Origin of the sequence: Jiella sp. M17.18 (assembly GCF_041027365.1) — a bacterium.
In the GTDB taxonomy this organism is placed as follows: domain Bacteria; phylum Pseudomonadota; class Alphaproteobacteria; order Rhizobiales; family Rhizobiaceae; genus VKMB-3413.
The window spans coordinates 1-55005 of record NZ_JBFTEH010000001.1; the positions used below are offsets into that span (position 1 = coordinate 1).

Genomic DNA, 55005 nt, shown 5'->3' on the forward strand with positions numbered 1-55005 from the left:
TGCGCAACCTTCGTCGCCGCGTCACGCGGTCCTGCTGACTTCCTTGCCGATGTCTGTCCCATGGCTCGATCCTCCTTCCCAAAATTAGCATGGAAAGAAGCTTAAGAGGACATCCTAGGAGGTTTGGCCGAAAGCCCTCAAAGACCCCGCCGAGCCTGAAGCCGCCACTTCCCACCCCCCATCTAGCATTCCTCCGCCACATCGCTTATATCCCGCGCAGCGTCGGCGGCCTTCGGGTCGCCTGTTGGCGCTTTTCGCGGCCCGCGCTGGACGACATCCCGGCCTTGGGCGACCACGAACCCTCCACACTCCATGAGAAAGGGACCCCGATGTCGATCACGCCCGAGCGCAAGGCCGCGCTCCTGAAAGAATACGCCACCAAGGAAGGCGACACCGGCTCGCCGGAAGTCCAGGTCGCGATCCTCACCGAGCGGATCACCAATCTGACCGAGCACTTCAAGGGCCACAAGAAGGACAACCACTCCCGCCGTGGCCTCCTGAAGCTCGTCTCCCAGCGCCGCCGCCTGCTCGACTATCTGAAGGGCAAGGAAGAGGCGCGCTACACCACGCTGATCGGCCGTCTCGGCATCCGCCGCTGACGGAGCGACTGCCCGGCGGACCGCCTCGCGGCCCGCCGGTTTCGTAAGAGGGGTCCGGGCAACCGGCCCTCTGCTCCCGCCCCGGATCCGTGTCCGCCCCGTTCGATCGGCGGCGAGAGGCTCGGGGGGCGGAGCGGGCGAGGGGACGCCATGAGGCGTCGTCGCCCGCCAACCCAAGGAAATGCCCCGGCCGCGGGCTCACCCCGCGCCGGACCGACGAACCGGTCATGGGGCAGGATTGCCGGACGCTTCCGGAAAAGGGCCGCGCCGTCTTGGGATGGCTGCTGGCCCGGGCGCCGCCCCTTCTCGATGGCGCCCCTTCGGCGAAGCCTCCCGTCGTCTTGCCCATGACGCGTTTCGAGACCGAAACGCGCTTGCCGCCCCTGCCGTCCGCCAATGTCCGGGCGGCGGTGCGGGAAGCGCCGAACGAAAGGCAAGATGCCATGTTCAATCACCACAAGGTGGAAATCGACTGGGCCGGCCGGCCGCTGACGCTGGAGACCGGCAAGATCGCCCGCCAGGCCGACGGCGCCGTGCTCGCGACCTATGGCGAGACCGTCGTGCTCGCGACCGTCGTCTCGGAGAAGCAGCCGAAGGTCGGCTTCGACTTCTTCCCGCTGACCGTCAACTATCAGGAAAAGACCTTTGCGGCCGGCAAGATTCCCGGCGGCTTCTTCAAGCGCGAGGGGCGCCCGTCGGAGAAGGAGACGCTGGTCTCCCGCCTGATCGACCGGCCGATCCGCCCGCTCTTCGCGGAAGGCTACAAGAACGACACGCAGGTGGTCTGCACCGTGCTGCAGCACGACCTCGAGAACGATCCGGACGTCGTCGCCATGGTCGCGGCCTCGGCCGCGCTGACGCTGTCGGGCGTGCCCTTCATGGGCCCGATCGGCGCGGCGCGCGTCGGCTATATCGGCGGCGAGTTCAAGCTGAACCCGCATGTCGACGAGATCCCGGAGTCCAAGCTCGACCTCGTCGTCGCCGGCACGCAGGACGCCGTGCTGATGGTGGAGTCCGAGGCGCACGAGCTGCCCGAGGACGTCATGCTCGGCGCCGTCATGCACGGCCACAAGGGCTTCCAGCCGGTCATCGACGCGATCATCAAGCTCGCCGAAGTCGCCGCCAAGGAGCCGCGCGAGCACGTCACGCCCGACCACTCGGCGCTGGAAGGCGAGATGCTGCAGATCGCCGAGAGCGAGCTGCGCGAGGCCTACAAGAACACCGACAAGATGGCCCGCTACGCCGCCGTCGACGCGGTGAAGAAGAAGGTCACCGAGCACTTCCTTCCCGAGGGCGCGGAAGAGACCAGGTACTCCAAGGAGGAGGTCGGCGCGGTCTTCAAGTCGCTGCAGGCGAAGATCGTCCGCTGGAACATCCTCGACACCCAGAGCCGCATCGACGGGCGCGACCTCTCGACGGTCCGCCAGATCACCGCGGAGGCCGGCCTCCTGCCGCGCACCCACGGCTCGGCGCTGTTCACCCGTGGCGAGACGCAGGCCCTCGTCGTCGCGACGCTCGGCACCGGCGAGGACGAGCAGTTCGTCGACGCCCTGACCGGGACCTACAAGGAGCGCTTCCTGCTCCACTACAACTTCCCGCCCTACTCGGTCGGTGAGACCGGCCGCATGGGCTCGCCCGGCCGCCGCGAGATCGGCCACGGCAAGCTCGCCTGGCGGGCGATCCACCCGATGCTGCCGGCGCCGGAGCAGTTCCCCTACACGCTGCGCGTCGTCTCGGAGATCACCGAGTCCAACGGCTCGTCCTCGATGGCGACGGTCTGCGGCACCTCGCTGGCGCTGATGGATGCGGGCGTGCCGCTGACCCGTCCGGTGGCCGGCATCGCCATGGGCCTGATCAAGGAGGACGAGCGCTTCGCGGTGCTCTCCGACATCCTCGGCGACGAGGACCATCTCGGCGACATGGACTTCAAGGTCGCGGGTACGGCCGAGGGCGTCACCTCGCTGCAGATGGACATCAAGATCCAGGGCATCACCGAGGAGATCATGAAGATCGCCCTCGACCAGGCCAAGGGCGGCCGGATGCATATCCTCGGCGAGATGGCCAAGGCGCTGGGCGAGGCCCGCGCCGAGCTCGGCGAGTTCGCCCCGCGCATCGAGGTGATGCAGATCCCGACCGAGAAGATCCGCGACGTGATCGGCTCCGGCGGCAAGGTGATCCGCGAGATCGTCGAGAAGACCGGCGCCAAGATCAACATCGAGGACGACGGCACGATCAAGATCGCGTCGGCCTCCGGCAAGGAGATCGAGGCGGCCAAGAAGTGGATCCACTCGATCGTCGCCGAGCCGGAAGTCGGCGAGATCTACGAGGGCACGGTGGTGAAGACGGTGGAGTTCGGCGCCTTCGTCAACTTCTTCGGCTCGCGCGACGGCCTCGTGCACATCTCGCAGCTCGGCGAGGGCCGCGTCGCCAAGACGACCGATGTCGTCAAGGAAGGCGACAAGGTCTGGGTCAAGCTGATGGGCTTCGACGAGCGCGGCAAGGTCCGCCTCTCCATGAAGGTCGTCGACCAGGCGACCGGCGAGGAGATCAAGAAGGACAAGGCGCCGAAGGACGAGGACGACGCGGCGTAAGCCGGCGTCTCCTTCAACGGCGAGCCTGATCGGGGCCGGGCGGTGGCGACACCGCCCGGCCTCTTTGCGTCTGCGGGAGAGGGCCCTCCCGAAAGGCGGATCCGAGCGGCCGGCGAGCAGCCCCGCGAGCGCCTGACAGCGACCCCGCAGCGCGCCCATGCCGGCTCTCCGGAATTTAATGTGGGCGGCGTGCCGGCCGGTACCTCCGGCCGCTTGACGGCCCGTGCGGCCGGGCGCATCTCTCTGCCGCCGGCCCCTTCGCGGCGGCAGTCCAACGGAACCTGAACCCCATGCCCAGCGACAGTCCCATCCGATTGTTGAGGCCGTCTCCGGCGCCCCGGGCCTGACCGTCTGAGCGGTCGACCTCGGATCGCCGCCGACGGCGCGATCCGAGGTGCATCATGCAGTTCAACCGCCTCCTGCCGGCCGGTGCGGCCGGAATTCCTTCGCTCGGCCCCGTCCGTTCGCCGGTACCGTCGGTGCCGAACCGCTGCGCCGGGGTATCTCGGCATCCGGACGCGGGCACGGTCCGGAGCGTCATGACCGCCGACATCCTGGCGCTGGCTGCCGACCGTCCGGCCGCGGCGGCGCTGGAGGCGCTGCACCAGTCGGCAGCGGGGCGGGATGCGGGGCAGGCGATGTTCGTCGTCGACCCCGAGACCTGCGCGTTCCGCGGCGCCGTGCCGCTGCTGCGGCTGATGGCGGCCGAGCCTTCGGCGCGGCTCGGCGATCTCCTTGGCGAAGACGCCCCGATCTTCGTGCGCCCCGACGACGACGGCGCCGACGCCGCGCGGCTGATGGCGCATCACCGGGTGGCCGGCCTGCCGGTGCTCGGACCCGCCGATACGGTCGTCGGCGCGGTCGCGCTCGCCGACCTCGTCGCGGACGTGCTGGCGGAGGAGGGCGACGACATCCGCCGCTTCGGGGCAACGGAGGCGGGTCACGGGCCCTATCTTCGCACCGGCTTTTTCGCCCGCCTGCGCCAGCGCGGCGGCTGGCTGTGCCTCCTGTTCCTCTCGGAGATGCTGACGGCGAGCGCCATGCAGCACTTCAACGACGAACTCCAGAAGGCGGTGGTGTTGACGCTGTTCATCCCGCTGATCATGAGCTCCGGCGGCAATTCCGGCTCGCAGGCGACCTCGCTCCTGATCCGGGCGCTGGCGCTCGGCGACATGAGCCTGCGCGACTGGTGGCGGGTGGCGCTGCGGGAGATCCCGACGGGCCTGGCGCTGGGCGCGATCCTGGCCTGCCTCGGCATCGTCCGCATCACCCTCTGGCAGGAGCTCGGCATCTACGACTACGGCCCGCACTGGACGCTGGTGGCGCTGACCGTCGCAGCGGGGCTCGTCGGCGTCGTCACCTTCGGCTCGCTCGCGGGCGCGATGCTGCCGTTCCTCCTGAAGCGGGCCGGCTTCGACCCGGCCAGCGCCTCGGCGCCCTTCGTCGCGACGCTGGTCGACGTCGCCGGCCTGATCATCTACTTCTCGCTGGCGATGCTGGTCCTGCGCGGCACCCTGCTCTGAGGCTTCGCTCGCCGGGAACCGCCGCACGGTTCCCGGCAGCAGAGCGTTGGACTTCGCCCGGTCGATGATGCGTTCGCGGCGGAACAGGCGGATGCTTGCGAGGATTGGATCGTGGTCTGCTCTCCGCATCCACCGGCGGCGGATGGTCGGGACAGGAAACATCAGGAAAGGGCGCCCGCTGGTCGCACTTCTCGCCAGAGTCCTCGCAGCGCTCGTGCTCGGTTCGGCTTTCAGCCAGTCGGTGGAGTTCACGCAGCAATATCTGCAGCGTCTCGGCGGCGCGGCGGACGAGTTGCGGATCGTGGTCGAGCGGTTCGACGACAGCGCGCGGGCGATGCAGCTCTCGCCGGAAGAGGCGATGCGGCGGCTAAAGGGGAATGGCGACGCGCTGGCGGCCAAGCAGGGCGAGGATGCTGCCGCGTCCGCCGCGCGCTACGCGGCCGTGGAGCGCCGCTACCGGAACCTGAAGGGGACGGCGCCGCTGTTTCGCCCCTTCGTCTTCGCCGGAGATCCCGACTGGGCGATCGCCCGGCGGACCGGCGGCGACTATCGGCCGGCGCTGCCCGTGACCGTCGACGGCCTGTTCCTCGGCTTCGCCGGGTTCGTCCTCGGCTGGGCGCTCGGATCGGGCGCCCATGGCGCCGTGCGGATGCGCAAACGCAGGACTGCGCGGCGGGCCGAGGCTGCGGCTGCCGGGGAGACAGGGACGGCCTGACGCCCGCGCGAGGGCACGCGCTCATGCCTATCCCATCACGCCAGGCGAACGGTTTACCGATCCGGATCGAGGAGGCCGGCCGCCAAACGCGGGGCCCCGGCAGAAGCCTACTTGGCGGCGTCCGCGCCCGCCGGCTTCTTGCGGCGCAGCCGCACCACCACGTCGACGTTGACGATCTCCATGCCCTCCGGCGGCTCGGGCAGGGCGCCGAGCGTCAGCGTGCCGTCGGGGATGTCGATCATCTCGCTCTCGTCCTCGACGAAGAAGTGATGGTGATCGGAGGTGTTGGTATCGAAATAGGTGCGCTGGCCCTCGGCCGAGAGCGGGCGCACGAGGCCGGCATCGGTGAACTGGTGCAGCGTGTTGTAGACGGTGGCGAGCGAAACGGACTCCCCCGCCTGCTGCGCCTCTTCGTGCAACTCTTCCGCCGACAGATGCCGGTCGCCGGCGCCGAACATCAGATTGCACAGCGCCACGCGCTGCCGGGTCGGGCGCAGTCCGACCGACCGGAGCCGCTCGAACACGCAGAAGGATTGATTGCGCGGCCGCTTTTCCATTCTCGACATGCCACCAGTTCGTCGTTCGTCCCACGCAGGGCGGGAGCATCTAGTCCTCATACTATAGGGGATCGCGGCGCACGGGACAAACCCTCCCATGGCAGTGTCCGCGCCGGAGCGCCAAGGGCTTTTCCGGGCGCGGCCGAACGTCGTGCCGGAGTCCCGCAAGCGGCGGGGCCGGCCGCGGATGCTGGACGGCTAAAGAGTTCCAATCTCAACACTTTTCATTGATCCGGGCTTGCGCGGGCGGGAACGCTCGCGGTGCGCCGGGGTTGGCAGACATATCCGGAGGGGACGGGACCACACGCGAACAGGATCGACCATGACAAGAACACTGTGTTTCGCCGCGCTGCTGGCCGGAGTTGCCGCCGTCCCGGCCGCCATGGCCCAGCACGCCTCCCAGACCTCCGGCAGCCAGTCCGGCTCCTCGGGTGCCGATCTCACGGTCACGCCGAGTGCTCCAGCGATCCGGGTCGACGTTCCCGAGCCGAAGGTCACCGTCGAGCAGGCCAAGCCCGACGTCGCGGTCAAGCAGCAGCAGCCGATCATCATCTTCCACCAGCCGGCGCCGCGGGTGACGGTCGACATCCCGCAGCCGGACATCACCGTGAAGATGCCGCCGCCGAAGGTGAAGGTGAGCGAGCAGAAGCCGGACGTGACCGTGAAGCAGGGCCAGCCGCAGATTTCGATCGTGCGGCACGACCAGACGAGTGTGCGCGTCGACGGCAGCCAGCCGACCGCGGCCAAGGTCGACATCGAAAAGGCCAAGCCGGATGTCGAGGTGCAGCCCGCTGACCAGCCGACCATCCGCTACGAGCGCGAGAAGGCGACGGTCCAGGTGAAACAGCCCGCGGGTCAGCCGCAGGTGACGTTCGTGCAGCAGGGCGCGGGCGACGAGACGCAGTCGCAGGCGTCGGGCCAGCAGCCGAGCGCCGGGCAGCAGTCGTCCGGCGCGCAGAGCGGGTCGAAGCCGCAGAGCGGCCAGCCGGATGAGGCGGACAAGCAGCCGTCGCCGGCCGCTTCGTCTGAGGGCAGCGACACCGCGACGGCCGGCGCAACCGGAACTGCGGGCGACACCGGCCAAAGCAGTGCCGCCAGCCGGGCGCCCGGGAACACCGCTCTTCAGCCGGGCAAGACCTCCGGCCGTGCGCAGGTTTCGGCCGGTGCGTCGGATGGCCAGAAGAGCGGCTCGCAGTCCGGCGCCGGCAGCCGGCAGATGACGGTGAACGACCTCAAGGGCACCAGCGTCGCCGGCGACAGCGGCAAGACGTTCGGCAATATCCAGAAGGTCGTCAGGGTGAAGGGCGATCTCTATGCGGTGGTCGATGCCGGAAGCCTTGTCGGCGCGCAATCGAAGCCCGTCGCCCTTCCGCTCTCGGACATGGACGTCTCCAGCGGCCAGCTGGTCGTGCACAACATCACGCGCCAGCAGATCGAGAGCCTGCAGGACTTCGACGCCAGCCAGTACGAGACGCTCGACGGCAGCCAGACCGTGACCGTCGGCGGGTCCTGAGCCCGCCTACCCGGCGGCTCTGTTGCGTCCGCAAGCGGAGCCGGGCGTACCGGAAGGGCCGCCTCGCTCCGCCGGTCCTGCTGATCTCCACTGTCCTGCAGCCCATGTCGCCGCGGCTCAGATGCCCACGAGCCCCGCCGCGGCGGTCCATCGAACCGACCCTGCTCCCCGGCGCCGCGCGAGGCGTCGTCGGGGCTAAATGATTATGTGGCGACGGCAAGACGAATTTGGGAACGAATTGCGCCCGGCTACCATTGGCCATGCAAGCGTCCTGAAACGGGACCAAATTCCAACAAGAGGTACCAACATGAACAAGACGATCTTCATTACCGCCCTGTTCGCTGGCTCCGCTATAGTTCCCGCAGCTTACGCACAGAGCAATTCCGCTGCCAATCAGCCTGCCACGACCGGCAGCATGCAGCAGAGCGCGCAGAACACCGATGGTCAGAACGGTTCGGGCGCCGACGTCGTCGTGCAGCCCTCCGCGCCGTCGATCCGCGTGAACGTTCCGGAGCCGAAGGTCAATGTCGACCAGGCGCAGCCGCAGGTTTCCGTCGATCAGCCGCAGCCGGTGGTCATCGTCCATCAGCCGGCGCCGCGCGTGACGGTGGATATTCCGAAGCCGCAGATCACCGTCCGCATGCCGAAGCCGGACGTGAATGTGAGCCAGCCGCAGCCCGACGTGTCGGTCAGCCAGGGCAAGCCGAAGGTTTCCGTCGCCGACCAGAACCAGGCCGCGGTCAAGACCAGCGACAACGCGTCGAACCAGGCGCAGGTCAACGTCGAGCAGGCCAAGGCGCAGGTCAACGTGCAGCAGGCCAACCAGCCGAAGGTCCGCTACGAGCAGGAGCAGGCGCAGGTTCAGGTCAACCAGCCGCAGGGCCAGCCGAACATCAACTACGTGACCGTCGGCCAGAACGGCCAGACGTCCGATCAGCAGCAGTCGGCGAACATGTCGTCGCAGCAGGACGGGTCGCAGCAGCAGGCCAGCAATGGCGGCCAGCAGGCCCAGTCGGTGCAGCCGCAGGAAGGCAACAACATCGCGGTCGGCGCCGGGGCGCAGAAGCGTCTGCAGATGACGGTCGAGCAGATCAAGGAATACAACATCGTCGGCCAGAACGGTAACACGCTTGGCGACATCCAGAACGTCGTGAACGTCAACGGCAAGCTCTATGCCGTCATCGGTTCCGGCGGCTTCCTGGGCCTCGGCGAGAAGAAGGTGGCGATCCCGTTGTCCGCCCTGCAGGTCTCGAACGGCGCCTTCGTGACGCCGAGCATCTCGCAGGCGCAGGTCAACGCGCTGCAGTCGTTCAAGGCCAACCAGTATCCGAAGCTGAAGGACAGCCGGACGATCACGGTCGGCGGCGCCTGATCGTTCAACCAGAGAGCATATCCCGGGCCGGCGCCTCGCGCCGGCCCGTCCTGCTTTCGCCGGGGTTCGACAGCCTTCGGGCATGGCGCAGCCGGCGCCGGCGGTCCGACCGCGGGTGCGGCGCCAGCCCGGCAAGCACGGCAAACCAATATTCTCGCGCGGGGCGGGGCCGGGTGCGGAACGAAACCCGCGCCAGCCGTTTTGACCAGCGCCTGAAAGACGTTCGATCGCGGGAGAGGGTCATGATCAAGTCACTTCATGTCGCGGTGCTGCTGGCCGGCCTCGGGTCGGCGACCGTCGCTTCGGCGGCCGTCGAGGGTGCCGCACCGCCGCTCGCGCCGATCCGCATCGCGGACAATTCGCCCCACGAGCCGCCGCAATACGAGCAGGGAGCCGCCGAGCCGCAGGGATTGGCGCGTCCGCCCGCAGGCCGCGCCGACGCTCGCGGAAGCCATCCGATCCGCATGACCGTCAAGCAGCTTCTGGACAAGATCGTCTACCTTCCCGACGGCAGCATGCTCGGCAGCATCGGCTTCGTCGAGGATGTGGACGGGAAGCATTTCGCGGTCGTCGCGACGGGGACCTTTCCGGTCCTCGGGACGAAGCCGGTCGCCATCCCGCTGTCGGACATGGCCCGCACCAAGGGCGGCTTCGTCGCCCGGAACATCACCCGCCAGCAGGTCAACGACCTGAGGAAGTTCGAGCCCGACAAGCACAAGAAGATCGGGCGGTACATGACCGTCACGGTCGGCGGCTGATCGGAGCCGCGGCTGTCGGAGCGAGCCCCGCTCAGCTTCCACCGCAGTGCGCCAGCCTCTCCAGCGCCGCGCCGGAGCCGGACAGCGGCACCTTGTAGCGGCCCGCAGGCGAGGCGACTTCCGCCGCCTTGCCCTTGCGCAGCGCGTCGACGAAGCCTGCGGCACTCTTGGCCGGCACGGTGCCGACGAGGATCGATCCCGCGCCGTTCGGATCCGCGCGGGCGGCGGTGTCGAAGAGATAGGCCGTGCCGTCGACGCTGACCCCGACGGTGTAGCGCTCGCCCGTTCCGAATCGCGCGGCAAAGCCGGACAGGGTGATCGCGAGGCCGGAGCCGGTGCAGGTCAGAGAGAGGCCGGTGAGGGCACCGTCGACGACGAGGCCGGCGGTCTGGCCGCTGGCGCGCCATCGTTGTGCGAAGGCGGCGCCTGGAAGGATCTGCGAGAGGCAGAGGGACGCCGCGAGGACGGGGAGAAAGCGCCGAATGAGATCGTCTCCTACAGGGTTTTCAGAAGTTTTCCGGGCCGAACCTATCGAAACCTTGAGAGGCGAGCCACAGATGTTCCCCAATCCCGGAGCGGCTGCGGCCGCTTCCCGGCACGGCGCCTTTCCGGCGGCGGCGGGGCGGAGGACGGATGGCTCGCGGGACGGCGGGCGGTTTCCTCAGCCGCAGCCGCCATGCTAAGGGCGCACGACCGGGCTTGGGAGACGGTCGAACAGAAACAGGGCGGATCACGAACAAAGATGCCGAATCAGAAGACTTCCTTCGATTATGACGACCTGATCGCCTGCGGCCATGGCGAACTGTTCGGTCCCGGCAACGCGCAGCTGCCGCTGCCGCCGATGCTGATGTTCGACCGCATCACCGAGGTGAGCGAGACGGGCGGCGAATCGGGGAAGGGCGTGATCAAGGCGGAGTTCGACATCAAGCCCGACCTCTGGTTCTTCGGCTGCCACTTCGACGGCGATCCGGTGATGCCGGGTTGCCTCGGCCTCGATGCGCTGTGGCAGCTGACCGGCTTCTTCCTCGGCTGGCTGGGCGAGCCCGGCCGCGGCCGGGCGCTCGGCGTCGGCGAGGTGAAGTTCACCGGCCAGGTGACGCCGAAGGTGAAGCTCGTCGAATACGGCGTCGAGTTCCGGCGTGTCATGCGTTCGAAGCTGAAGCTCGGTATCGCCAACGGCTGGATGAAGGCCGACGGCCAGGTGATCTACCGGGCGAGCGATCTGAGGGTGGGCCTCTTCACCGACGAGGAAGCCGCGCAGGCTGCCGTCTGACGGGGGCTGCGGCGTGACGAACAAGGGGAGCGGACGATGAGACGCGTCGTCGTGACGGGCATGGGAATCGTGTCGTCGATCGGCAACAATGTCGAGGAGGTGACGGCATCGCTCAAGGCGGCGCGGTCGGGCATCAGCTTTGCGGAGGAATACAAGGAGCTCGGCTTCCGCAGCCATGTGCACGGCAAACCGACGCTGGATCCGACGACGGTGCTGGATCGCCGGGCGCTGCGCTTCCACGGCGGCGGCACCGCGTGGAACCACGTGGCGATGGACCAGGCGATCGCCGATGCGGGGCTCGAGCCCGCGGACGTCTCGAACGAGATGACCGGCATCATCATGGGCTCCGGCGGCGCCTCGACGCAGACGATCGTCGCCGCGGCCGACACGACCCGCGAGAAGGGACCGAAGCGTGTCGGGCCGACGGCGGTGCCGAAGGCGATGTCGTCGACAGCCTCCGCGACGCTCGCGACCTGGTTCAAGATCAAGGGCGTCAACTATTCGATCTCGTCCGCCTGCTCGACCTCCAGCCATTGCATCGGCAATGCCGCGGAGACGATTCAGATGGGCAAGCAGGACATCGTGTTCGCCGGCGGCTGCGAGGACCTGCACTGGACGCTGTCGGTGCTGTTCGACGCGATGGGCGCCCTGTCCTCGGACTTCAACGACCGGCCCGACGTCGCCTCGCGCGCCTATGACAAGGATCGCGACGGCTTCGTCATCGCCGGCGGCGCGGGCGTGCTGGTGCTCGAGGAATACGAGCATGCGAAGGCCAGAGGCGCCAACATCGTCGCCGAGATCGTCGGCTACGGCGCGACCTCGGACGGGGCCGACATGGTGGCGCCGTCGGGCGAGGGCGCGGTGCGCTGCATGCGCCAGGCGCTGAAGAACCTCTCCGGCCCGATCGACTACATCAATCCGCACGCGACCTCGACGACGGTCGGCGACAAGATGGAGGCGCAGGCGATCCGCGAGGTGTTCGGCGACAACATCCCGCCGATCTCCGGCACCAAGTCGCTGACCGGCCACAGCCAGGGCGCGACCGGCGTCCACGAGGCGATCTACTCGCTGTTGATGATGAAGCACGGCTTCATCGCCAAGAGCGCCCATATCGAGACGCTCGATCCGGAATTTCAGGGGATTCCGATCGTGCGCGAGCGCCAGGACGGGGTGACGCTGAACCGGATCCTGTCGAATTCTTTCGGGTTCGGCGGGACGAATGCGTGCCTCGTGTTCCAGCGCGTGACGGATTGAGGAGCGGGGCGACATGGGCGATCTGATGCAAGGCAAGCGCGGGCTCATCATGGGCGTCGCCAATCACAATTCGATCGCCTGGGGCGCCGCCAAGGCGCTTCACGAGCACGGCGCGGAGATCGCGCTGACCTATCAGGGCGAGGCCTTCGGGCGGCGGGTGCGCCCGCTGGCCGACGAGATCGGCTGCAAGCTGGTGCTGCCCTGCGACGTCGAGGACGTCTCGACGCTGGACAGCGTGTTCGAGACCCTGAAGCAGGAATGGGGCGGCATCGACTTCGTGCTGCACGCCATCGCCTTCTCCGACAAGAGCGAGCTGAAGGGCCTCTACGCCGACACGACGCGGGACAACTTCACCCGCACCATGCTGATCTCCTGCTTCTCCTTCACGGAAGTCGCCAAGCGCGCCGCCGCGATCATGGAGAACGGCGGGTCGATGGTCACGATGACCTATGGCGGCGCGGTGAAGGTCATGCCGAACTACAACGTCATGGGCGTCGCCAAGGCCGCGCTGGAAGCCTCGGTGCGCTATCTCGCGGCGGATTTCGGCCCGCGCAACATCCGCGTCAACGCGGTCTCGGCGGGGCCGGTGCGCACGCTCGCCGGCGCCGGCGTCTCCGATGCGCGGCTGATGTTCAACTACCAGCGGCGCAACGCGCCGATGCGTCGCAACACGACGATCGAGGAGGTCGGCGGCGCCGTGCTCTACCTGATGTCGGAGCTCGCGAACGGCGTCACCGGCGAGATCCACTATGTCGATAGCGGCTACAACATCATGTCGATGCCGGCGCTGGACGAATTGAAGGCGCAGGAGCAGCGAAAGGCGATCGTCGAGGGCGAGGAAAGCCTCGACACCGGCAAGTAGGCAGCGCTCCCCTCTCTCCCCGACAGGTGCGGGGAGAGAGCGAACGGCCGCCTTCGATCAGCGGCCGAAGAGCACGTCGAAGAAGTTGCGGCGCACCGGGCCGAGATCGGCATAGACGCCCTTCGGGCCGCTGCCGTCCGGCCCGATGACGATCACCTTGGTGCCGACCGCCACGCGGGAATACAGGTGCTCGACGTCCTGGTTCATCATCCGGATGCAGCCCGACGACATCTCGTGGCCGATCGTCCAGGGCTGGTTGGTGCCGTGGATGCGGAACAGCGAGTCGTTGCCGCCGTGGTAGAGATACATGGCGCGCGCGCCGAGCGGGTTACCGGGGCCGCCAGGCATGTAGGCCGGGATGATGTGGCCGTTGCGGCGCTCTCGCGCGATCATCTGCTTCGGCGGCGTCCAACCCGGCCACTCCGCCTTGCGCCCGACCTTCATCAGGCCGGACCAGCCGAAGCCCTCGCGCCCGACGCCGACGCCATAGCGCGTCGCCCGGCCGCCGCCCTCGACGAAGTAGAGATACTTCTTCTGCGAATCGACGATGATCGTGCCGGCCGGCTCGCCCGTGCTGATCCGCACCTCCGCGCGTTCGAAGCGGGCCGCGGGCCGGCGGTTCAGCAGGGCCTGCAGTTCCGCCTGCGTGCGCGGCGCCGCCGTGCGTGCGGCATGCGCCGGGCGATGATTTAGCGCGGGTTCGGCCGCGGCCGGGCCGCCGAGCGACAGCGCGAAGAGGGCGGCGGCGCAGAGGGCGCCGAGTCGGGTCGATATCGTCATGAGCATTTGTCCTTTCAGTCTCGCATCCGGTGTGGCCGCTCTCGAAGGGGCGGCCCGAATGTCCTCTTGTCGCCGCCTTTCGCGGCGGGGGAGTGACGACTTCGTTGCAACGGGGAAGGGGGCGCGGGAAGCCCGCTAGAGCACCACCACCTTGGTGCCGACGCTGACGCGTCCGTAGAGGTCCATGACGTCCTGGTTGCGCATGCGGATGCAGCCGGAGGAGACGAAATGGCCGATGGTCCAGGGCGCGTTGGTGCCGTGGATGCGGTAGAGCGTCGAGCCGAGATAGAGGGCGCGCGCACCGAGCGGATTGGCGAGTCCGCCGTCCATGTGATCCGGCAGCACGCGGCCGTTCTCGCGCTCGCGGGCGACCATCTCGGCCGGCGGCGTCCAGCCCGGCCACTCCGCCTTGCGACTGATGTGATGCGTGCCGGTCCAGCCGAAGCCCGGCTTGCCGACGCCGACGCCGTAGCGGCGGGCCTTGCCGCCCGGCTCGACGAGATAGAGGAAGCGCGCCTTCGAATCGATCACGATCGTGCCGGGGGCCTCCTTGCCGGCATAGGCGACGATGCGCGGCAGGTAGACCGGGTCCATCCCCGGCTGAACGGCCCGCGCCGCGGCCGGTGCGGCATAGGCATAGGCGCGCCGCGGCGCGATGACGGGCGGCGCGATCGCCGGGCCGGGCAGCCGGGCATCGAGGACCACGCCGCTCGAGGCGGCCATCTGCAGGAGCCAGGTGGGCTGCAGGCCGGGCGCGACCCGCACGAGGCTCCGCTCGCGGTATCGCTCTCCCGCGTTGGCCGACGCGGTCGTCGCAGCAAGGCCCGCCGCAGCGAGCGCGGTCAGGACGATGGCAAATCTGCGCATGACGAATTCCTCTTCAGGCGGGTTTTCCGGGAAGAGACGGCCGCGATGGACGGGGCGCCTCCTGTCGCCTGGAAGGGTCGGGCGAAAGGGCGAGCGATTGGTTAATCCCGGGCCAGTTGCGCCCACCGCCGGCCGGAAACGGTTCCGTAGGGTTAATGGGCGGTTGAGCGGCAGGGCGGGCGAGATCCGCAGGATCGTCTGCAGTTGGGCGCCCGCAGCATCGCAGACGCCGGCCTGCATAAAAATTGGGTCTGCAAACTATCCAGGCATTGTGCGGTGCAGCAAATCTGCTATCATCGTCTTGCCGATGGGGAAGGTCGGCAGAGGGCCATCAGAGCCAGCCGCCGGTGGCGGCCGCGACATTCCCGTGCGCGGCGCCCGCGCGCGAGCAACAAATGTGGGTGCGACGGAGCCTGTCCCTGTAGCCGCCGTCCACCGCCGGGGATGAACGTGCCGGATGGGCAGGACGCTGCGGCCGATGGTCGGCCGCGGCATGACCTCAAACCGGCCGCAGTTGGGAGATGCGGCGCCATGGAGCGAATGCATGATCGCCCTGACACTCCTCGTCTGCCTGAATTCCACTCCCGGTGACTGCCATCAGGAGAACGTCGCCTTCGACGGCTCCATCATGCAATGCGCCCTGTTCGGCCAGGCGGCCGCCGCCGAGCGCATGCGCGGCCGGCCGAAATGGCATCTCGCCCGCTACAGCTGCTCGACGCGGCGCGGCTCCAACGCCTGACGGCGCGGACGCCTATACCCTCGATCCATGCGACGGCCGTGTCCCGGCCGTCGCATGGCGCTTGCCGCGCCCGCGGTTCCCTGCGATGACGTCCGCATGAGCGAGACGGCGACGATCGACGGGCTGATCCGGGGCGAGGACAGGCTGCTGCGCTGCGCCTGGCACGGCGCGGACGCGGAATATCGCCGCTATCACGACGAGGAATGGGGCCGGCCGAGCGCCGACGACCAGCGCCTCTTCGAAAAGCTGTGCCTCGAGGGCTTCCAGGCCGGGCTCTCCTGGCTGACCATCCTGCGCAAGCGCCCGGCCTTCCGCGAGCTCTTCCACGACTTCGCGATCGACCGGGTCGCGGAGATGGGCGAGGCCGACGTCGACCGGATCGTCGGCGATGCCAGGATCATCCGGCATCGCGGCAAGATCGTCTCGACGATCAACAATGCTCGGCGGACACAGGCTGTGCGCGAGGCGCACGGCTCGCTCGCCGCATTCCTCTGGGCGCACGAGCCGCCGGGCGCGGAGCGTCCGGACCCGGTGACGGCCGAGTTCCTGCGCGCGAACCCGGTCAGTCCCGCCTCGACGCGGCTCTCCAAGGCGCTGAAGACGGCCGGCTTCACCTTCGTCGGCCCGACCACGGTCTACGCCTTCATGCAGTCCATGGGCTTCGTCAACGACCATATCGACGGCTGCTGCGTGCGCGCGGCCTGCGAGGCGGAGCGGGCGGCCTTCGTGCGGCCGGGCTGATCCGGCCGGGCCGCGCTTCTCCGCGTCCGGTTCAGCGCTCCTTTCACGCTTTCTTATGGCCGCGCATGCGATGGGGCGCACAGGCCTTCTGCCGATTACGGGGGCACGCGTGCCATGAAGATCGGGATCGTCGGCTGCGGCTTCGTCGCCGACTATTACATGCTGACGCTGGCGAACCATCCCGCGTTGGAGCTTGTCGGCGCCTATGACCGCGATCCGGCCGCGCGCGAGCGGTTCGGCCGGTTCTTCGGCGTTCCGATGTTCGACAGCCTCGAAGCCCTGCTTGCTGCGCCCGGCCTCGAATGCGTGCTGAACCTCACCAACCCTTCGAGCCATTATGCCGTCAGCCGCACCGCGCTTCTGTCGGGGTGCCACGTCTATTCGGAAAAGCCGCTCGCCATGCGCGTCGAGGACGCCGAGGATCTGGTGCGGCTTGCAAAGGAGCGGGACCTGCTGCTCGCCGCAGCGCCCTGCTCCTATCTCGGAGAGGCAGCGCAGGCGCTCGGCCGGGCGATCGAGGCCGGGCGGGTCGGCAAGGTGCGCCTCGTCTATGCCGAGATGGAGGACGGCATGGTCTTCCGCGAGAACCATCGGGACTGGAAGGCGCCCTCGGGGGCGCCCTGGCCGGCCCGCGACGAATTCGCCGTCGGCGCGACGCTCGAACATGCCGGCTATTACCTCAGCTGGCTCTGCGCCTTTTTCGGCCCCGTCACCGAGATGACCGCCTTCGCCGCCCGCTGTTTCGACGACAAGGGAACCGGGCAGGCGCCGGGGGAACTCGCAAACGATCTCTCCGTCTCCTGCCTGCGCTTTGCGTCCGGCGTCGTCGCGCGGCTCTCCTGCGGACTGGCGGCGCCCAAGGACCGCTCGCTCCACGTCATCGGGACGGATGGCATCCTGTCGCTGAGCGAGGCCTGGGACTATGCCTCGCCGATCTACGAGCGGGACGTGATGGGGCATTGGCAGTCGCGGCCGAAAATCCTCGGCAAGATCGTCCGGCGCGTCGAGCGGGGCCTGCCGCTGCGCCACTGGTTCGGCCGGCGGCTGACATACGAACGGGGCGAGGCGAAGGTGCCGGGCACCTCCTCGCGCATGGACTTCGCCCGCGGTCCGGCCGCGCTCGCCCGGGCGGCCGCCGCCGGCGAACCGCTCGACTTCGGCGCCGATTTTGCGCTCCACATCACCGAACTCGCGCTCGTCGCGCAGAACGCCGAGACGTACCAGATGCCCTACAGGCCGCGCTCCAGCTTTGCCTGGCCCGCGGCGTCCGCCTCAGCCGGCGCCCAGGCCCTCCAGGATGGCAAGGGTGGCGATCGTGTCGGCGAGCGGCATGACGTCGCTGCCGGTCAGGCCGCGGTCTAGGCATTCTGCGACATGGTCGGCCTGGTAGTGCAGGCCGGTTCCCTCGAACAGTGTCGGGATGCGGCGGACCTTCAGGCCGGACGCGATCTGGCGGAGCGACGCCAGCCGCGCCGGCTGCCGCTGGCGGGGAAGGGGCGCATCCGGCGCTGCCGCGCCGGCCGCCGAGCCCGGGGCCAGCCGGCGGAGCGACAGCATCGGCGGGCAGAACAGCGGGCGATGCGCGGTGAGGATCCCGTCCGTGCCGGTGATCACCGCCTGGTTCGGGCCCTCGACGTCGAGGCTGCAGGCAAGGCTCGCGAGGACGTCCCGGTGGCGGGTCGACAGCGAGGCTGCGGCGACGGCGCCGGTCTCGTAGCGTCGGCTGACCCCGGTCACTGCATCGGCGGGACCTGCGAGATGGACCGCGAGCGAGGCGGCGTAGACGCCGAGGTCGAGGAGTGCGCCCCCGGCGGCTGGGTCGAAGCGCGGATCGCCGGCCGCAAGGGCGTTGGCGAAGCCGAGGCTCGCCTCGATGTGGCGGATCCGGCCGATCGCGCCCTCGTCGATCAGCCGCTTCAGCCGCACGATGCCCGGCGTGAAGCGCATCCACATCGCCTCCATGACGAGAAGGCCCGCGGCCTTGGCCGCATCGGCGACGGCCTGCGCCTCGGCGACGCTCGTCGCCAGCGGTTTCTCCACCATCACCGGCTTGCCTGCCGCGAGCGCGGCGAGGGCAAGATCGGCATGCGTCGCATTCGGCGTCGCGACATAGACCGCGTCGATGTCGGTGCGCGAGAGGACCGTCTCGATATCGCCGGAGCCCTGCGCGCCGATCGCGCCGGCAAAGCGCGCGGCCTTGTCGGCCGAGCGCGAGCCGACGGCGGCGATCCGGCCGGTTCGCGACAGCCGCATGTCGCCGGCGAAGCGGCGCGCGATCTGCCCGGTGCCGAGCACCCCCCATCTCACCGGTCGCGTCATCTGATCCGCCTCGATCCTGGTCTCTGGGCGGCGATGCTAGCGCGACAAGACGAACGCCGGCTTACCGCGGCCGCGCGGAATCGGCGGATGCTGGAGGAGGCGGCGCGGCGCGTCAGCCGACGATCGCCAGCCGCAGGGCGTAGGCCACCGCCGTCACCACGACGACGCTCGCGATCCACAGCGCGACGAACCAGCCGAGGCGCTTCCACCAGGGGCTGCGGCTCGCCGCCCGGACGTCGTCGGGCGTCAATGGTGGTATCCTTCGTCGGCGCTGATCTTGCCGCGGAAGATCCAGTAGGAAAAGCCGGTGTAGATCAGGATCGTCGGGATCAGGATGGCCGCGCCGACCAGCAGGAACCAGAGGCTCGCATCGGGCGCCGCCGCCTGCCAGATGGTGATGTCCGGCGGGATGATGTGCGGATAGAAATTGATCCCCAGCCCGACATAGGAGAGCACGAACAGCGCCAGCGCCGACAGGAACGGGCGGTAGTGTCGCCCGGCGATCAGCGACTGGAACAGGCTGACGGCGGCGACCGCCACCAGGATCGGGACCCAGAAGACCGTGAAGAACTGCGGCAGGGCGAACCAGCGCGCATAGAACTGCGGCTGGATGAACGGCATCCAGGCGCTGACGCCGGCGATGGCGGCAAGCGTCGCCGCGGCGAGGAAGAGGGCGTAGTGCCGGGCGATGTCCTGGATCTCGCCCTCGGTCTTCATCACCAGCCAGCAGGCGCCGAGCAGCGCGTAGCCGACGACGAGCGCGCAGCCGGTCGCCAGCGAGAACGGCGTCAGCCAGTCGTACCAGCCGCCGGCATAGGTGCGATCGACCACGCGGACGCCCTGGACCAGCGTGCCGAGGATCAGGCCCTGGCAGAAGGCCGCCACCACCGAACCGCCGAAGAAGGAGACGTCCCAGAGCCAGCGGCCGCGCACCGTCTTGAAGCGGTATTCGAAGGCGACGCCCCGGAAGATCAGCGCCAGCAGCATGGCGATCACCGGCGCGTAGACGGCCGGCATGATGACCGCATAGGCGAGCGGGAAGACCGCGAAGAGCCCGCCGCCGCCGAGCACCAGCCAGGTCTCGTTGCCGTCCCAGATCGGCGCGACGGAGTTCATCGCGGTGTCGCGGTTCTCGTGCCGGCCGAGGAAGGGGAACAGGATGCCGGTGCCGAGGTCGAAGCCGTCGAGGACGACATAGGCGATGACCGCGAAGGCGATGAGGAAGGCCCAGAGCAGCGGAAGGTCCATAATCGTCTCCTCTATTCCGCCGGATCGGGAACGGTGCGGGCTTCGAGCGAGGGCGCCGGCGTGATGCCGGCCGTGCGGGTCGGCTGGCGCGGGACATCCTCCTCGAAGGGCCGCGGCTCCTTCGACATCAGCCGCAGGATGTAGAACATTCCGGCGCCGAACAGCAGGAAGTAGACGATGACGAAGGCGATCAGAGAGCCGCCGACGCCGGCCGCAGCGATCGGCGAATGGCTCTCGGCGGTCCGCAGCACGCCGTAGACCGTGTAGGGCTGGCGGCCCATTTCCGTCGTCACCCAGCCGCAGATCACCGCGACGAAGCCGGCGGGCGACATCGCCACCATCGCCCGCTGCAGCCAGGTCGACTCGTGCAGCCTGCCGCGGATGCGCTGGACCAGCGACCAGAGGCCGATGCCGAGCATGGCGAAGCCGATCGCCACCATGGCGCGGAAGGTCCAGAAGATCACCGTGGAGTCAGGCCAGTCCTCTCTTGGGAAGGCCTTCAGCCCCTTGATCTCGCCGTCCAGCGAATGGGTGAGGATCAGCGAGCCGAGATAGGGAATGTCGAGGGCGTATTTCGTCCGCCCCTCCTGCATGTCGGGGATGCCGAACAGGGTGAGCGGCATCGGACCCTTGGCGTTCGCCTCGAAATGCCCCTCCATCGCGGCGATCTTCGCCGGCTGGTGCTCCAGCGTGTTCAGCCCGTGCTGGTCGCCGGCGAGGATCTGGAGCGGCGCGACGATCAGCGCCATCCACAGCGCCATCGAGAACATCGTCTGGGCGCTGGCATTGTAGCGGTTGCGCAGGAGGTGGAAGGCGCCGACGCCGCCGACGATGAAGGCCGTCGTGAGATAGGCGGCGAGCACCATGTGGACGAGGCGGTACGGGAAGGAGGGGTTGAAGACGATCGCCCACCAGTCCTCGGGAATGAACTGGCCGGCGGCGTTGAAGCCGTAGCCCTGCGGCGTCTGCATCCAGGAATTCACCGACAGGATCCAGAAGGCCGAGAACAGCGTGCCGATCGCGACGACGACGGTGGCGAAGAAGTGCAGCCCGTTGCCGACCCGTTTCTGGCCGAACAGCATGATGCCGAGGAAGCCGGCCTCGAGGAAGAAGGCCGACAGCACCTCATAGGCCATCATCGGCCCGAGCACCGGCCCGGTCTTGTCGGCGAAGACCGACCAGTTGGTGCCGAACTGGTAGCTCATCACGATGCCGGAGACGACGCCCATCCCGAAGGACACGGCGAAGATCTTCACCCAGTGTTTGAAGGTGTCCATGTAGACGGCCTTGCCGGTCGCCAGCCATAGGCCTTCGAGCACGGCGAGGAAGGACGCGAGGCCGATCGAGAAGGCCGGGAAGATGATGTGGAACGCCACCGTGAAGGCGAACTGGAACCGCGCCAGATTGACTGGGTCGAAACCGTCGAACATCGGCTGTCTCCGGGGTTGTCCTGACGCTCGTGATATGTTCGGCAGGTGAATATGGTGCAACGCGGCGAAGCGTCCTTGGACAATCTGGCCCAGGACAAACTGGCATAGGCCGCGTGAGACGCCATTTCGGCTTCAGCCGCCGGCTGGCAAGGCCCTCGCGTCGCTTGCTAACAATCGTCCGGCGGGCGGGGGAGAGACGTGGCTTGAGCGAGAGTTCCACCAGAGCAGATCTTGCGGCGATCTTTGCGACGGCCGTCGCGGCGGCGCATCCCGACATGGTCCTCGCGGCCCATCTGCCGGAGCCGCCGCGCGGCCGCGTCGTCATCCTCGGCGCCGGCAAGGCCGCGGCCGCCATGGCGGCGGCGGCGGTCCGGCACTACCGCGAGGCGCATGGGCTCGCCGCGGGGCGGATCGCCGGCATCGCTGTGACGCGTGACGGCTACGGCCTGTCGGCGGACCCGGTGCGGGTCGTCGAGGCGGGCCACCCCGTGCCGAATGCCGCCGGCCTCGCCGCGACCGCCGAGGTGCTGCGCCTCGCACGCGGCGCCGGCGCGGACGACCTCGTGCTGGCGCTGATCTCCGGCGGCGGCTCGGCGAACTGGCTGCTGCCGGCCGACGGCGTGTCGCTCGAAGACAAGCAGGCGGTGACGCGGGCGCTGCTTCGCAGTGGCGCCGGCATCGGCGAGATCAATTGCGTGCGCAAGCACCTGTCGCAGATCAAGGGCGGGCGGCTCGCGAAGGCCTGCGGCGCGGCGCGGCTGGTGACGCTGGCGATTTCCGACGTTCCCGGCGACGACCCTTCGGTCATCGCCTCGGGGCCGACCGTGCCGGACGCGACCACCCTCGCCGAGGCCCGGGCGATCGTGGAGCGGCGCGGCATCGTGCTGCCGGCCTCCTGCGTGGTGGCGCTGGCCGATCCCGCCAACGAGACGCCGAAGCCCGGAGATGCGGCCTTCGCCGGCACGACCTATGCGATCGTCGCGACCCCGGCGGCATCCCTCGCCGCGGCGGCAAAAGCGGCCGAAGCTCTCGGCTATGCCGTCACCAGCCTCGGCGCCGACGTCGAGGGCGAGGCGCGCGACGTGGCCGCGGCGCATGCGGCCCTGGCGCTGGAGGCGAAGCGCCGCGGCGAGAAGCGCGCGATCCTCTCCGGCGGCGAGCTGACGGTGACGATCCGCGGCGAGGGCCGGGGCGGGCCGAACCAGGAATACGCCCTCTCGCTGGCGATCGCGCTCAGCGGTGCGGAGGGCATTGCGGCGCTGGCGGGCGACACCGACGGGACCGACGGCGGCACCGGCCTTGCCAGCGACCCCGCCGGCGCCTTCGTCCTGCCGGACACGCTGGCGCGGGCGAGGGCAGCCGGGATCGACCCGCAGGCGGCGCTCGCCGACAACGATTCCACCGGCTTCTTCGCGGCGCTCGGCGATCTCTTCGTGCCCGGCCCCACCCACACCAACGTCAACGACTGCCGCATCATCCTCGTCGGGTGACGGCGCCAGGGAGGTCCTCCATGAAACGCTCTCGCATCAACGAGATCATCCGCGACGCCGACGCGTTCATCCGCTCCTTCGGCTATGTCCTGCCGCCCTTCGCCTACTGGTCGCCGGAGGAGATGAAGGCGCGCCGGAGCGAGATTGCGCAGATCGTCGAGCGCCGCCTCGGCTGGGACGTCACCGACTACGGCCGCGAGGATTTCGACAAGCTCGGCCTCTTCCTCTTTACCGTGCGCAACGGCGATGCGGCGGACCTCACCGCCGGGCGCGGCATGCTCTATGCCGAGAAGATCATGATCTCGCGCCAGGACCAGATCTCGCCGATGCACCGGCACATCGTGAAGGCCGAGGACATCATCAACCGCGGCGGTGCGACACTGGCGCTGGAGCTCTTCGAGAGCGGGCCGGACGGCACAGTCGACGAGAGCGCCGAGGTGACCGTCGTCACCGACGGGATCACGCGCAAGCTCCCGGCCGGCGGTATCCTGAGGCTCAAGCCGGGGGAGAGCGTGACGCTGATGCCCGGCAACTGGCACGCCTTCTGGGGCGAGGGCGGCGACGTCCTGATCGGCGAGGTCTCGACCGTCAACGACGACCGCACCGACAACATCTTCCGCGAGCCGATCGGCCGGTTCTCCAACGTCGAGGAGGACGAGGCGCCGCTGCACCTTCTGGTGTCGGACTACGAGGTCTGGCTCTGAGGCTGCCGCAGGCCGCTCGGCTTCAGCGCCCGGCGGCCCGCGCGTCCCGGATCGCCTGCCTGAAGTCCGCCATGGCGGGCACGCCCGGAAACAGCGTCGTGCCGACCATATAGGCGGGCGTTCCGAAGAAGCCGAAGCCCTCGGCCTGCGCCTTGTTGCGCTTGAGGAGCGCGTCGATCCGCGTCCGGTTGCGCGCATAGGCGGCCTTGAGGGCCGCGACGTCGAAGCCGGCGGCGGTGAGCCTGGCGTCGATCGTCGCGTCCGTCAGCTGCCCCGGCGTCTTCATCAGCGCGTCGAGCGCCCGCGGCCGGTACTTCCCCGCGGCGAGCGTCAGATGCGCGGCATATTCCGACGGCAGGCCGAAGATCGGCCAGTCCTTCATCACCAGCCGGATATGGCCGTCCTCCGCGACGGTCTTCATGACCTCGGGATAGGCCTTCTTGCAGTAGGGACACTGATAGTCGAACCATTCGACGACGGTGACGTCGCCCCTGGGGTTGCCGAGGACCGGCGCCGCGGGATCGTAGAGCACCGCCCGCTTCGACAGCGGATCGGGTGCCGCGAGAGCCGGTCCGGCAGCGAGCGCGAGGCCGCCGGCGAGGGTCGCGGTCAGAAAGCGCCTGCGGTCGAAGGCTGATGGCATGGTGTCGTGTCCCCGTTTCTCTGCCGTACGAAACCGCCGCCGGCCGGCGCCGCGCCGACGCAAGACGCCGTCGCCCGCTTCGCTGCGGCAAAGCTTCTCTGTCCTCCGGCTCGCCGGCAGCCTTAGGGGGATCGCGCGCGTTCAGGAAGGAACGAAGCCGTGAGGCGGCATTCCGGCGGATGCCCGGATGCGTCCGATCCGCGCCCGGCCGCGTTGCGCGGGGACGCTGTACCGGCGAAGCTACCGTCGGCGGATGCGGCCAGGCCGGATCTATCGGCGACACCTGCAGGAGGATGGGACGCAGCGATGACGTGGGACGAGCGCTATGGCGGAGAGGACTATCTCTTCGGAACCGAGCCCAACGCCTTCCTGAAGGCGCAGGCGCATCGCCTGCGGCCCGGCATGCGGGCCCTGGCGGTTGCGGACGGAGAGGGGCGGAACGGCGTCTTCCTCGCCGCGGAGGGCCTGTCGGTGACTACGATCGACGCCTCGGAGCGCGGTCTCGCCAAGGCGCGCCGGCTCGCAGCCGCGCGCGGCGTGACGCTCGACGCCCGGCTGGCGGACGTGGCGGCCTGGGACTGGCCGAGAGGCGAATACGACGTCGTCGCCGGGATCTTCATCCAGTTCGCCGACCCTGCGCTGCGCGATTTCCTGTTCGAGGCGATGAAGGCTGCGCTTGCCCCCGGCGGCCTGCTGATCCTTCAGGGCTACCGTCCGGAGCAGGTCGACTACGGCACCGGCGGTCCGCCGCATCGCGAGAACATGTACACGCGGGCGATGCTGGAGGCGGCCTTCGGCGATCTCGAGATCCTGCATCTCGAGGAGCACGATTCGGAAATCTTCGAGGGCAGCGGCCATGGCGGCCGCTCCGCTCTCATCGACCTCGTCGCGCGGCGTCCGTCCGCCTGAACGGCGCCGAGCAGCCTTCGGCGGCTGCCGCTCCGTCAGTCCTGGATGGTCTGGAGATAGAGGACGACGGCGTGCGCCTGGAGCGGTGTCAGCACGAATTCCGGCATGTCGGGATGGCCGCTGACGATGCCCTCGACCAGCGCCTCCTCGATGTCGGCCACCGGATAGTGCCGGGACAGCGTGCGGAAGGCCGGCGCCTGCGGATGGGCGCTCTTGTCGGTGCGGGTGACGGCGTGGCAGCGCGAACAATTCGCGGTCACGATCGCCTTTCCCTCGGCGATCATGGCGGGGTCGGCACCTGCCGCCAAGGCGGGCGAGGCAGCGAGGCAGACGGCTGTCGCGGCGATCAGTGCCCGTGCGATGGCGTTGCATCTCAGCATGGCTCTACCCCTCGCTTTTCCCAAGGGGGCAGAGAATGGACGCTGCCCCGGTCATCGCCTTGACGTCGATCAAGGTCAGATGTCCCGGTTCATTATGGCTTGGCAGGGAGCGTGCTTTTCGTCGCGCTCGGAGCGGCAGGGGACGGGAACGGCATGCAGGACGAGGCCACGCAGAAGACGATCGCCTTCCTGAAGGCGCATGCCTTCGGTCGGCTTTCCGCCGAGAGTGTCGAAACGGCGACGACGCACATCTCGATCATCCTCCTTTCCGGCGAGACCGCGATCAAGCTGAAGCGGCCGGTGAAGCTCGGCTATGTCGACTTTTCGACGCCGGAGAAGCGGCTCATCGCCTGCGAGCGCGAGCTGGAGCTCAACCGGCGCACGGCCCCGACGCTCTACCGCGCGGTGCGGCGCATCACCCGCGGCCGGGACGGCGGCCTGGAATTCGACGACGACGGCGAACTCGTCGACGCCGTCGTCGAGATGCGCCGCTTCGACGAGGGCTGCCTGTTCGACAGGATGGCGGAGACGGGCGGGCTGACCGTGCCGCTCGTCACCCGCCTCGGCGAAACGATCGCCGCCTTCCATGCCGCGGCGGAGGTCGCGACCGATCGCAGCGGCTCCGCGGTCATGGCCAGCGTGCTCGACATCAACGAGGCGGCGCTCGCCACCACAGACGTCTTCGTCAAGGATGCGGTCGCGGAGTTCAACGCAAGCTTCCGCGCTGCGCTCGCGAGCCGTTCGCCTCTCCTCGACGCGCGGGGGCGGGCGGCCAGGATCCGCCGCTGCCACGGCGACCTGCATCTGCGCAACATCTGCCTCTTCGAGGGCGAGCCGACGCTGTTCGACTGCCTCGAATTCGACGAGGCGATGGCGACGACGGATGTGCTCTACGACCTCGCCTTCCTGCTCATGGACCTCTGGCACCGCGGTCTTTGCGACCATGCGAACCGGGTCATGAACCGGTATCTCGACGCGAGCGACGAAGCGGACGGGCTGCCGCTGATGCCGTTCTTCATGGCGGTGCGCGCGGCGGTGCGGGCGCATGTGACGGCGACGCGGGCGGCGGAGACGGACGGGGACCAGGCGCTGTATGACGAGGCGCACGCCTATTTCGATCTCGCGCTGACGCTTCTGGAGGAGCGGCCCGCCCGCCTCGTCGCGGTCGGCGGCCTGTCCGGCTCCGGCAAGTCGACCGTCGCCGCGGCGCTTGCGCCGCATCTCGGCTCGGCCCCCGGCGCCCGCATCCTCGCGAGCGATCGCCTGCGCAAGCGCCGCTACGGCGTTGCCGCGGAGACCCGGCTGCCGCCGGAGGCCTATGCCAGCGGGGTTTCCGAACAGGTCTATGCCGAACTCGCCGACACGGCCGCACGGATCCTGTCGTCCGGATGGAGCGTCGTCGCCGACGCCGTCTTCGACCGGGGGCCGGACCGGCAGCGGATCGCCGCCGTCGCGGAGCGCGCCGGTGTGCCGTTCCAGGGCCTGTGGCTGGAGGCGCCGGTGGACGAGCTGGTGAAGCGAGTCTCGGCGCGAAGGGGCGATCCTTCGGACGCGACGGCCGCGGTGGTTCGCATGCAGGCGGAGCAGCCGCGCAGCGTCGTCGAGTGGCGGCATGTGCCGAGCGAGGGCGGTATTGCCCGGACCTGCGAGGCGGCGAAGTCGGCGCTGGAGCGCTAGCCAGCCGTGGCCGCGAGGCGGCGAAGCGGCGGCCGGGGCGGGGGCTGCCGGTCCCGCCTTCGTTCTGTCTCTCTCCCTGCACATGCCGGCTTCCCTTCCGCGGCGCCTCCGGCCGATAGTGGCGCCTCCGGAACAGGGCAGGGGAGGAGAAGCGCCATGGATCTCGGTCTGAAGAACAAGGTCGCGGTGATCACCGGCGGATCGGTCGGCATCGGCCTGGCGGTCGCCGAGGGGCTCGCGGCGGAGGGGGCGAATCTCGTCCTCGCCGCGCGGGGGCGGGAGCGTGTGGAGGCGGAGGCCGCCCGCATCGCCGAGACGTACGGCGTCGCGGCCGTCGGCGTTGCGGCGGATGTCGCGACCGCCGGGGGGACGCAGGCGGTCATCGATGCGGCGGAAGCGCGCTTCGGCGGCGCCGACATCCTCATCAACAATGCCGGGACCGGCTCCAACGAGACGATCATGGAGGCCCCGGACGAGAAGTGGCAGGCCTATTTCGACCTGCACGTCATGGCCGCCGTGCGCCTCGCGCGCGGGATCGTGCCGCAGATGAAGCGCCGGGGCGGCGGCGTGATCCTGCACAACGCCTCGATCTGCGCCGCCCAGCCGCTCTGGTACGAGCCGATCTACAACGTCACCAAGTCGGCGCTGATGATGTTCTCCAAGACGCTCGCGAACGAGGTGGTCGGCGCGGGCATCCGGGTCAACTGCGTCAATCCCGGCCTGATCCTGACGCCCGACTGGATCAAGACGGCAAAGCAGCTGACGGCGGACAACGGCGGCGACTGGGAGGGTTATCTGCAGGGCGTCGCCGACGAGCACGCGCCGATCAAGCGCTTCGGCTCGCCGGATGAACTCGCGCACTTCTTCGTCTTCCTCTGCTCGGACAAGGCGACCTATTCGATCGGCTCGACCTATTTCGTCGACGGCGGCATGCTGAAGACGCTCTGATCCTTGGCCGGCTAGCGGGAGGAACCGTCCGCGGATCGTCCGCTTTCTCTCGGCAGCCGCCGGCCGGCGCGATCCTTGACCGCCGGCGGCAGCACATCGGACGGGAGAAGCGGGTTGCGCAGATATGTCGCCGAAGGGTTCGGCACCTTTTTCATGGTCCTCTGCGGGACCGGAACGATCGCGCTCGCCGGTCTCGCGCCGTCGCAGGCGCTGGGGTCCCTGGCCGCCGGTCTCGTCTTCGGCCTGTCGGTCGCGGCGATGATCTACCTGATCGGCGAGGTCTCCGGGGGGCATATCAACCCGGCGGTGACGGCCGGCTTCCTCGTCGCCAAGCGCTTCCCGCGCGAGCACCTCGCCGCGCATGTCGCCTCCCAATGCGTCGGCGCCATCCTCGGCGCCGGCGTCGTCGCGATCGTCGCCCATTCCAGCCCGCAGGCGCTGGGACGGGCCGAGATGCACCATTTCGGCGCCAATGGCTGGAGCTGGGGACTGCACGTGCCGTGGTGGGCGGCCTTCGTGACGGAGCTCGCCGCGAGCTTCGCCTTCGTCTCGGTCTTCCTCGTGGTGCGGCACGAGAGCCGCAAGTCGCAGCTCGACGGGCTGTTCATCGGTATGACGGTCGCCGCCCTGCACATCGCTTTCGGGCCGGTCACGGGCCCTTCGCTGAACCCTGCGCGCTCGCTCGGCCCGGCGCTGTTCGCCGGCTGGGACGCGATCGACCAGCTCTGGCTCTACATCCTCGCGCCGGTGGCGGGCGGCGCGCTGGCAGGAGCGACGACGAAGGCCTTTCTCGGCTCGAAGGGCGAGAAGAAGCCGAAGGAGGGATCCGGCGGCGACTGACTGGGCCTCGCCGCCGACGGGCGGCAGCGTCAGGCCTCGCGCACGACGCGGCGGACCAGCGACTTGAGCGTCAGCCCCTGCACGATGATGGTGAACAGCACCACCGCATAGGTCGCGGCAAGGATCACGGATTTCTCCGGCGTCTCGGGGATCGACAGCGCCAGGGCGATCGAGATGCCGCCGCGCAAGCCGCCCCAGGTGAGCACCGGGATCGTCCCGGCGACGAAGGGCTGGCGCCGATGCAGGAAAAAGACCGGTGCCGCGACCGAGGCGAGCCGGCCGACGAAGACCAGCGGAATCGCCAGAAGCGCCGCCCAGGCGAAGGAGAGGTCGAAGCGCAGCACCAGTACCTCCAGCCCGATCAGCAGGAACAGGATGGTGTTCAGCACCTCGTCGACGAGCTGCCAGAAACCGAACATGTAGCGCTGGGTGAGGTCGCTGAAGGCGTCGTGCGGGCCGCGATTGCCGATCAGCAGCCCCGCCACCACGACGGCGATCGGACCGCTCATGTGCAGATGGTCGGCCAGCGCATAGGTGCCGGCGACGAGCGCCAGCGAGGTCAGCACCTCGATCGGATAGTCGTCGATCGCCCGCATGGAGCGATAGGCGATGTAGCCGGCGACGAGACCGAGCGCGGCGCCGCCCAGCGCCTCGACGAAGAACAGCTCCGCCACCCGCATCGGACCGACCGGCTCGCCGCCGGAGCCGCTGCCGGCCGCGATCGCCAGCATCGCGGTGAAGACCACGACGCCGACGCCGTCGTTGAACAGCGACTCGCCGCTCATGTCCGTCTCGAGCGTTTCCGGCACCTTCACGGCCTTCAGCGTCGAGAGGACGGCCACCGGGTCTGTCGGTGAGATCAGCGCGCCGAAGACCAGCGCCCAGCCCAGCGTCATGGGAAGGCCGGTCCAGTTGGCGGTCACATAGAAGCCGCCGCCGACGATCGCGGTCGAGATCAGGACGCCGATCGTCGCCATCACGCCGACCGCGCCGGCCCGGCTCCTCAGCCGGGCGAGGTTCACATGCATCGCGCCGGCGAACAGCAGGAAGGCGAGCATGCCGTCGAGGACCGCCGAGCGGAAGTCGATCTGCCGGATGAAGCTCGTGAGGTTCTCGTAGAGCCCGGTGTTCGGCACGGCGAAGTCGACGGCGATCAAGAGCAGCGACGCGCCGAGGCCGACGACGAGGAGGCCGATCGTGTGGGGCAGCCGGATCAGGCGGTGGTTGATCCAGGCGAAGACCGCGGTGATGACGAGCAGGATGGAAATCAGGTCGAAGACGGACAGCATGACCCTCACGAGGCTGGAACGGGCGACCTGCGCAAGACTAGCCGCTCTGCCCGGATTGGGAACGGCGGGCGGCCGGATTTCCGGCGGCGCCGTCGATGCCCTCCCGCCCCGCGCGACAGCCGGCCAGCCCGTGGGACTCGTCTTCCGTTCCTCGTGATCCGTCCTGCGACGCGAAAAGGGCTCCCCGGCCGTGCGGCCGGGAAGCCCTTCGCTCGGGCTGTGTCTTGCCGGTCGAGCGTCAGCAGAAGCGCTCGACGAGGAGTTCCTCGAGCGCGTCGGGATCGACGCGGTCGTATGCCATCAGGATCCGGACGATCGGGTCGTCCAGGATTTCCGAGAGGCTCGGCTCGCCGCTGAGGCAGTCGTCCGCCAGGGTGGGATCGGCCAGGCGGGCCTCGGCCTGTTTGGGCAGCGGCAGAGCGCCGAACGGCAGGGCGAAGGGGATGTTGATGTGGGGGAATTCCATCATAGCCATGTCCTCGCTGTCGATGGTGCGGGAACGATGCGGGAGCGCGACGGCAGAAACATGACGATCCTCGCCCTGTATCGGCACGACACGCGAAGGTGAGGGAAGCCGAAGCCTCGGCGCGGAGCGAGCCGCTGGCAGGAGATGCCTGCAGCGCCGGCCCTTGGCCCCGCGTGCGACCGGTGCGGGGCGCTTCACCGGCGCTGCGACCTTTTTTGCGCCGGCGACGGTTATGGTGAACGAAACCTAAACCTTTGCGTCCGACGATGCCCGGCAGAAGCATTCCGTCCGCAGAAGGTCTCCCGCTCATGATCCTGCAACGTTTCGCCCGCTGGTCGGAAACCGCCACCACGGCGCAGCGCGTGGAAGCGGCCGAGACGCTGGCCGGAGCGCTGGTCGCGGGCGAGATCGCGGTGGGCGATCGCCATACGGTCGAGACGACGCTGACCCTGATGCTCGACGATCCCTCGCCGCGCGTGCGCCGGACGATGGCCGAGATCCTCGCCTATGGCCTCGACGTGCCGCGGGCGCTCGTCCTGACGCTGTGCGCCGACAACGACTCGATCGCCTGTCCGGTGGCGGAGATCTCGCCGGTCCTGACCGACGACGACCTCGTCGACCTCGTCGCGGTCGGCTCGGAGAAGCTGAAGGGCGCGATCGCCGCGCGCCCGGTGGTCTCGCTGCGCGTCGGTGCGGCGCTCGCCGAACTCGGCGGCCGCGATGCGGTGCTGGCGCTCTGCGACAACGCCAATGCGGCGCTCGCCGAGATGAGCTTTCGCCGGATCGTCGAACGCTTCGGCCACGAGGCGGAGGTGCGGGGCGCGCTGCTCGCCCGCCCGGACCTGCCGATCGGGGTCCGCCAGGCACTTATCCTGCGCACCGGCGAGGCGCTGGCCGGCCTGCCGCTCCTGTGCAACCTCGTCGGCGCCGAGCGGGCCCGGCGCGTGACGCTGGAGGCCGGGGAGCGGGCGACGGCGATCCTCGCGGAGGAACTCGGCGAGGCCGAACTGCCGCGCTTCGTCGAGCATCTGCGAGCGAGCGGCCAGCTGACGATGGCGCTGCTCATCCGCACCGTCGCATCCGGCAATATCGACCTCTTCACCACCATCCTGTCACAGCTGTCGCCGCTGTCGCAGCGGCGGGTCCGGGCGGTGGTCGCCGAGGGGCGGGAGACGGCCTTCCGGGCGCTCGTCTCGGGCTGCGGCCTGCCGCCGGCCGCCGCGCCGCTGTTCCAGCTGGCGATCGGGATATGGCGCGACATCGCCCGGCGCGGCGAGACGGCGGACGCCCAGACCGTCCTGGAGCGGGTGACGCAGCGCCTGTCAGAAGGCCATGTCGCGGCGCGCAACCTCGACGGCTTCCCGGAGATGATGCAGCTCCTGCGCCGGCTGACCGGCGAGGCCGCCTGCGGCGCGGCGAAGGACCGGGCAAGGCGGCTCGCCGCCTGATCGCACCGGCGTGGCAGCGCTGTCCCGGTCGCGACTCGAGAGCTCGAGGCCGGGCACCGCAGCGCCCGGCCTCGACGGCCTTGGCCCGCTTACAGCAGCCCGGCTTCCTTGTAGTAGCGCTCGGCGCCGGGATGCAGCGGGACCGGCAGGTTCTTCGCCGCGGTCTTCGGGTCGATGCCCTTGGCCGCGTTGTGTGCCGCGACCAGCTGCGGCAGGTGTTCGAAGAGCTGCTTGGTCATCTGGTAGACGAGATCGTCCGGAACGTCGGCAGAGGTCACCAGGATGTTGGTGATCGCCAGCGTCTTCACCGGCTTGTCCTGGCCGTCATAGGTGCCGGCCGGGATGGTCGCCGACTGGAACGGAGGGCCGAGCTTGGTGGCGATCGCTTCCGGCACCGCGACGACGGTGATCGGGATCGACGAGGCGAGGTCGCGGATCGAGGAGACGCCGAGGCCGGCCGACTGCAGCGTCGCGTCGAGCTGGCGGTTCTTGATCAGCTCGACCGATTCGGCGAAGGGCAGGTACTCCGTCTTGCCGAGATCGTCATAGCTCATGCCGGCGGCCTTGAAGATCGCCCGCGCGTTCAGCTCCGTGCCGGAGGCCGGCGCGCCGACCGACAGCGCCTTGCCCTTCAGGTCCGCGAGGTCGGTGATGCCGGAGGACTTGGCGGCGACGATCTGGACGTAGTTCGGATAGATCGCGGCGATCGCCCTCAGCTTCTTCACCGGCTGCTTGAAGCCGGCCTCGGCGTCGCCCTCGGCGGCCGCCTTGACCGAATCGCCGAGTGCGAAGCCGATCTCGCCGCGCCCCTGCGCGATCAGGTTGATGTTCTCGACCGAAGCCTTGGTCGACTGCACCTGCGTCTTCACGCCCGGAATATTGTCCGAGTAGATCTTCGCCAGCGCGACGCCGAGCGGATAGTAGACTCCGGACGTGCCGCCGGTGAGCACGTTGATGAACTGCGCCGCCGAGGCGGCGGCCGGCGCGAACGCCAGTCCGAGCGCCAGCGAGGCGGCGAAAGCGGGCGCCGCGAGGCGCTTGATATGCTGCATGGTGTACCCTCCCGAGGATTGGGCCGAAGCGGCCCGTGCCTCAGCTTGCAACGAACGCTGCGGCAAGCTCAACCCTTGCCCCGCACATTCGCCGCCCCGGCCGCTTCTCGGAAAGCTCCTCGGCGCATCGGGCGTTGCGGCGCGCGCGTGTGCCGTGCGAGATGTCTGCGGAGCGGGGAGGGAACCTCGGCTGCATCAGCCGAGTCTTGCTGCCGAAACGGGAGGGTCGTCGCGCATGAACATCAACCAGTCCATCGTCGTCGTGGTCGGGGCCGTCGTGCTCATCCTGATCGGGATCGGCACGTTCTATTTCGCCGAGGACCTGAACTCCCCGATGGGCCGGACACCGCCGGGCCAGGCGGTGCCGACCGATGCGACGCCGCGCTCCGGGTCCTGACGTATACGTTGGTCGGTCAGCCGCGGAATTGACTTCCGCCGATGCATGCCCGATTTCCGGGCTAGGCAGCATTGGAGGAAATCGATGCCCGACATGATCGAGGTTCACGGCCTGAAGGTCGCGCGGGTTCTCAAGGAATTCGTCGATCGCGAAGCGCTTCCCGAAACCGGGATCGCGCCCGACGCCTTTTGGCCGCGCCTGTCGGCCATTCTGGAGGATCTGGCGCCGAAGAACCGCGACCTGCTCAAGGTCCGGGACCGCATGCAGGCGGCGATCGACGACTGGCACCGCGAACGCCGCGGCAAGCTGATCGACATGAGCGAATACCGGGCGTTCCTGGAGGAGATCGGCTATCTCGTCCCGGAGGGCCCGGACTTCTCGATCGAGACGAGGAACATCGATCCGGAGATCGCGCTGGTGCCGGGGCCGCAGCTGGTCGTGCCCCTGATGAACGCGCGCTACACGCTGAACGCGGCGAATGCGCGCTGGGGCTCGCTCTACGACGCGCTCTACGGCACCGATGCGATGGGCGATGCGCCCGAGGGCAAGGGCTACGACCGGGCCCGCGGCGCACGCGTCGTCTCCTGGGCGAAGAGCTTCCTCGACGGCGTCGCGCCGCTCGACCGCATCTCCCACATCGACGTTTCGGCCTACACGGTCGAGGGCGGGACGCTGGTCGCCCGCTATGCCGACGGCAAGACGGCGCGGCTGAAGAACCCGACGGCCTTCGCCGGCTATCGCGGCGACCCGGCGGCGCCGAGCGCGGTGCTGTTCAAGCACAACGGCCTGCATGTCGAGGTGACGATCGACGCGGAGGACCGGATCGGCCGCAACGACGGCGCCCATGTCGCCGACATGCTGATGGAATCGGCGGTCTCGACGATCTGCGACTGCGAGGACTCGATCGCGGCCGTCGATGCCGAGGACAAGACGGCGGTCTACCGCAACTGGCTCGGCCTGATGAAGGGCGATCTCGAGGACACGTTCGAAAAGGGCGGCGAGACGGTCACCCGGCGGCTGAACCCCGACCGCGACTATCTCGGCCCGAACGGCACGCCGTTCAGCCTGCCCGGCCGGTCGCTGCTGCTGATCCGCAATGTCGGCCACCTGATGACCAATCCGGCGATCCTGCTGAAGGACGGGTCGGAGGCGCCGGAAGGCATTCTCGACGCGATGATCACCTCGATGATCGCGATCCACGACCTGAAGAAGACCGGCGGCTTCAGGAACTCGCGCGCCCGCTCGATCTACATCGTCAAGCCGAAGATGCACGGGCCGGACGAGGTCGCCTTCTCCGACGAGCTCTTCGGCCGCGTCGAGGACGCGCTCGGCCTCGACCGCTACACGATCAAGATGGGCATCATGGACGAGGAGCGCCGCACCACGGTGAACCTCAAGGAGTGCATCCGCGCCGCCAAGCACCGGGTGTTCTTCATCAACACCGGCTTCCTCGACCGCACCGGCGACGAGATCCACACCTCGATGGAGGCCGGGCCGATGGTGCGCAAGACCTCGATGAAGGACCGCACCTGGATCAAGGCCTATGAGGACTGGAACGTCGACGTCGGCCTTGCCTGCGGCTTCCGGGGCAAGGCGCAGATCGGCAAGGGCATGTGGGCGGCGCCCGCCAAAATGCACGACATGCTGGCCCAGAAGGTCGGCCACCCGCAGGCGGGGGCCAACTGCGCCTGGGTGCCGAGCCCGACGGCTGCGACGCTGCACGCCACGCACTACCACAAGGTCGACGTGCTCGCCTGGCAGGACGCCATCGCCGAGAAGGGACGCCGCGCGCTCCTCTCCGACATCCTGACGATCCCGCTCGCCAACCGCGCCAACTGGCCGGAGGAGCAGGTGAAGGCGGAGCTGCGCAACAACGCGCAGGGCATCCTCGGCTATGTCGTGCGCTGGATCGACCAGGGCATCGGCTGCTCGACCGTGCCGGACATCGACGATGTCGGGCTGATGGAGGACCGGGCCACCTGCCGGATCTCCTCCCAGCACATCGCCAACTGGCTGCATCACGGCGTCGTCTCGAAGGACGAGGTGATGGAGGCGATGCAGGAGATGGCGGCGAAGGTCGACCAGCAGAACGCCGGCGACCCGAACTACCAGCCGATGGCGCCCCGGTTCGACCAGTCGATCGCCTTCCAGGCGGCCTGCGATCTGGTCTTCCTCGGCCGCGAACAGCCGTCCGGTTACACCGAGCCCGTGCTGCATCGGCGGCGGCTGGAAAAGAAGGCCGCCATGGTTTCCTAAGACCTTAGGACAAGTGTGGCCGAATGCCGCACGTCTGACCGGATAACCTCCTTCGAGCGGGCGCGCCCATGACGGGTTCGCCCGCTTTTTCATCGACATACGATAATTCATTCTGGATGATAAATCGCTTGGGCAACAATAGGTTGCGCGGCCGAATCGCGCTTGGTAAGGTAAAATTATCAAATGTGTAACCGTGTTGTTTTGGCACAGTCGAGGCGCCGGGAGAGGCCCTGTGTGACAATGGCGCACCGGGTTGAGCATTCGGTCACCGGCCTTTAACGAACGGTCGATTCCTCCGGCGTTTTCAAGAAGATCGCCGACAGGAAATCGACAGACAAGAACCGGCACGCGCAGCCGACCGTGCCATTGGGAGACGAAACATGCCGCAGCTTCTTCCGAGCAATTCGCTCGGTTTCCTCATCGTCGATGTCGCCCGCCTGTTCCGTCAGGAGTTCGAGCACGCCGTCGTGGAAGCCGGGGTGGAACTGACGCCGGGCGAGTTGCGGGCACTCGCGCATGTTGCGCGCTTCAAGGGGGCGCGGCAGGCCGTGCTGGCCGAGCGCATGGGCGTCGAGCCGATGACGCTCTCGGCCTATCTCGACCGGCTGGAGTCGCGCGGCCTCGTCACGCGCGCCACCGATCCGAACGATCGCCGGGCGAAGGTCGTCAATCCGACCGACGCCGCCGAGGTCGTCTTCGAGAACACCCGTCCGATCGCCGCGAAGGTCTTCGAGCGGATCACCGACGGCTTTACCGACGAGGAGCGCGATACCGTCCGGGCGCTGCTGACGCGCATGCGCGCCAACCTGACCAAGGACCCCTACATCCTCGGAGATGCGGCGGCGGCTTGATCTGGACGGGACGCCTCCGGTCCGGCCGCGTCAGTAGACGCCGGGGATGATCCGCGCGGTGCGGGTCCGGTAGGCGCGATAGGCGTCGCCGAAGGTCTCTTCCATCATCCGTTCCTCCGGCCCGATCCGCGAGAAGAACAGGATGCCGAAGCCGACGAGCCCCGCCGGGCCGGCGATCCAGTTCGGCAGGAGCAGGGCCTGGGCGAGCGCCATCGCCCAGAAGGCCGAGTACATCGGGTGGCGCAGGCGCCGGTAGATGCCGGACGTCACCAGTTCGTGCTGCTCGCGGATGTCGAGCGAGACCGACCACATCCGCCCGAGTGCCTTGTGGGTCAGGCGGAAGAGGACGAGCGCCACGATCATCACCACGACGCCGGCCGCGATCTGCAGCCAGGACGCCGGATAGCTCGCAAAGCGCGGCCAGCCGCTGGCGACGAAGATGCCCGGCACGATGCCGAGGCCGCTGAACGAGATCAGCATCCGGATCGTCTCGGCCGCGCCGCGCTTGGTCGCCGCCACGCGCTTGCGCTTCGCCCGCCGCTCGAACGGGTAGCGGATGACATACCAGCCCACGACGGTGAGCACCCACAGGATCTTGCCGGCGAGGAGCGCGGTCATCGCTCGTCTCCCTCTGTCATGCGACGCTCCTTGGACGGTCCGGATTCCGCCGCTCGTTCGGGCGCGGCCATTCCTGCGGGCGGATGTTTCGCCGCGGTCAGCGGCGGCACGTCGACGCTCCTGGTCTCGGCGAAGTCGCCGACGGGGTTCGGCCCCATGAGAAGCATGTGGAACGAATAGGGGCAGCGGCGTTCGACCGGCAGGACGAACTGCCGGTGCAGGCGGAAGAAGTCGCGCTTGATCCTGCGGTAGGTCTCCGGCTTGACCATGTGCTTGAAGTGGACGCGAACCACCTTCGGGGTGCGGCCGTCCCTGATCTTCAGCGACGTCGCCGGGTTGGACTTGTAGAAGTTGATCGGGTCGGAAAGGCCCTGGCAGTCGGTCCAGGGGAGCTCGTGGCGGGCGACCAGGCTCGCCACCGCTTGGCGCTGCGCCTTTGCCGCGGGATGCAGCGCGGTCTTCATCAGGCTGGAGCCGACGGTGACGATCTGGAAGCGCCGATCGAGCACGAGGCCGCCGGCGAGCGCCGCGGCGAGGGCCGGCACCGCCATGGAGGCGCCGAGGCTGTGGGCGGCGAGCACCGTCTCGTCCGCCGGATGCGCCCGCATGGCGGCGGCGATGGCGGCTGCCTGCCGCTCCACCCGCTGCCCGATCGCAGGGTTGCGGCCGCGGCAGATGTCGCGCGCCATCGCCCAGTCGTCCATGGCGGTGAGAAGATGCATGCGGCGGTCGGCGAGGAGGAGCAGGCCGGCGAAGAGCGCGAGGCCGAGGAGGGCGCCGGCGGCGACGCCGAAGGCACCGGCGATCCAGGCGGCGGCGAGGCTGCCGGCAAGCCAGCCGATCGCGGCCGCGGCGGCGGTGACGACGATCGGGAAGAGGTAGAAGAAGCCGTAGCGCCAGCTGACGCGATAGTAGCGAAAGACGGTGCCGCTGATCAGGAAGTCGGCCAGCGCCACGAGGCCTGCGGCAAAGCGCAGGGCGGCCGGCCGGGCGCGATAGGCGAGGATGAGGTCGCCCCAGTCGCAGAAGACGATCCGCGTGCGGGTGCGAAAGCCCGTGCCGGCGAGGGCGGTGTCCAGCACGGGGAAGAGAGGATCGTCCAGGATCGGCGTCGCCGGCGCATGTTCGAGGGAGCAGCCCCAGAGCGCGGCGGCGCTTTCGGCGCCGCGCACGAAGCGCCGGATATGCGCGTCCGCCCGCATCGGTTCGAAGCCTGGAAACAGGAAGACGAGCCTGTCCGCGATCATGAATCCTCCCGCTCCGTCCGCACTGGCGGCGCGACCTGGCGGCGGGAGCCGCTTGCCGGTCGACCGCAGGCGCGGGCGATGAATGGGCAGGGGTAGATCAGCCGATGCGAAATGAGAAGGGGAGGACGGGCCTCAGCGGCCGCCGGAAGAGGCCGCGTGACGCAGGGCGATGCTGGTGTTGCGGGCTGGCCATGCCGCCCCGCGCCGATCGCCGCTGCTCGCCGGCCGGGTCAGGCCGCCTGCCGGGCCTTGCCGACCGCCTGCATCGCCTCCGCGGCGATCGTGAAGGAGCGCTTGCGGGCGGCATGATCGTGGATCTGGCCGGTGAGGATCACCTCGTCTGGCCGGTACCGCTCGACGAGGCGCGAAAGCGCGCCCTCGACGCTCGCCGGCGATCCGGTCGCGGAGACCGCGAGCGCCTGGTCGACCATCGCCTTCGCCATCGGATCGACCTTGGAGGCGAGGTCCTCGACCGGACGCGGCAGCTTGCCGGGATGTCCCGTGCGCAGGTTGATGAAGGCCTGCTCCATCGAGCTCTTGAGGAAGACGGCTTCCTCGTCGGTATCCGCGGCGAAGACGTTGGCGGCGAGGATGAAGTAGGGCTGCGGCCAGCGCTCGGACGGCCGGTAGGTCTCGCGGTAGATCTCGACCGCCTGGTCGAGGGCGGCCGGCGCGAAATGCGAGGCAAATGCGTAGGGCAGGCCGAGATGCGCCGCGAGCTGCGCGCCGAACAGGCTGGAGCCGAGGATGAACAGCGGCACGCGCGTGCCTTCGCCGGGAATGGCGCGCAGGCGCTGTCCCTCGCCGGCCGGCTCGAAATAGGCCATCAGCTCGACCACGTCCTGCGGAAAGCTGTCGGAGGCGTCGAGATTGCGGCGGAGCGCCCGCGCGGTCCCCATGTCGGTCCCGGGGGCGCGGCCGAGGCCGAGGTCGACGCGGTCCGGATAGAGCGTCGCGAGCGTTCCGAACTGCTCGGCGATGACGAGCGGGGAGTGGTTCGGCAGCATCACGCCGCCGGCGCCGATCCGGATCGTCTTCGTCGCGGCGGCCACGAAGCCGAGCGTGACGGACGTCGCGGCACTCGCGATGCCCGGCATGTTGTGATGCTCGGCCATCCAGAAGCGGCGGTAGCCGAGATCCTCGGCGTGACGCGCGAGATCGGCGGAATTCAGGAGCGCCGCGCGCGCGTCGGAGCCGTCGGGGACGGGCGAGAGGTCGAGGACGGAATACGGCAGCATGGAAAACCTCGTTTTGCGATCGCGCAGATTACATGGGGAGGCGGCGGCGGTTCGGCAGCAGGACGAACGCTGTGTCGCCGTCGCCGTGACGGCGCGCCGGCCTGTATGGGAATGGGAAAGAGCATCCCTCGGCCTGTTCGCCCTGGTCGGACCCCCTGCGATGCGACGCGCGCGGACATGTCGAAATGTAACCGGGGCGGCTGATATATTTCCCTATGTTGCGGAGGCGGTTGCGGCAAGCAACGGTTAACGTTTGCCGCCCAGCGTCCGGCGGACGGATGCTCCGCCGCAGGGGCCGTCCGCTCCCGTCCCCCCGCTTTCGAGGCAATCATGTCGCTCACGATCTCTTCCGGTTCAGGCTCCGTCGCCAGCAGCCTGATGTCGACCACCGGCACGGACGCGTCCTCTTCGGACGACGCCGCCGCCATCCAGCAGAAGCTGACGGCCGCCGAACAGGCGCTCGCCGAGGCGGAGGCTGCACAGAACGCCGACGAGATGGCGACGCAGCAGGCGCTGGTCGACCAGTACACCGCCCAGCTTGCCGCCGCCCAGAAGTCGACGTCGGCGAGCAGCTCGCAGCCGGCGGCCGTGTCCGGTGCCGGGGCGACCTCGCAGGCCGGGCAGGGCGGCCAGGTCACCGGCGCCAACGGGCTCTCCGGCAGCCGGAGCGATCTGTCGGTCCTCAACCAGCTCGCGGCTGCCAACAATGACGGCGACGCCGACGACGCGACGGCGTCCGCCTCCGCAGCGGACACAGACGCCAAGAGCAGCGCCGTCGTCGACGAGTACAAGGCGAACATGGCCGAGCAGGCCGACGCCGCGCAGGGCGGGGAGCAGGCCGCCGCCTGATCCCGCCGCGTCGACGGTGCCGCCGGCAGGCGGTCCTGGTCGAGGCCCGCGGCTGCACGCGGTCGTTCGCGCGGCGCGCGGCATGAGACATAGGCCAGAGCTGCCGGACGGAACCGGCGCGGCCATCGGCGGTTTGCCCTCTCGAACATGTGAGGGAAGCCGATGGCAGGACAGAGCGACGAAACGCCCGGATGGGTCGACCCCGTGATGCGTGGCGGCTACACCGCGCGCGGGACGGTGAACCTTCTGATCGGCGTCTTCGCCTTCAGCGCGGCCTGGTACGGCTCGGGTGAGGCCGAGGGGACCAAGGGGGCGTTGCAGGATCTGCTCGGCGGCTGGCTCGGCGTCCTTCTCTTGGCGCTCATCGCTCTCGGCCTCGTCGCCTATGCCGCATGGCGGGCGATCGACGGCTGGATGGATCTCGAGGATCATGGAAGCGGTGCGAAGGGCTTCGTCGCGCGCGGCGGCATGTTCGTCACCGCCCTCGTCAATCTCGGCATCGCGGCCTATGCGACGTCGCTGATCTTCTCCGGCGGCTTCTTCGGCTCCTCCGGGTCAGGCGGCTCGGGCGCCGGCGGGAGTTCCGGATCGGGAGGCGCGCAGGGCGTCACGGCCTGGCTGATGTCCTATCCCTTCGGGCGCTGGATCGTCGTCGGCGTCGGGATCGCGATCCTCGGCGCCGGCATCTACTACTTCGTCAAGGCCTATACGGGAAAGTACAAGTCGCACCTGCGGTCGACCTCGACGAGCGAGCGGCTGGACCCGCTCTGCAAGCTAGGTCTCGTCGCGGAGGGCGTCGTGATCGTCATCGTCGGATGCTTCTTCGTCTATGCCGGCTGGACGCACGATCCGAGCCAGGCCGGCGGCATCGGCGCGGCGCTGCGGACGGTGCAGCACCAGGCGTTCGGCCGGGTCCTGCTCGGCGCGGTCGCGATCGGCCTCGTCTTCTATTTCGTCTACTGCCTGATCGAGGCAATCTACCGGGTCATCCCGCGGCTCGCCGGCGAGGACACGATCACCGTCGCCGACCGGCTGCAGGACAAGGCCGAGAGGCGGGTGAAGAGCGCCGCGACCTGAATCGTTCCCGGCTGCGAGCGGCCCGGGCAGCACCGCAGCCCGCCCGGGACCGGAACTTTCGTCAGAGCGACTGCGCCGTGCTCTGCATCCATTCGCGATGCCGGCGCTCGTCACCGAGCGCCTTGTCGAAGAACGCCTTCGACTTCGGGACGGCATCCGGATGCATCGAGGCGCGCTCGTAGGCGGTGACCGTGTCGTCCTCGTTGGTCTTCATCGCCTTGAGGATCTGCTTGTCGCCGGCGAGGTCCGCGAGCGCGATCTTGCCGGTCGTCAGATACTGCTTGGCGTCGCCCTGCTCGGGCGCCTCAATGCCGAGTTCGCGCGCCATCTCCTTCAACGTGTCGAGATGCTGCAGGTGATCCTGCCGAAACTCGGAGACCTGGCGACTGAAGGTCGCGTCGCCGAGCTTGTCGATCGTGCTCTCATAGGCGGCGATCGCATCGCGTTCGAGATAGATGAGGTCGGTGACCAGGTTCTTGATGTCCGACTCGTTGCCGACAGTGGTAGCCATGGTGTCCATCCTTGGATTGGTGTTCGATGCCCGTATGCGGCGGGCAGGGCGGCCTCCGATGATGGTGGTCGCCGCGCGCCGGACCGGGCTGCGGCGGCGGGCAAGATATTGAAGATGCTTGCGCCGTCGGCTCCGGGGCAAAACTGGCAGCAGGCAGGACCCGTTCCGGTCTTTCCGCCGTCGATCGCGAAGACATCGTAGCCGGCGATCCTTGGCCGGCGGACGAGCGGAAGCCGCCGGCGCGGCGCCTGGCCGGCGGGAGGCCGGTGGCTCCGGCCGGTATCACGCCTGCGATCGCCGCGCCGTTTCGCCCTTGACTTCGCTCACCCCGGCGGACACTGACGGGGCGCCAGCCGGCTGGGCGGCCGCTCCCGTCACATGTCGAAAGACGGCGGGGGAGGAAAGTCCGGGCTCCACGGAGAAACGGTGCCGGATAACGTCCGGCGGGGGCGACCCCAGGGAAAGTGCCACAGAAAGCAGACCGCCCCGCCTGCAGTGCGGCTCCTCGCGACGCGGGTCGCGACAGCCGAGCCGCAGTGTCGGCGGGGTAAGGGTGAAAGGGTGGGGTAAGAGCCCACCGCGCCTCTGGCAACAGCGGCGGCACGGCAAACCCCACCGGGAGCAAGACCGAATAGGGACGACGCGGCGCGTGGGACAGCGTCCCACCGCCAGCCCTTCTCCGGGCCGGTCGTCCGGGTGGGTTGCTCGAGGCGGTCCGCAAGGGCCGTCCCAGAGGAATGGTCGCCGGGCGGCATTGCCGCTCACAGAACCCGGCTTACAGGCCGGCTGGCACTTCGGACCGCATCGAGAGCCACGCGAGTGGCGAGGCGCGCCGCCGCTCCGGCCGCGGCGAGGACGCCCGCGGGCGGCGTTCCGTAGCCGCGACTTGAATAGACCGTCTCGCCCGGAACTCCCGCCGGAGAAATCCGCCCACTGCCCGGAAAATCGGGCCGCTCCGGCGCATCATCCGGGCGTTCCGGCCGTCATTACCAATTCATTAACAGCCATAATCCGTAAGGAATAATTCAACATTAATAGGTCCTTAAGGCAAGATCTCTAAGAGTAGAGACGGCTTCTCGAGGTCAGTGCGGGAGCCCGTTCCCATTGACGCCCATGGCATCCCATGATACCCCAAAACCCATCTGACGGGGGTCGTTCCGGACCTCAAATCGAACAAGGTGTACGGCGCTTCCGGCTGCGGAGAGCGCGTGGCGCGGATCTCTGCGGGGGCCGCGCGACGGCTGCGCCTTGTCGGAAGGGGGCCGGTCAAGCGGGGGCTTTGATGGAATGCGAACCGGTCGCGCAAAAACGCTCGACGCCTGATGGACCGGTTCCTCTCCAACTTCGTCCACAACATCGATTCGAAGGGTCGCGTGTCGATTCCCGCGGCCTTTCGGCAGGTGATCGCGGCGCGCGGCATCCGCGAGCTGTTCACCATGCGCAGTCTGACGCATCCGGTCATGGATGTCGGCGGGCCGGAGCTGATGGAGCGGTTCGAGCGGCAGATGGACGGCGAGGACCCGTTCGGCGAGGCGTATCAGGATCTGTCGATCTTCGCCTTCGGCGACGGGGCCTATCTGAAGAGCGATTCCGAGGGGCGCATCCTGGTGACCGATTTCATCCGCACACATACCGGGATCAAGGATCGCGTCGCCTTCGTCGGTGCGAGGGGCTTCTTTCAGCTCTGGGAGCCGGACTATTTCGAGGCCTACCGGAACGAGGCGCGCGCGCGGCTGATGGCTGCCCGCAGCGGCGCCCGGCCGGCGGGATCTCCACCGGGATCACCGGAATAATGGCGGGCCACGGCGGGAGTGAGGACCCAGCCGTTGGCGGACCGGCTCGCCATGTTCCGGTGCTTCTATCGGATGTCGTCGCGGCGCTCGCCCCGGCAGCGGGCGAGGTCGTCGTCGACGGCACCTTCGGGGCAGGGGGCTACACCCGGGCGATCCTCGCTGCGGGCGCGAACGTCCTGGCCATCGACCGCGATCCCAGCGCCATTGCGGCGGCTGCGCCCCTCGTCGCCGAGGCGGCCGGCCGGCTGACGCTCGTCGAAGGGCGCTTCGGCGACCTCGAGGCGATCGTTGCCGCGCATGCCGGCGGGGCGGCCGACGCCGTGGTGCTCGACATCGGCGTCTCCTCGATGCAGATCGACGAGGCCGACCGCGGCTTTTCCTTCCAGAAGGACGGCCCGCTCGACATGCGCATGGGCGCGGCCGGTCCGACGGCGGCGGATGTCGTCAACCGCATCAAGCCCGGCGATCTCACCCGCATTCTCGGCATCCTCGGCGAGGAGCGCCATGCCGGCCGCATCGCGCGCGCCATCGCGGCGCGCCGCGAGGAGCGGCCGTTCACCCGCACGCTCGATCTCGCCGAGACGGTGGCGAAGGTGGTGGGCCGCTCGCCCAAGGACCGCATCGACCCGGCGACGCGCAGCTTCCAGGCCCTGCGGATCTTCGTCAACGACGAGCTCGGCGAACTCGCCCGGGCGCTGATGGCGGCCGAGCGCGTGCTGAAGCCCGGCGGCCGCCTCGTCGTCGTCACCTTCCATTCGCTGGAGGACCGGATCGTCAAGCGCTTCCTGCGCGAACGGTCCGCCCCGCCCGCCGCATCGCGGCACATGCCGGACGTCGCCGTGACGCCGCCGACCTTTTCCTCGCGCAACAAGGCCGTCGCGGCCTCGCCCGAGGAGGCCGAGCGCAATCCGCGGGCGCGCTCCGCCAAGCTGCGGACGGGCGTGCGCACCGACGCGCCGCCGCGCGCCGATGCGGACGCCCTGGCCTTCGCGGCCCTGCCCACCCTTGCCGACCTGCCACCGAGCGGAGACTGACCGAAATGTTGCGAACGCTCGACATTGTCCTCATCGCCGTGATGATTTCCGCGGCTGCCTGGACCTACAAGATCAAGCACGACGCCCAGGCGATCGAGACCGCCGTCAACAAGGTCGAGAAGCGGATCACGCTGCAGAAGGAGACGATCCGGCTCCTGAACGCCGACTGGACCCTGCTCACCCAGCCGGGCCGGCTGGAGGACCTCGTCAAGGCCTATGACGACGACCTGAAGCTGAAGCCGCTGCAGCCGGACCAGATCATCCAGCCGGACGAGCTGCCGGCTCGCCGCGGCGGGATGCTGCCGCAGCCCGATCCGCGGCTCGGCCGGTTCGCCGACAACTCCAAAACGATGGTGCGGTGATGCGCGTCGCCGATCTGAAGACTTTCCTGCGCCGCTCGATCGCTCCGGCTCCGGTCGAGGGTGCCTCGCCGCATGATCGTTTCGGCCGCCGCCGCGGCCGCCGCGAGCCGCCGAAGAACCGCGGCCGCTTCATGATCGCCCTCGGCCTGTTCTTCGGCATCTACGCCGTGATCGGCGGCCGCCTGGTGGAATGGGGCATGGCGCCCGAAGACACCGCCATGGTCTACGGCATCCACGACCCGATCATGGCCGCGCGGCCCGACATCGTCGACCGCAACGGCCTGGTGCTCGCGACCGACATCAAGACCGCTTCGCTCTATGCGGAGCCGCGGCGGATCGTCGATCCGGACGAGGCGAGCGAGCTTCTTCTGTCGGTCCTGCCGGATATGGATCCGAAGTGGCTCTACCGGCGCCTGTCGTCGAAGGCCGGCTTCGTCTGGCTGCGGCGCGAGCTGACGCCCGGCCAGCAGCAGCAGATCCTCGACCTCGGCATCCCCGGGATCGGCTTCCGCACCGAACAGCGCCGCTTCTATCCGGGAGGGGCGACCGCCGCCTACATCGTCGGCCATGTCAACGTCGACAATCAGGGCACGGCGGGCATGGAGAAGTATATCGACGACAGCGACGGCTACCGCGCCCTGCAGAAGGCCGGCCTCGCCAACACGACGGACCTGAAGCCGGTCCGCCTGTCGATCGACCTGCGCGTCCAGCACATCGTGCGTGACGAGCTGATGGCGGCAATGAAGCGCTACGACGCCAAGGCGGCGGGCGGCGTCATCATCAAGGTCGACACCGGCGAGGTCATGGCGATGACCTCGGTGCCCGACTACGACCCGAACGACCCGTCCCAGGCGCTCGACAAGAACCGGCTGAACCGCATGTCGGCCGGCCTCTACGAGATGGGCTCGACCTTCAAGAGCTTCACCTCGGCGATGGCGCTCGACTCCGGCAAGGTGAAGATCACCGACATGGAGGACGCGCGCCAGCCGCTGCACATCGGCGGCTTCACCATCCACGACTTCCACGCCCAGCATCGCATGCTGTCCTTCCCGGAGGTGTTCATCTACTCCTCCAACATCGGCGCGGCGCACGAGGCGATGGCGGTCGGCATCGACGCGCACAAGGCCTTCCTGACCAAGATCGGCCTCCTGACCAAGATGAAGACCGAGCTACCGGAGGTGGCGACGCCGACGCAGCCGAAGGAATGGAAGCTGATCAACTCGATGACCATCGCCTTCGGCCACGGCGTCTCGACGACGCCGCTGCAGACGGCGGTCGCCGCGGCGGCGCTGATGAACGGCGGGCGGCTGATCGAGCCGACCTTCCTGCCGCGTACCCCGGAAGAGGCCGACAAGGTGGCGACGCGGGTCATCTCGAAGAAGACCAGCGACCAGATGCGCTATCTGTTCCGGCTGAACGTGCTCGATCCCCGCGGCTCCGGCAACAATGCCAACGTTCCCGGCTATCACGTCGGCGGCAAGACCGGCACGGCCAACAAGGTGGTCAACGGCCGCTACTCCAACACCAAGAAATTCAACGCCTTCCTCGCGGCCTTCCCGATCGAGCACCCGCAGTACGTGGTTCTGTCGGTGATCGACGAGCCGCAGCCGGAAAAGGGCAAGTGGCTGGCGACCGCGGGCATGAACGCCGCGGTCATGGTCGGCAACATCATCCGCCGGGCGGCGCCGCTTCTGGGCGTGAAGCCGGACTTCGGGCAGGACGGAAAGTCCTTGCTCGTGTCCTATTAGGCGATACAAGACGCCACGGCCGGCGGATGACCGCCGGCTTTTCGGCGCAGCGCGGAACATGGTTAATGAAGCTCTCGACCCTCGCAGACGGCCTCGGCGAACGCCCCGGCAGCGACGATCCTGAGATCGCGGGCCTCTCGGCCGATTCGCGCAAGGTCGGGGAGGGCTTCCTTTTCGCGGCGCTGGCAGGATCGAAGACGGACGGCGCGCGCTTCCTCGCCGATGCCGCGGCGCGCGGCGCGGCCGCCGTTCTCGCCGGCGAGGGCGCGGCCATCGAGACGCCGCTGCCGGTCGTGCGCGCGGCCGATCCGCGCCGGGCGCTGGCGCTGATGGCGGCGCGTTTCTTCGGTCGCCAGCCGGAGCATGTCGTCGCCGTCACCGGCACCGCCGGCAAGACCTCGATCGCCACCTTCACCCGCCAGATCTGGGCGGCGAGCGGCCTCGCCGCCGCCTCGATCGGCACCACCGGCGTCGTCGCGCCCGGCCGCGACACCTACGGCTCGCTGACGACGCCCGATCCGGTGGAACTCGCCCGGCTGATGGCGGAGCTCGCCGGCGAAGGCGTGACCCATGCGGCGATGGAGGCCTCCAGCCACGGCATCGACCAGCGCCGGCTCGACGGCGTGACGCTGTCGGCGGCCGGCTTCAGCAATCTCGGCCACGACCATCTCGACTATCATCCCGACCTCGAGGCCTATTTCGCCGCCAAGATGCGGCTGTTCACGACGCTGCTGCCGAAGGGTGCGCCGGCGGTCATCAATGCCGACGACGCCTGGTCGGGCCGGGCGATCGAGGTGGCGACCGCGGTCGGCGCGCGGGTCCTGACCGTCGGGCGGGGCGGCTCGCTCCTGACGCTGAAGCGCCTCGAGCACGAGCGGAACCGGCAGATCGGCGAGATCGAGGCGGACGGGCGCATCCACCGCATCGTCCTGCCGCTCGCCGGCGGCTTCCAGATGGCGAACGCGCTGGTCGCCGCGGGCCTCGCCATCGCCACAGGCATTTCGGCCGAGGCCGCGCTGGCGGCGCTGGAGACGCTGAAGGGCGCCTCCGGCCGGCTGGAGCTTGCCGGCACCACCGCATCCGGCGCGCCGGTCTTCGTCGACTATGCGCACAAGCCCGAAGCGCTGGAGAACGTGCTCGCCTCGGTCCGGCCGTTCACCACCGGCCGGGTGGTCGCCGTCATCGGCTGCGGCGGCGACCGCGACAAGTCCAAGCGTCCGATGATGGGCGAGATCGCGACGCGTCTCGCCGATGTCGTCATCGTCACCGACGACAATCCGCGCACCGAAGATCCGGCGACGATCCGCGCCGAGATCATGGCGGCCGCGCCCGGCGCCCGCGAGATCGGCGACCGGCGCGAGGCCATCCGCGCCGCCGTGGCGGAGGCAGGGGCCGGCGACACCGTCGTCGTCGCCGGCAAGGGCCACGAGGTCGGCCAGACCATCGGCACCGAGACCCATCACTTTAGCGACCACGAGGAAGTGCGCGCGGCGATCTCGGAGGGCGTCCGATGAGCGAGATGCTCTGGGAGACCTCCGTCCTGGCGCAGGCCATGCAGGCGCGGCCGATCGGCGTGCCGCCGTCCGGCGTCACCGGCATTTCCATCGATACCCGCACGATCCAGCCGGGAGACGCCTTCTTCGCCATCAAGGGCGAGCGCTTCGACGGCCACGAGTTCCTGACCGCCGCGACCAAGGCGGGCGCGGCCCTGCATGTGGTTGCCGAGCACAAGCTGCCGGCGCTCGGGCGCGTGCAGTCGCCCATGCTGGTGGTCGACGACGTGCTGAAGGCGCTGGCCCGTCTCTCCGAGGCGGCGCGGGCGCGCTCGAAGGCGAAGATCGTCGCGGTGACCGGGAGCGTCGGCAAGACCACCACCAAGGAGGCGCTGCGTCACGGGCTCTCGGCCGTGGGGACCGTGCATGCGAGCGCCGCCTCGTTCAACAATCACTGGGGCGTGCCGCTGAGCCTCGCCCGGCTGCCGGCGGAGACGCGCTACGCCATCTTCGAGATCGGCATGAACCATCCGGACGAGATCCGGCCGCTGGTCAAGCTGGTGCGACCGCATGTGGCGATCATCACGCTGATCGCGCCGGCCCATCTCGGCCATTTCCGCGACCTCGACGAGATCGCCGAGGCGAAGGCGGAGATCTTCGAGGGCGTCGTCGCCGACGGCACCGCACTGCTCAACCTCGACGACCCGCAATTCGGTCCGCTCGCGGAGTATGCCCGGAAAGCCGGCATTGCCGACATCGCCACCTTCGGCGAGGCGGCGGGGGCCGATTTCCGGCTGTTGTCCTTCGACCCGCATCCCGGTGGCGCGACGATCGAGGCCTCGATCGCGGGCGAGCCGATCCGCTTCGCGCTGGCCTCGCCGGGCCGCCACCTGGCGCAGAACGCTCTCGCGGTCCTCGGCGCGGCGCAGCGCATCGGCGCGGACGTGCGGGCGGTCGCGAAGGCCCTCGCCGGCTGGCGCGCCGTGCAGGGACGTGGCGCCCGCCATGTGCTGCAGCTCGCCGGCGGCGGCACGATCCAGCTGATCGACGAAAGCTACAACGCCAATCCCGCCTCGATGCGCGCCGCGCTCGACGTGCTGGCCTCCGCCGAGACCGGCCGCGGCGGCCGCCGCATCGCCGTCCTCGGCGACATGCTGGAACTCGGCCGCCATGCGCCGGAGCTCCATGCGGGCCTCGCCGAGCCGATCGTGCGGGCCGGGATCGAGAAGGTGTTCCTGGCCGGCGAGGAGATGAAGGCGCTGGACGACGTCCTCGCCTCACAAATTTCCTGCGAGTGGCACGAGAACAATGGCGAACTGCTCGCAGCCCTGCTGAAGACCATCAGGGCCGGCGACGTCGTCATGATGAAGGCCTCGAAGAGCATCGGCTTTGCCGGGCTGATCGAAAAAGTGCTGTCCACATTGGAGCCGCAGACCCGTAAGGCGGCCGCGTCGGACATGACGGACACCGACGCTTCGGGAGCAGCCTGATGATCGCCTATCTCGGCAATTTCGCCGACATCCATCCCATCTTCAACGTTTTCCGGTACATCACCTTCCGGACCGGCGCGGCGATGATCACCGGCTTTATCGTCGTGTTCCTGTTCGGCCCGGCGATCATCTCGGCGCTGCGCATCCGCCAGGGCAAGGGGCAGCCGATCCGCGCCGACGGCCCGCAGACGCATTTCAAGAAGGCCGGCACGCCGACCATGGGCGGGCTGATGATCCTCTCGGGCGTGCTGGTCGCGGCGCTGCTGTGGGCGGACCTCGCGAATGTCTATGTCTGGACGGTGCTTCTGGTGACCGTCGGCTTCGGCGGGATCGGCTTCTACGACGACTACCTGAAGGTGACGAAGCAGAGCCACAAGGGCTATTCCGGCAAGGCGCGCCTGGCGCTCGAATTCGCCATTGCGGGGCTCGCCGCGGCGATCATCGTGCATGCCGGCAAGGGCTCCTTCGCGACCTCGCTCGCCTTTCCCTTCGTGAAGGAACTGCTGCTCGACCTCGGCTGGTTCTACATCGTCTTCGGCGCCTTCGTGGTCGTCGGCGCCGGCAATGCGGTGAACCTCACCGACGGTCTCGACGGGCTGGCGATCGTGCCGATCATGATCGCGGCGGCCGCCTTCGGGCTGATCGCCTACATCGCCGGCAATGTGAACTTCTCGAACTACCTGCAGATCCACTACGTGGTCGGCACCGGCGAACTCGCGCCGCTGTGCGGCGCGCTGATCGGCGCCGGCCTCGGCTTCCTCTGGTTCAATGCGCCGCCGGCGGCGATCTTCATGGGCGACACCGGCTCTCTTGCCTTGGGTGGCATGACCGGCACGATCGCCGTCGCCACCAAGCACGAGATCGTGCTCGCCATCATCGGCGGCCTGTTCGTGATCGAGGCGCTCTCGGTGATCATCCAGGTCGGCTCGTTCAAGCTGACCGGCAAGCGGGTGTTCCTGATGGCGCCGATCCACCACCATTTCGAAAAGCTCGGCTGGACGGAGAGCCAGGTCGTGGTCCGCTTCTGGATCATCGCCTTCATTCTCGCCTTCGTCGGGCTGTCCACGCTGAAGCTGAGATAGGCCTTTCCCGATGATCCCGGCGCGCTCCTTTTCCGGCCAGTCCGTCGCCCTGTTCGGTCTCGGAGGATCCGGGCTGGCGACGGCGAAGGCGCTGGTCGCCGGCGGGGCGGCGGTCCTCGCCTGTGACGACAATCCGGCAAGCGTCGCCGCGGCGGACGCGGCCGGCATCCCGACCGGCGACCTGAAGACTGCGGACTGGTCGGGCTTTTCCGCGCTGATCCTCTCGCCCGGCGTGCCGCTGACCCATCCGAAGCCGCATTGGAGCGTCGACCTCGCGCGGCTCGCCGGCATCCCGGTGATCGGGGACATCGAGCTGTTCAGCCGTGAGCGGCGGCACGAGGCGTCGCACGCCCCGTTCTGCGCGATCACCGGCACCAACGGCAAGTCGACGACGACGGCGCTGATCGCGCATTGCCTGAAGACGGCCGGGCGCGACACCCAGCTCGGCGGCAATATCGGCGTCGCGGTGATGACGCTCGATCCGATTGCGCCGAAGCGCCACTACGTCGTGGAGTGCTCCTCCTACCAGATCGACCTCGCGCCCTCGATCGAGCCGACCGTCGGGCTCCTCCTCAACCTGACGCCGGACCATCTCGATCGGCACGGGACGATGAGCAACTACGCCGCGATCAAGGCGCGGCTCGTCGCGGGCTCCGAGGTGGCGGTGGTCGGCATCGACGACGAACCCTGCCGCCAGATCGCCGACGAACTGCAGTCCGACGGCAGGCAGGTGATCCGGATCTCGCAGGCGAGGGCGGTCGAGGGCGGCGTCGGCTTCGACGGCAAGGCGATCCGCCGGGACATCGCCGGTGCGGCGCCGGCGGCGTTCGACCTTTCCGACATCGGCTCGCTGCGCGGCCGGCACAACGGCCAGAACGCGGCGGCGGCCGTCGCGGCGCTGACCGTGCTCGGGCTGTCCGACGCCGAGATCCGTGCGGGTCTGCAGAGCTTTCCCGGCCTCGTCCACCGGATGGAGGAGGTCGGCCGGCGCGGTCCTGTCCTCTTCGTCAACGATTCCAAGGCGACCAATGCGGAGGCCGCGGCGCCGGCGCTGTCGGCCTTCCAGCGCATCTACTGGATCGCCGGCGGCCTGCCGAAGGAGGGCGGGATCACCTCGCTCGCGCCGTATTTTCCGCGCATCGCCAAGGCGTATCTGATCGGCGAGGCTGCGCCCGCCTTCGCCGTCACTCTTGGTGAACGAATTCCTTACGAAATCTCTGGCACACTCGCGGTTGCCATAGACCATGCGGCGGCCGACGCCGAGGCAGCCGGGGAGGAGGCGGTCGTCCTCCTCTCTCCGGCTTGTGCGAGTTTCGACCAGTTTCGCAATTTCGAGGTCAGGGGCGACGCCTTCCGCGAGGCGGTGCGCGCGCTGCCCGGCCTCCAACCGATCCGCAGGACGTAAGTGATGAACAGCCGGGCCAAGAACAGCGTGATCAGCGACTGGTGGTGGGGCATCGACAAGTGGCTGCTCGCAGCCTTCCTGACCCTGCTCGTCGGCGGCCTCGTCCTCTCCTTCGCGGCGAGTCCGCCGGTCGCCGAGCGGATCGGGCTCGAACCGTTCCACTTCGTCAAGCGCCATGCCGCCTTCCTCGTCCCGTCCGCAGTGGTGATGTTCGGCTGTTCGCTGCTCACCCCGAAGCAGGTGCGCCGCGTCTCGCTCGCCGGGCTCGGCCTTGCGCTGGTCCTGATGGTGGCGGCGCTGTTCTTCGGCACGGAGATCAAGGGCGCAAGGCGCTGGGTCGATTTCGGGCCGCTCGACATCCAGCCCTCCGAATTCATGAAGCCGTTCTTCGTGGTGATCTGCGCCTGGCTGTTCTCCGAGAAGGCCCGTCGGCCGGAAATCCCCGGCAACCTCTTCGCGCTGATCCTCCTGCTCGTCGTCGTCGCGCTGCTCGTCGCCCAGCCGGATCTCGGGCAGACCATCCTGACGACGGCCGTCTGGGGCGCGCTGTTCTTCATGGCGGGGATGCCATGGCTGTGGATCGTGGTCCTCGGCGCCTTCGGCGTCGCCGGCATCTCCGGCGCCTATTTCGTCTTCCCGCATGTCGCCAGCCGCATCAACCGCTTCTGGACCGGCGAGGGCGACACCTACCAGACCGACACGGCGCGCGAGGCGATCATGCATGGCGGCTGGCTCGGCCAGGGGCCGGGCGAGGGGACGGTGAAGCGCATGCTGCCCGACAGCCACACCGACTTCGCCTTCGCCGTTCTCGCCGAGGAATACGGCATCATCGCCTGCATCATCCTCGCGTCGATCTTCGCCTTCATCGTCCTGCGCGGGCTTTCGGTGGCGCTCGAGCAGCGGGACGTCTCGACCCGGCTGTCGATCTGCGGCCTGGTCTTCCTGTTCGGCCTGCAGTCGATCATCAACATGGCGGTGAACCTGCAGCTGATGCCGGCCAAGGGCATGACGCTGCCGTTCATCTCCTATGGCGGCTCGTCGATGCTGGCGGTCGCCATGGCCGCCGGCTTCGTCCTGGCGCTCACCCGAAAGCGGCCGGAGAACCGCTCCTACACCGATCATCTCGTCCAGCGCACGGCGGTGCTGCACGGAGTGTGAAGCGGTGGCCGCGGGCGAGCCCGGTGACAGCTTCCCCGAGCCCGAGCCCGAGCCCGAGCCCGAGCCCGCGGCACCGGCTCGCAAGACGGAGGGAGAGCGCGAGCAGATCAAGCTGCAGGCGGCCTATGTCAACGGCATCGCGATCGGCGTATTTCTCGTCGGCGGCCTGTCGATCCCGACCTCGCTGATCTTCAATCCGCATGCGGGCAGCGCTGCCGCTGCGATCGTGGCGGGCCTTTGCTTCGTCTTCAGCCCTGCCTTACATTGGGTTGCGAGACGGTTCCTGAGAGAGCTCGACAGATGAACACGTTCGAGATTTTGATGCTGGCATTGGTGACGCCCGTAAGTGCTCTGCTCATCGCGCTCTGGGTCAGTCATGAGTCCCGCAAGATCACCGAGCAGGCCCATGCGCGGGCTCGTGCGCAGCAGATGAAGCATCGCTGACGGCACCTCGCAGTCACCAGAACCGACGCCGACGCGGTGTCGACGCCCGGGGAGATCAGGGTGCGCCGAGGTCGGACGCGGCCCGCAGGATGCGTCGCGGCCGATCCGCCGGAGCCAACCCGGTAGCCGCTGTCCGGCATCGCCGTTTCGTTTCGCCGCCTATCTTGGGAGCCCATGACCACGATTCTCCTCGCTGCCGGCGGCACCGGCGGGCATCTCTTTCCGGCCGAAGCGCTGGCGCATGAACTCCTTGCGCGCGGCTTCTCGGTCGAACTCGTCACCGACGAGCGGGCGGGCCGCTTTGCCGAGCGCTTTCCGGTGCCGGCGGTGCATCACGTGCGTTCGGCGACCTTCGGCTCGAAGAACCCGGTCGCCATGGCGTCCTCGCTGTGGACGCTGTGGCGCGGGTTCCGCGAGGCCGGCGCGCTGGTGCGCAAGTTGCGGCCGGCGGTGGTCGTCGGCTTCGGCGGCTATCCGACCGTGCCGCCGCTGATGGCGGCGATCCGCGCCGGGCGCCCGACGCTGATCCACGAGCAGAACGCGGTGATGGGCCGCGCCAACAAGTTCCTGGCGAGGCGCGTCGACAGGATCGCCGCCGGCATCCCGCAGGACGGTGCGGATCCCGCCTTTGCCGGCAAGATCACCGTCACCGGCAATCCGGTTCGCCCGCCGGTGCTGGAGGCCGCGAAGACGCCCTATGCGGCGCCGCAGCCGGATGGCCCGTTCCGGCTCGTCGTCTTCGGTGGCAGCCAGGGCGCGCAGTTCTTCTCGGACGCCATCCCGCAGGCGATCGACCGCCTGCCGGGGGATCTGCGCCGCCGGCTCGTCGTCACCCAGCAGGCCCGGACCGACGACGAAGCGCGGGTCCGCGCCTTCTATGCCGAGCGCGGCATCGAAGCCGATGTCGCACCCTTCTTCGCCGATATGGCGGGCCGCATCGGCGCGGCGCATCTCGTCGTCAGCCG

At 68.9% G+C, this 55005-nt stretch carries 54 protein-coding genes and 1 other RNA gene (1 of these 55 only partly in view); 38 read left to right on the forward strand and 17 right to left on the reverse strand.

The annotated features are described in order from the left end of the window. Nucleotides 1-329: 329 nt before the first annotated feature. From rpsO to AB5S17_RS00020, 4 genes are all read left to right on the forward strand, one after another. Entirely contained in the window at nucleotides 330-599 is a 270-nt protein-coding gene (gene rpsO / locus AB5S17_RS00005; protein WP_369234838.1) for a 30S ribosomal protein S15, read from the forward strand. Nucleotides 600-1042: 443 nt separating this feature from the next. Continuing rightward, nucleotides 1043-3190 carry a polyribonucleotide nucleotidyltransferase gene (pnp, locus tag AB5S17_RS00010; protein WP_369234840.1) on the forward strand — a complete coding sequence of 716 codons (2148 nt, stop codon included), beginning with the start codon at nucleotides 1043-1045 and terminating at the stop codon, nucleotides 3188-3190. Nucleotides 3191-3729: 539 nt separating this feature from the next. Further along, nucleotides 3730-4713: a magnesium transporter gene (locus AB5S17_RS00015; protein WP_369234844.1), complete on the forward strand. Its 984-nt coding sequence runs from the start codon at nucleotides 3730-3732 to the stop codon at nucleotides 4711-4713. Between the two features lie 142 nt (nucleotides 4714-4855). Continuing rightward, nucleotides 4856-5428, forward strand: a complete 573-nt coding sequence (locus AB5S17_RS00020) for a DUF2937 family protein (RefSeq protein WP_369234846.1) — start codon at nucleotides 4856-4858, stop codon at nucleotides 5426-5428. A 107-nt stretch (nucleotides 5429-5535) separates the two neighbouring features. Here AB5S17_RS00020 and irrA read toward each other — a convergent pair whose 3' ends face one another. Further along, nucleotides 5536-5985, reverse strand: coding sequence for an iron response transcriptional regulator IrrA (irrA, locus tag AB5S17_RS00025; RefSeq protein ID WP_369236086.1), 450 nt, complete (start codon nucleotides 5983-5985; stop codon nucleotides 5536-5538). 322 nt (nucleotides 5986-6307) lie between these two features. Between irrA and AB5S17_RS00030 the strand changes: the two genes are divergently transcribed. The 3 genes from AB5S17_RS00030 (at nucleotide 6308) to AB5S17_RS00040 (ending at nucleotide 9628) form a co-directional block, all read left to right on the forward strand. Beyond that, a complete protein-coding gene (locus tag AB5S17_RS00030; RefSeq protein ID WP_369234848.1) occupies nucleotides 6308-7498 on the forward strand; it encodes a hypothetical protein in 1191 nt (396 codons plus the stop codon). Nucleotides 7499-7805: 307 nt separating this feature from the next. Further along, nucleotides 7806-8870 carry a PRC-barrel domain-containing protein gene (locus AB5S17_RS00035; protein ID WP_369234850.1) on the forward strand — a complete coding sequence of 355 codons (1065 nt, stop codon included), beginning with the start codon at nucleotides 7806-7808 and terminating at the stop codon, nucleotides 8868-8870. Nucleotides 8871-9112: 242 nt separating this feature from the next. Then, on the forward strand, nucleotides 9113-9628 hold the full coding sequence (locus tag AB5S17_RS00040) for a hypothetical protein (protein ID WP_369234852.1): 516 nt from the start codon (nucleotides 9113-9115) through the stop codon (nucleotides 9626-9628). Nucleotides 9629-9659: 31 nt separating this feature from the next. On the opposite strand, the gene AB5S17_RS00045 is transcribed toward AB5S17_RS00040, so the two are convergent. Continuing rightward, complete coding sequence (locus tag AB5S17_RS00045; protein ID WP_369234854.1) at nucleotides 9660-10196, reverse strand: hypothetical protein; 537 nt, start codon at nucleotides 10194-10196, stop codon at nucleotides 9660-9662. A 174-nt stretch (nucleotides 10197-10370) separates the two neighbouring features. Between AB5S17_RS00045 and fabA the strand changes: the two genes are divergently transcribed. Genes fabA through fabI form a run of 3 tightly spaced genes read left to right on the forward strand, consistent with a single transcriptional unit; the run spans nucleotide 10371 to nucleotide 13017 of the window. Continuing rightward, nucleotides 10371-10901 carry a 3-hydroxyacyl-[acyl-carrier-protein] dehydratase FabA gene (fabA, locus tag AB5S17_RS00050; RefSeq protein WP_369234856.1) on the forward strand — a complete coding sequence of 177 codons (531 nt, stop codon included), beginning with the start codon at nucleotides 10371-10373 and terminating at the stop codon, nucleotides 10899-10901. Between the two features lie 36 nt (nucleotides 10902-10937). After that, nucleotides 10938-12155, forward strand: coding sequence for a beta-ketoacyl-ACP synthase I (gene fabB, locus AB5S17_RS00055; RefSeq protein WP_369234858.1), 1218 nt, complete (start codon nucleotides 10938-10940; stop codon nucleotides 12153-12155). A gap of 13 nt (nucleotides 12156-12168) precedes the next feature. Continuing rightward, nucleotides 12169-13017 (forward strand): enoyl-ACP reductase FabI, encoded by an 849-nt coding sequence (fabI, locus tag AB5S17_RS00060; protein ID WP_369234860.1) that lies wholly within the window; start codon nucleotides 12169-12171, stop codon nucleotides 13015-13017. 57 nt (nucleotides 13018-13074) lie between these two features. On the opposite strand, the gene AB5S17_RS00065 is transcribed toward fabI, so the two are convergent. Both AB5S17_RS00065 and AB5S17_RS00070 read right to left on the reverse strand, forming a co-directional pair. Continuing rightward, a complete protein-coding gene (locus AB5S17_RS00065; RefSeq protein WP_369234862.1) occupies nucleotides 13075-13797 on the reverse strand; it encodes a L,D-transpeptidase in 723 nt (240 codons plus the stop codon). Nucleotides 13798-13932: 135 nt separating this feature from the next. Next, nucleotides 13933-14664 carry a L,D-transpeptidase gene (locus tag AB5S17_RS00070; RefSeq protein ID WP_369234864.1) on the reverse strand — a complete coding sequence of 244 codons (732 nt, stop codon included), beginning with the start codon at nucleotides 14662-14664 and terminating at the stop codon, nucleotides 13933-13935. A gap of 544 nt (nucleotides 14665-15208) precedes the next feature. On the opposite strand from AB5S17_RS00070, the gene AB5S17_RS00075 reads away from it, so the two are divergent. The 3 genes from AB5S17_RS00075 to AB5S17_RS00085 all read left to right on the forward strand — a co-directional run bounded on the left by AB5S17_RS00075 (nucleotide 15209) and on the right by AB5S17_RS00085 (nucleotide 17506). After that, a complete protein-coding gene (locus AB5S17_RS00075; RefSeq protein ID WP_369234866.1) occupies nucleotides 15209-15403 on the forward strand; it encodes a hypothetical protein in 195 nt (64 codons plus the stop codon). A 96-nt stretch (nucleotides 15404-15499) separates the two neighbouring features. Beyond that, the gene (locus tag AB5S17_RS00080) at nucleotides 15500-16144 is read left to right on the forward strand and encodes a DNA-3-methyladenine glycosylase I (RefSeq protein ID WP_369234868.1); all 645 of its coding nucleotides are present in this window, start codon (nucleotides 15500-15502) and stop codon (nucleotides 16142-16144) included. Nucleotides 16145-16258: 114 nt separating this feature from the next. Beyond that, on the forward strand, nucleotides 16259-17506 hold the full coding sequence (locus AB5S17_RS00085; RefSeq protein ID WP_369234870.1) for a Gfo/Idh/MocA family protein: 1248 nt from the start codon (nucleotides 16259-16261) through the stop codon (nucleotides 17504-17506). Here AB5S17_RS00085 and AB5S17_RS00090 read toward each other — a convergent pair. From AB5S17_RS00090 to AB5S17_RS00105, 4 genes are all read right to left on the reverse strand, one after another. Further along, nucleotides 17417-18463, reverse strand: a complete 1047-nt coding sequence (locus AB5S17_RS00090; RefSeq protein WP_369234872.1) for a Gfo/Idh/MocA family protein — start codon at nucleotides 18461-18463, stop codon at nucleotides 17417-17419. The two genes, AB5S17_RS00085 and AB5S17_RS00090, sit on opposite strands and share 90 nt — an antisense overlap. Nucleotides 18464-18575: 112 nt before the next feature. Beyond that, a complete protein-coding gene (locus tag AB5S17_RS00095) occupies nucleotides 18576-18713 on the reverse strand; it encodes a DUF2474 family protein (protein WP_369234874.1) in 138 nt (45 codons plus the stop codon). Further along, nucleotides 18710-19711: a cytochrome d ubiquinol oxidase subunit II gene (gene cydB, locus AB5S17_RS00100; RefSeq protein ID WP_369234876.1), complete on the reverse strand. Its 1002-nt coding sequence runs from the start codon at nucleotides 19709-19711 to the stop codon at nucleotides 18710-18712. Before cydB ends, AB5S17_RS00095 begins: the two co-directional genes overlap by 4 nt. Nucleotides 19712-19722: 11 nt before the next feature. Further along, complete coding sequence (locus AB5S17_RS00105) at nucleotides 19723-21141, reverse strand: cytochrome ubiquinol oxidase subunit I (protein ID WP_369234878.1); 1419 nt, start codon at nucleotides 21139-21141, stop codon at nucleotides 19723-19725. Nucleotides 21142-21344: 203 nt separating this feature from the next. Between AB5S17_RS00105 and AB5S17_RS00110 the strand changes: the two genes are divergently transcribed. Next, nucleotides 21345-22631 carry a glycerate kinase gene (locus AB5S17_RS00110; RefSeq protein WP_369234880.1) on the forward strand — a complete coding sequence of 429 codons (1287 nt, stop codon included), beginning with the start codon at nucleotides 21345-21347 and terminating at the stop codon, nucleotides 22629-22631. A 20-nt stretch (nucleotides 22632-22651) separates the two neighbouring features. Continuing rightward, on the forward strand, nucleotides 22652-23335 hold the full coding sequence (locus AB5S17_RS00115; RefSeq protein ID WP_369234882.1) for a D-lyxose/D-mannose family sugar isomerase: 684 nt from the start codon (nucleotides 22652-22654) through the stop codon (nucleotides 23333-23335). 22 nt (nucleotides 23336-23357) lie between these two features. Here AB5S17_RS00115 and AB5S17_RS00120 read toward each other — a convergent pair whose 3' ends face one another. After that, nucleotides 23358-23978 (reverse strand): DsbA family protein, encoded by a 621-nt coding sequence (locus AB5S17_RS00120; protein ID WP_369234884.1) that lies wholly within the window; start codon nucleotides 23976-23978, stop codon nucleotides 23358-23360. 306 nt (nucleotides 23979-24284) lie between these two features. Here AB5S17_RS00120 and AB5S17_RS00125 point away from each other — a divergent pair, with 306 nt between their 5' ends. Beyond that, entirely contained in the window at nucleotides 24285-24887 is a 603-nt protein-coding gene (locus AB5S17_RS00125) for a cyclopropane-fatty-acyl-phospholipid synthase family protein (RefSeq protein WP_369234886.1), read from the forward strand. A gap of 35 nt (nucleotides 24888-24922) precedes the next feature. Here the strand turns inward: AB5S17_RS00125 and AB5S17_RS00130 are convergent, their stop codons facing one another. After that, entirely contained in the window at nucleotides 24923-25267 is a 345-nt protein-coding gene (locus AB5S17_RS00130; RefSeq protein ID WP_369234888.1) for a cytochrome c, read from the reverse strand. Between the two features lie 153 nt (nucleotides 25268-25420). Between AB5S17_RS00130 and AB5S17_RS00135 the strand changes: the two genes are divergently transcribed. From AB5S17_RS00135 to AB5S17_RS00145, 3 genes are all read left to right on the forward strand, one after another. Next, nucleotides 25421-26944 (forward strand): AAA family ATPase, encoded by a 1524-nt coding sequence (locus AB5S17_RS00135; protein WP_369234891.1) that lies wholly within the window; start codon nucleotides 25421-25423, stop codon nucleotides 26942-26944. Nucleotides 26945-27100: 156 nt separating this feature from the next. Beyond that, nucleotides 27101-27892 (forward strand): SDR family NAD(P)-dependent oxidoreductase, encoded by a 792-nt coding sequence (locus AB5S17_RS00140; RefSeq protein ID WP_369234893.1) that lies wholly within the window; start codon nucleotides 27101-27103, stop codon nucleotides 27890-27892. Between the two features lie 114 nt (nucleotides 27893-28006). Beyond that, nucleotides 28007-28732 (forward strand): MIP/aquaporin family protein, encoded by a 726-nt coding sequence (locus AB5S17_RS00145; RefSeq protein WP_369234895.1) that lies wholly within the window; start codon nucleotides 28007-28009, stop codon nucleotides 28730-28732. Nucleotides 28733-28761: 29 nt separating this feature from the next. Here the strand turns inward: AB5S17_RS00145 and AB5S17_RS00150 are convergent, their stop codons facing one another. Together AB5S17_RS00150 and AB5S17_RS00155 are read right to left on the reverse strand one after the other, a co-directional pair. Beyond that, nucleotides 28762-30021 (reverse strand): cation:proton antiporter, encoded by a 1260-nt coding sequence (locus AB5S17_RS00150; RefSeq protein WP_369234897.1) that lies wholly within the window; start codon nucleotides 30019-30021, stop codon nucleotides 28762-28764. 238 nt (nucleotides 30022-30259) lie between these two features. After that, on the reverse strand, nucleotides 30260-30490 hold the full coding sequence (locus tag AB5S17_RS00155; protein WP_369234899.1) for a hypothetical protein: 231 nt from the start codon (nucleotides 30488-30490) through the stop codon (nucleotides 30260-30262). 305 nt (nucleotides 30491-30795) lie between these two features. On the opposite strand from AB5S17_RS00155, the gene AB5S17_RS00160 reads away from it, so the two are divergent. Then, complete coding sequence (locus AB5S17_RS00160; RefSeq protein ID WP_369234901.1) at nucleotides 30796-31935, forward strand: DUF2336 domain-containing protein; 1140 nt, start codon at nucleotides 30796-30798, stop codon at nucleotides 31933-31935. A gap of 89 nt (nucleotides 31936-32024) precedes the next feature. Here the strand turns inward: AB5S17_RS00160 and AB5S17_RS00165 are convergent, their stop codons facing one another. Continuing rightward, nucleotides 32025-32987 (reverse strand): TAXI family TRAP transporter solute-binding subunit, encoded by a 963-nt coding sequence (locus AB5S17_RS00165; protein ID WP_369234903.1) that lies wholly within the window; start codon nucleotides 32985-32987, stop codon nucleotides 32025-32027. A 235-nt stretch (nucleotides 32988-33222) separates the two neighbouring features. Here AB5S17_RS00165 and AB5S17_RS00170 point away from each other — a divergent pair, with 235 nt between their 5' ends. The 3 genes from AB5S17_RS00170 to AB5S17_RS00180 all read left to right on the forward strand — a co-directional run bounded on the left by AB5S17_RS00170 (nucleotide 33223) and on the right by AB5S17_RS00180 (nucleotide 36491). Continuing rightward, the gene (locus tag AB5S17_RS00170; RefSeq protein ID WP_369234905.1) at nucleotides 33223-33384 is read left to right on the forward strand and encodes a hypothetical protein; all 162 of its coding nucleotides are present in this window, start codon (nucleotides 33223-33225) and stop codon (nucleotides 33382-33384) included. 84 nt (nucleotides 33385-33468) lie between these two features. After that, nucleotides 33469-35640 carry a malate synthase G gene (locus tag AB5S17_RS00175; RefSeq protein ID WP_369234907.1) on the forward strand — a complete coding sequence of 724 codons (2172 nt, stop codon included), beginning with the start codon at nucleotides 33469-33471 and terminating at the stop codon, nucleotides 35638-35640. A 380-nt stretch (nucleotides 35641-36020) separates the two neighbouring features. Beyond that, nucleotides 36021-36491 carry a MarR family winged helix-turn-helix transcriptional regulator gene (locus AB5S17_RS00180; protein WP_369234909.1) on the forward strand — a complete coding sequence of 157 codons (471 nt, stop codon included), beginning with the start codon at nucleotides 36021-36023 and terminating at the stop codon, nucleotides 36489-36491. Nucleotides 36492-36521: 30 nt separating this feature from the next. Here AB5S17_RS00180 and AB5S17_RS00185 read toward each other — a convergent pair whose 3' ends face one another. From AB5S17_RS00185 to AB5S17_RS00195, 3 genes are all read right to left on the reverse strand, one after another. Next, entirely contained in the window at nucleotides 36522-37109 is a 588-nt protein-coding gene (locus AB5S17_RS00185; RefSeq protein ID WP_369234911.1) for a protein-S-isoprenylcysteine O-methyltransferase, read from the reverse strand. Further along, the gene (locus AB5S17_RS00190; RefSeq protein WP_369234913.1) at nucleotides 37106-38356 is read right to left on the reverse strand and encodes a hypothetical protein; all 1251 of its coding nucleotides are present in this window, start codon (nucleotides 38354-38356) and stop codon (nucleotides 37106-37108) included. The genes AB5S17_RS00185 and AB5S17_RS00190 overlap by 4 nt, the downstream gene beginning before the upstream one ends. Before the next feature lie 230 nt (nucleotides 38357-38586). Continuing rightward, on the reverse strand, nucleotides 38587-39594 hold the full coding sequence (locus AB5S17_RS00195; RefSeq protein WP_369234915.1) for an LLM class flavin-dependent oxidoreductase: 1008 nt from the start codon (nucleotides 39592-39594) through the stop codon (nucleotides 38587-38589). Between the two features lie 330 nt (nucleotides 39595-39924). Between AB5S17_RS00195 and AB5S17_RS00200 the strand changes: the two genes are divergently transcribed. Both AB5S17_RS00200 and AB5S17_RS00205 read left to right on the forward strand, forming a co-directional pair. Then, entirely contained in the window at nucleotides 39925-40443 is a 519-nt protein-coding gene (locus AB5S17_RS00200) for a hypothetical protein (RefSeq protein ID WP_369234917.1), read from the forward strand. A gap of 162 nt (nucleotides 40444-40605) precedes the next feature. Further along, nucleotides 40606-41520, forward strand: a complete 915-nt coding sequence (locus AB5S17_RS00205; protein WP_369234919.1) for a DUF1206 domain-containing protein — start codon at nucleotides 40606-40608, stop codon at nucleotides 41518-41520. A gap of 61 nt (nucleotides 41521-41581) precedes the next feature. Here the strand turns inward: AB5S17_RS00205 and AB5S17_RS00210 are convergent, their stop codons facing one another. After that, nucleotides 41582-42031 (reverse strand): DUF2383 domain-containing protein, encoded by a 450-nt coding sequence (locus AB5S17_RS00210; RefSeq protein ID WP_369234921.1) that lies wholly within the window; start codon nucleotides 42029-42031, stop codon nucleotides 41582-41584. 349 nt (nucleotides 42032-42380) lie between these two features. Here AB5S17_RS00210 and rnpB point away from each other — a divergent pair. From rnpB to murG, 13 genes are all read left to right on the forward strand, one after another. After that, an RNA gene (rnpB, locus tag AB5S17_RS00215) (RNase P RNA component class A) lies at nucleotides 42381-42825 on the forward strand. Between the two features lie 528 nt (nucleotides 42826-43353). Continuing rightward, nucleotides 43354-43824: a division/cell wall cluster transcriptional repressor MraZ gene (gene mraZ / locus AB5S17_RS00220; protein ID WP_369234923.1), complete on the forward strand. Its 471-nt coding sequence runs from the start codon at nucleotides 43354-43356 to the stop codon at nucleotides 43822-43824. Then, entirely contained in the window at nucleotides 43824-44858 is a 1035-nt protein-coding gene (rsmH, locus tag AB5S17_RS00225; RefSeq protein WP_369234925.1) for a 16S rRNA (cytosine(1402)-N(4))-methyltransferase RsmH, read from the forward strand. The genes mraZ and rsmH overlap by 1 nt, the downstream gene beginning before the upstream one ends. 5 nt (nucleotides 44859-44863) lie before the next feature. Further along, entirely contained in the window at nucleotides 44864-45220 is a 357-nt protein-coding gene (locus tag AB5S17_RS00230; protein WP_369234927.1) for a hypothetical protein, read from the forward strand. Continuing rightward, the gene (locus AB5S17_RS00235; RefSeq protein ID WP_369234929.1) at nucleotides 45220-46968 is read left to right on the forward strand and encodes a peptidoglycan D,D-transpeptidase FtsI family protein; all 1749 of its coding nucleotides are present in this window, start codon (nucleotides 45220-45222) and stop codon (nucleotides 46966-46968) included. Before AB5S17_RS00230 ends, AB5S17_RS00235 begins: the two co-directional genes overlap by 1 nt. Nucleotides 46969-47033: 65 nt before the next feature. After that, nucleotides 47034-48482: a UDP-N-acetylmuramoyl-L-alanyl-D-glutamate--2,6-diaminopimelate ligase gene (locus tag AB5S17_RS00240; protein ID WP_369234931.1), complete on the forward strand. Its 1449-nt coding sequence runs from the start codon at nucleotides 47034-47036 to the stop codon at nucleotides 48480-48482. Then, complete coding sequence (locus AB5S17_RS00245) at nucleotides 48479-49951, forward strand: UDP-N-acetylmuramoylalanyl-D-glutamyl-2,6-diaminopimelate--D-alanyl-D-alanine ligase (protein WP_369234933.1); 1473 nt, start codon at nucleotides 48479-48481, stop codon at nucleotides 49949-49951. Before AB5S17_RS00240 ends, AB5S17_RS00245 begins: the two co-directional genes overlap by 4 nt. Continuing rightward, on the forward strand, nucleotides 49951-51033 hold the full coding sequence (mraY, locus tag AB5S17_RS00250) for a phospho-N-acetylmuramoyl-pentapeptide-transferase (RefSeq protein ID WP_369234935.1): 1083 nt from the start codon (nucleotides 49951-49953) through the stop codon (nucleotides 51031-51033). The genes AB5S17_RS00245 and mraY overlap by 1 nt, the downstream gene beginning before the upstream one ends. A 10-nt stretch (nucleotides 51034-51043) precedes the next feature. Further along, nucleotides 51044-52438, forward strand: coding sequence for a UDP-N-acetylmuramoyl-L-alanine--D-glutamate ligase (gene murD / locus AB5S17_RS00255; protein ID WP_369234936.1), 1395 nt, complete (start codon nucleotides 51044-51046; stop codon nucleotides 52436-52438). 3 nt (nucleotides 52439-52441) lie between these two features. Beyond that, nucleotides 52442-53596: a putative lipid II flippase FtsW gene (ftsW, locus tag AB5S17_RS00260; protein ID WP_369234938.1), complete on the forward strand. Its 1155-nt coding sequence runs from the start codon at nucleotides 52442-52444 to the stop codon at nucleotides 53594-53596. A gap of 4 nt (nucleotides 53597-53600) precedes the next feature. After that, on the forward strand, nucleotides 53601-53900 hold the full coding sequence (locus AB5S17_RS00265; RefSeq protein ID WP_369234940.1) for an amino acid transporter protein: 300 nt from the start codon (nucleotides 53601-53603) through the stop codon (nucleotides 53898-53900). Then, a complete protein-coding gene (locus AB5S17_RS00270) occupies nucleotides 53897-54040 on the forward strand; it encodes a hypothetical protein (protein WP_369234942.1) in 144 nt (47 codons plus the stop codon). The genes AB5S17_RS00265 and AB5S17_RS00270 overlap by 4 nt, the downstream gene beginning before the upstream one ends. 174 nt (nucleotides 54041-54214) lie before the next feature. Next, nucleotides 54215-55005, forward strand: partial view of an undecaprenyldiphospho-muramoylpentapeptide beta-N-acetylglucosaminyltransferase gene (gene murG, locus AB5S17_RS00275; RefSeq protein WP_369234944.1) — the 5' portion only. It continues 310 nt past the right edge of the window; only the first 791 of its 1101 coding nucleotides appear in the window; its start codon is at nucleotides 54215-54217; its stop codon lies off the right edge, out of view.

Bases quoted from the DNA above. Each gene is read 5' to 3' on its own strand.
- rpsO (WP_369234838.1), top strand. From the start codon at position 330: ATGTCGATCACGCCCGAGCGCAAGGCCGCGCTCCTGAAAGAATACGCC.
- pnp (WP_369234840.1), top strand. From the start codon at position 1,043: ATGTTCAATCACCACAAGGTGGAAATCGACTGGGCCGGCCGGCCGCTG.
- AB5S17_RS00015 (WP_369234844.1), top strand. From the start codon at position 3,730: ATGACCGCCGACATCCTGGCGCTGGCTGCCGACCGTCCGGCCGCGGCG.
- AB5S17_RS00020 (WP_369234846.1), top strand. From the start codon at position 4,856: ATGGTCGGGACAGGAAACATCAGGAAAGGGCGCCCGCTGGTCGCACTT.
- irrA (WP_369236086.1), bottom strand. From the start codon at position 5,985: ATGGAAAAGCGGCCGCGCAATCAATCCTTCTGCGTGTTCGAGCGGCTC.
- AB5S17_RS00030 (WP_369234848.1), top strand. From the start codon at position 6,308: ATGACAAGAACACTGTGTTTCGCCGCGCTGCTGGCCGGAGTTGCCGCC.
- AB5S17_RS00035 (WP_369234850.1), top strand. From the start codon at position 7,806: ATGAACAAGACGATCTTCATTACCGCCCTGTTCGCTGGCTCCGCTATA.
- AB5S17_RS00040 (WP_369234852.1), top strand. From the start codon at position 9,113: ATGATCAAGTCACTTCATGTCGCGGTGCTGCTGGCCGGCCTCGGGTCG.
- fabA (WP_369234856.1), top strand. From the start codon at position 10,371: ATGCCGAATCAGAAGACTTCCTTCGATTATGACGACCTGATCGCCTGC.
- fabB (WP_369234858.1), top strand. From the start codon at position 10,938: ATGAGACGCGTCGTCGTGACGGGCATGGGAATCGTGTCGTCGATCGGC.
- fabI (WP_369234860.1), top strand. From the start codon at position 12,169: ATGGGCGATCTGATGCAAGGCAAGCGCGGGCTCATCATGGGCGTCGCC.
- AB5S17_RS00065 (WP_369234862.1), bottom strand. From the start codon at position 13,797: ATGACGATATCGACCCGACTCGGCGCCCTCTGCGCCGCCGCCCTCTTC.
- AB5S17_RS00070 (WP_369234864.1), bottom strand. From the start codon at position 14,664: ATGCGCAGATTTGCCATCGTCCTGACCGCGCTCGCTGCGGCGGGCCTT.
- AB5S17_RS00075 (WP_369234866.1), top strand. From the start codon at position 15,209: ATGATCGCCCTGACACTCCTCGTCTGCCTGAATTCCACTCCCGGTGAC.
- AB5S17_RS00080 (WP_369234868.1), top strand. From the start codon at position 15,500: ATGAGCGAGACGGCGACGATCGACGGGCTGATCCGGGGCGAGGACAGG.
- AB5S17_RS00085 (WP_369234870.1), top strand. From the start codon at position 16,259: ATGAAGATCGGGATCGTCGGCTGCGGCTTCGTCGCCGACTATTACATG.
- AB5S17_RS00090 (WP_369234872.1), bottom strand. From the start codon at position 18,463: ATGACGCGACCGGTGAGATGGGGGGTGCTCGGCACCGGGCAGATCGCG.
- cydB (WP_369234876.1), bottom strand. From the start codon at position 19,711: ATGGACCTTCCGCTGCTCTGGGCCTTCCTCATCGCCTTCGCGGTCATC.
- AB5S17_RS00105 (WP_369234878.1), bottom strand. From the start codon at position 21,141: ATGTTCGACGGTTTCGACCCAGTCAATCTGGCGCGGTTCCAGTTCGCC.
- AB5S17_RS00115 (WP_369234882.1), top strand. From the start codon at position 22,652: ATGAAACGCTCTCGCATCAACGAGATCATCCGCGACGCCGACGCGTTC.
- AB5S17_RS00120 (WP_369234884.1), bottom strand. From the start codon at position 23,978: ATGCCATCAGCCTTCGACCGCAGGCGCTTTCTGACCGCGACCCTCGCC.
- AB5S17_RS00125 (WP_369234886.1), top strand. From the start codon at position 24,285: ATGACGTGGGACGAGCGCTATGGCGGAGAGGACTATCTCTTCGGAACC.
- AB5S17_RS00130 (WP_369234888.1), bottom strand. From the start codon at position 25,267: ATGCTGAGATGCAACGCCATCGCACGGGCACTGATCGCCGCGACAGCC.
- AB5S17_RS00135 (WP_369234891.1), top strand. From the start codon at position 25,421: ATGCAGGACGAGGCCACGCAGAAGACGATCGCCTTCCTGAAGGCGCAT.
- AB5S17_RS00140 (WP_369234893.1), top strand. From the start codon at position 27,101: ATGGATCTCGGTCTGAAGAACAAGGTCGCGGTGATCACCGGCGGATCG.
- AB5S17_RS00150 (WP_369234897.1), bottom strand. From the start codon at position 30,021: ATGCTGTCCGTCTTCGACCTGATTTCCATCCTGCTCGTCATCACCGCG.
- AB5S17_RS00155 (WP_369234899.1), bottom strand. From the start codon at position 30,490: ATGATGGAATTCCCCCACATCAACATCCCCTTCGCCCTGCCGTTCGGC.
- AB5S17_RS00160 (WP_369234901.1), top strand. From the start codon at position 30,796: ATGATCCTGCAACGTTTCGCCCGCTGGTCGGAAACCGCCACCACGGCG.
- AB5S17_RS00165 (WP_369234903.1), bottom strand. From the start codon at position 32,987: ATGCAGCATATCAAGCGCCTCGCGGCGCCCGCTTTCGCCGCCTCGCTG.
- AB5S17_RS00170 (WP_369234905.1), top strand. From the start codon at position 33,223: ATGAACATCAACCAGTCCATCGTCGTCGTGGTCGGGGCCGTCGTGCTC.
- AB5S17_RS00175 (WP_369234907.1), top strand. From the start codon at position 33,469: ATGCCCGACATGATCGAGGTTCACGGCCTGAAGGTCGCGCGGGTTCTC.
- AB5S17_RS00180 (WP_369234909.1), top strand. From the start codon at position 36,021: ATGCCGCAGCTTCTTCCGAGCAATTCGCTCGGTTTCCTCATCGTCGAT.
- AB5S17_RS00185 (WP_369234911.1), bottom strand. From the start codon at position 37,109: ATGACCGCGCTCCTCGCCGGCAAGATCCTGTGGGTGCTCACCGTCGTG.
- AB5S17_RS00190 (WP_369234913.1), bottom strand. From the start codon at position 38,356: ATGATCGCGGACAGGCTCGTCTTCCTGTTTCCAGGCTTCGAACCGATG.
- AB5S17_RS00195 (WP_369234915.1), bottom strand. From the start codon at position 39,594: ATGCTGCCGTATTCCGTCCTCGACCTCTCGCCCGTCCCCGACGGCTCC.
- AB5S17_RS00200 (WP_369234917.1), top strand. From the start codon at position 39,925: ATGTCGCTCACGATCTCTTCCGGTTCAGGCTCCGTCGCCAGCAGCCTG.
- AB5S17_RS00205 (WP_369234919.1), top strand. From the start codon at position 40,606: ATGGCAGGACAGAGCGACGAAACGCCCGGATGGGTCGACCCCGTGATG.
- AB5S17_RS00210 (WP_369234921.1), bottom strand. From the start codon at position 42,031: ATGGCTACCACTGTCGGCAACGAGTCGGACATCAAGAACCTGGTCACC.
- mraZ (WP_369234923.1), top strand. From the start codon at position 43,354: ATGGACCGGTTCCTCTCCAACTTCGTCCACAACATCGATTCGAAGGGT.
- rsmH (WP_369234925.1), top strand. From the start codon at position 43,824: ATGGCGGGCCACGGCGGGAGTGAGGACCCAGCCGTTGGCGGACCGGCT.
- AB5S17_RS00230 (WP_369234927.1), top strand. From the start codon at position 44,864: ATGTTGCGAACGCTCGACATTGTCCTCATCGCCGTGATGATTTCCGCG.
- AB5S17_RS00235 (WP_369234929.1), top strand. From the start codon at position 45,220: ATGCGCGTCGCCGATCTGAAGACTTTCCTGCGCCGCTCGATCGCTCCG.
- AB5S17_RS00240 (WP_369234931.1), top strand. From the start codon at position 47,034: ATGAAGCTCTCGACCCTCGCAGACGGCCTCGGCGAACGCCCCGGCAGC.
- AB5S17_RS00245 (WP_369234933.1), top strand. From the start codon at position 48,479: ATGAGCGAGATGCTCTGGGAGACCTCCGTCCTGGCGCAGGCCATGCAG.
- mraY (WP_369234935.1), top strand. From the start codon at position 49,951: ATGATCGCCTATCTCGGCAATTTCGCCGACATCCATCCCATCTTCAAC.
- murD (WP_369234936.1), top strand. From the start codon at position 51,044: ATGATCCCGGCGCGCTCCTTTTCCGGCCAGTCCGTCGCCCTGTTCGGT.
- ftsW (WP_369234938.1), top strand. From the start codon at position 52,442: ATGAACAGCCGGGCCAAGAACAGCGTGATCAGCGACTGGTGGTGGGGC.
- AB5S17_RS00270 (WP_369234942.1), top strand. From the start codon at position 53,897: ATGAACACGTTCGAGATTTTGATGCTGGCATTGGTGACGCCCGTAAGT.